At 74.0% G+C, this 55,821-nt stretch carries 53 protein-coding genes and 1 pseudogene; 27 read left to right on the top strand and 27 right to left on the bottom strand.

Annotated features, from left to right (window positions below):
- Positions 1-38: 38 nt before the first annotated feature.
- Complete coding sequence (locus ACFV46_RS24110; protein WP_361934228.1) at positions 39-1,169, bottom strand: AI-2E family transporter; 1,131 nt, start codon at positions 1,167-1,169, stop codon at positions 39-41.
- Between the two features lie 166 nt (positions 1,170-1,335).
- Here ACFV46_RS24110 and ACFV46_RS24105 point away from each other — a divergent pair, with 166 nt between their 5' ends.
- The 5 genes from ACFV46_RS24105 (at position 1,336) to ACFV46_RS24085 (ending at position 8,423) form a co-directional block, all read left to right on the top strand.
- Positions 1,336-3,465 carry an FUSC family protein gene (locus ACFV46_RS24105; RefSeq protein ID WP_385499600.1) on the top strand — a complete coding sequence of 710 codons (2,130 nt, stop codon included), beginning with the start codon at positions 1,336-1,338 and terminating at the stop codon, positions 3,463-3,465.
- A gap of 264 nt (positions 3,466-3,729) precedes the next feature.
- A complete protein-coding gene (locus tag ACFV46_RS24100; protein ID WP_385499598.1) occupies positions 3,730-4,863 on the top strand; it encodes a polyprenyl synthetase family protein in 1,134 nt (377 codons plus the stop codon).
- Complete coding sequence (gene crtI, locus ACFV46_RS24095) at positions 4,860-6,434, top strand: phytoene desaturase family protein (RefSeq protein WP_376729918.1); 1,575 nt, start codon at positions 4,860-4,862, stop codon at positions 6,432-6,434. Before ACFV46_RS24100 ends, crtI begins: the two co-directional genes overlap by 4 nt.
- Positions 6,421-7,422, top strand: a complete 1,002-nt coding sequence (locus tag ACFV46_RS24090) for a phytoene/squalene synthase family protein (RefSeq protein WP_385499597.1) — start codon at positions 6,421-6,423, stop codon at positions 7,420-7,422. Before crtI ends, ACFV46_RS24090 begins: the two co-directional genes overlap by 14 nt.
- The gene (locus ACFV46_RS24085; protein WP_361934243.1) at positions 7,419-8,423 is read left to right on the top strand and encodes a DUF5914 domain-containing protein; all 1,005 of its coding nucleotides are present in this window, start codon (positions 7,419-7,421) and stop codon (positions 8,421-8,423) included. Before ACFV46_RS24090 ends, ACFV46_RS24085 begins: the two co-directional genes overlap by 4 nt.
- 62 nt (positions 8,424-8,485) lie before the next feature.
- On the opposite strand, the gene ACFV46_RS24080 is transcribed toward ACFV46_RS24085, so the two are convergent.
- The 4 genes from ACFV46_RS24080 to ACFV46_RS24065 all read right to left on the bottom strand — a co-directional run bounded on the left by ACFV46_RS24080 (position 8,486) and on the right by ACFV46_RS24065 (position 13,324).
- Positions 8,486-10,042: an FAD-dependent oxidoreductase gene (locus ACFV46_RS24080; protein WP_385499596.1), complete on the bottom strand. Its 1,557-nt coding sequence runs from the start codon at positions 10,040-10,042 to the stop codon at positions 8,486-8,488.
- A complete protein-coding gene (locus ACFV46_RS24075) occupies positions 10,039-10,773 on the bottom strand; it encodes a methyltransferase domain-containing protein (protein ID WP_361934249.1) in 735 nt (244 codons plus the stop codon). The genes ACFV46_RS24080 and ACFV46_RS24075 overlap by 4 nt, the downstream gene beginning before the upstream one ends.
- Positions 10,770-11,984 carry a lycopene cyclase family protein gene (locus tag ACFV46_RS24070; RefSeq protein ID WP_361934252.1) on the bottom strand — a complete coding sequence of 405 codons (1,215 nt, stop codon included), beginning with the start codon at positions 11,982-11,984 and terminating at the stop codon, positions 10,770-10,772. Before ACFV46_RS24070 ends, ACFV46_RS24075 begins: the two co-directional genes overlap by 4 nt.
- Positions 11,985-12,328: 344 nt before the next feature.
- Entirely contained in the window at positions 12,329-13,324 is a 996-nt protein-coding gene (locus tag ACFV46_RS24065) for a MerR family transcriptional regulator (protein WP_385499594.1), read from the bottom strand.
- Positions 13,325-13,470: 146 nt separating this feature from the next.
- Here ACFV46_RS24065 and ACFV46_RS24060 point away from each other — a divergent pair, with 146 nt between their 5' ends.
- Both ACFV46_RS24060 and ACFV46_RS24055 read left to right on the top strand, forming a co-directional pair.
- Positions 13,471-14,094, top strand: a complete 624-nt coding sequence (locus tag ACFV46_RS24060) for a sigma-70 family RNA polymerase sigma factor (RefSeq protein WP_361934258.1) — start codon at positions 13,471-13,473, stop codon at positions 14,092-14,094.
- A gap of 153 nt (positions 14,095-14,247) precedes the next feature.
- Complete coding sequence (locus ACFV46_RS24055; protein ID WP_385499593.1) at positions 14,248-14,520, top strand: hypothetical protein; 273 nt, start codon at positions 14,248-14,250, stop codon at positions 14,518-14,520.
- Positions 14,521-14,541: 21 nt separating this feature from the next.
- On the opposite strand, the gene ACFV46_RS24050 is transcribed toward ACFV46_RS24055, so the two are convergent.
- Positions 14,542-14,748, bottom strand: coding sequence for a DUF2180 family protein (locus tag ACFV46_RS24050; protein WP_361934263.1), 207 nt, complete (start codon positions 14,746-14,748; stop codon positions 14,542-14,544).
- A 251-nt stretch (positions 14,749-14,999) separates the two neighbouring features.
- On the opposite strand from ACFV46_RS24050, the gene ACFV46_RS24045 reads away from it, so the two are divergent.
- Positions 15,000-16,178 (top strand): Rieske 2Fe-2S domain-containing protein, encoded by a 1,179-nt coding sequence (locus ACFV46_RS24045; RefSeq protein ID WP_376729925.1) that lies wholly within the window; start codon positions 15,000-15,002, stop codon positions 16,176-16,178.
- A gap of 21 nt (positions 16,179-16,199) precedes the next feature.
- Here ACFV46_RS24045 and ACFV46_RS24040 read toward each other — a convergent pair whose 3' ends face one another.
- Positions 16,200-16,613 (bottom strand): SRPBCC family protein, encoded by a 414-nt coding sequence (locus tag ACFV46_RS24040; RefSeq protein WP_385499592.1) that lies wholly within the window; start codon positions 16,611-16,613, stop codon positions 16,200-16,202.
- Positions 16,614-16,822: 209 nt separating this feature from the next.
- Here ACFV46_RS24040 and ACFV46_RS24035 point away from each other — a divergent pair.
- Positions 16,823-18,064 (top strand): annotated as a pseudogene (locus ACFV46_RS24035) (cation:proton antiporter); the annotation flags it as partial.
- Positions 18,065-18,166: 102 nt separating this feature from the next.
- Entirely contained in the window at positions 18,167-18,499 is a 333-nt protein-coding gene (locus ACFV46_RS24030; protein ID WP_361934378.1) for a DUF3140 domain-containing protein, read from the top strand.
- Positions 18,500-18,509: 10 nt separating this feature from the next.
- On the opposite strand, the gene ACFV46_RS24025 is transcribed toward ACFV46_RS24030, so the two are convergent.
- The 7 genes from ACFV46_RS24025 to ACFV46_RS23995 all read right to left on the bottom strand — a co-directional run bounded on the left by ACFV46_RS24025 (position 18,510) and on the right by ACFV46_RS23995 (position 24,246).
- Positions 18,510-18,968: an SRPBCC family protein gene (locus ACFV46_RS24025; protein ID WP_385499591.1), complete on the bottom strand. Its 459-nt coding sequence runs from the start codon at positions 18,966-18,968 to the stop codon at positions 18,510-18,512.
- A gap of 110 nt (positions 18,969-19,078) precedes the next feature.
- Positions 19,079-19,483 (bottom strand): ATP-binding protein, encoded by a 405-nt coding sequence (locus ACFV46_RS24020; protein WP_376729926.1) that lies wholly within the window; start codon positions 19,481-19,483, stop codon positions 19,079-19,081.
- 73 nt (positions 19,484-19,556) lie between these two features.
- Entirely contained in the window at positions 19,557-19,928 is a 372-nt protein-coding gene (locus ACFV46_RS24015) for an STAS domain-containing protein (protein ID WP_376729927.1), read from the bottom strand.
- A gap of 123 nt (positions 19,929-20,051) precedes the next feature.
- On the bottom strand, positions 20,052-20,453 hold the full coding sequence (locus tag ACFV46_RS24010; RefSeq protein ID WP_385499590.1) for an STAS domain-containing protein: 402 nt from the start codon (positions 20,451-20,453) through the stop codon (positions 20,052-20,054).
- On the bottom strand, positions 20,450-21,556 hold the full coding sequence (locus ACFV46_RS24005) for a B12-binding domain-containing protein (RefSeq protein WP_385499588.1): 1,107 nt from the start codon (positions 21,554-21,556) through the stop codon (positions 20,450-20,452). Before ACFV46_RS24005 ends, ACFV46_RS24010 begins: the two co-directional genes overlap by 4 nt.
- Positions 21,553-23,211, bottom strand: coding sequence for a PP2C family protein-serine/threonine phosphatase (locus ACFV46_RS24000; protein ID WP_385499587.1), 1,659 nt, complete (start codon positions 23,209-23,211; stop codon positions 21,553-21,555). The genes ACFV46_RS24005 and ACFV46_RS24000 overlap by 4 nt, the downstream gene beginning before the upstream one ends.
- A gap of 96 nt (positions 23,212-23,307) precedes the next feature.
- A complete protein-coding gene (locus ACFV46_RS23995) occupies positions 23,308-24,246 on the bottom strand; it encodes an EamA family transporter (RefSeq protein ID WP_385499683.1) in 939 nt (312 codons plus the stop codon).
- A gap of 51 nt (positions 24,247-24,297) precedes the next feature.
- Between ACFV46_RS23995 and ACFV46_RS23990 the strand changes: the two genes are divergently transcribed.
- Positions 24,298-24,813, top strand: coding sequence for a MarR family winged helix-turn-helix transcriptional regulator (locus tag ACFV46_RS23990; RefSeq protein ID WP_376729930.1), 516 nt, complete (start codon positions 24,298-24,300; stop codon positions 24,811-24,813).
- 85 nt (positions 24,814-24,898) lie between these two features.
- Here ACFV46_RS23990 and ACFV46_RS23985 read toward each other — a convergent pair whose 3' ends face one another.
- The 7 genes from ACFV46_RS23985 to ACFV46_RS23955 all read right to left on the bottom strand — a co-directional run bounded on the left by ACFV46_RS23985 (position 24,899) and on the right by ACFV46_RS23955 (position 37,217).
- Entirely contained in the window at positions 24,899-25,456 is a 558-nt protein-coding gene (locus ACFV46_RS23985) for a DNA starvation/stationary phase protection protein (protein WP_361934296.1), read from the bottom strand.
- A gap of 150 nt (positions 25,457-25,606) precedes the next feature.
- Complete coding sequence (locus ACFV46_RS23980; RefSeq protein WP_385499586.1) at positions 25,607-28,087, bottom strand: SpoIIE family protein phosphatase; 2,481 nt, start codon at positions 28,085-28,087, stop codon at positions 25,607-25,609.
- 76 nt (positions 28,088-28,163) lie between these two features.
- Positions 28,164-32,432, bottom strand: a complete 4,269-nt coding sequence (locus ACFV46_RS23975; protein ID WP_361934299.1) for a HAMP domain-containing protein — start codon at positions 32,430-32,432, stop codon at positions 28,164-28,166.
- A 426-nt stretch (positions 32,433-32,858) separates the two neighbouring features.
- Entirely contained in the window at positions 32,859-33,695 is an 837-nt protein-coding gene (locus tag ACFV46_RS23970) for a carbohydrate ABC transporter permease (RefSeq protein ID WP_385499585.1), read from the bottom strand.
- Positions 33,692-34,675 (bottom strand): carbohydrate ABC transporter permease, encoded by a 984-nt coding sequence (locus ACFV46_RS23965; RefSeq protein WP_385499583.1) that lies wholly within the window; start codon positions 34,673-34,675, stop codon positions 33,692-33,694. Before ACFV46_RS23965 ends, ACFV46_RS23970 begins: the two co-directional genes overlap by 4 nt.
- A 2-nt stretch (positions 34,676-34,677) precedes the next feature.
- Positions 34,678-35,979 (bottom strand): ABC transporter substrate-binding protein, encoded by a 1,302-nt coding sequence (locus ACFV46_RS23960; RefSeq protein WP_376729933.1) that lies wholly within the window; start codon positions 35,977-35,979, stop codon positions 34,678-34,680.
- On the bottom strand, positions 35,976-37,217 hold the full coding sequence (locus ACFV46_RS23955; protein ID WP_385499582.1) for an aminotransferase class V-fold PLP-dependent enzyme: 1,242 nt from the start codon (positions 37,215-37,217) through the stop codon (positions 35,976-35,978). Before ACFV46_RS23955 ends, ACFV46_RS23960 begins: the two co-directional genes overlap by 4 nt.
- Before the next feature lie 228 nt (positions 37,218-37,445).
- Here ACFV46_RS23955 and ACFV46_RS23950 point away from each other — a divergent pair, with 228 nt between their 5' ends.
- Positions 37,446-38,165 (top strand): FCD domain-containing protein, encoded by a 720-nt coding sequence (locus ACFV46_RS23950; RefSeq protein ID WP_361934312.1) that lies wholly within the window; start codon positions 37,446-37,448, stop codon positions 38,163-38,165.
- Positions 38,166-38,172: 7 nt separating this feature from the next.
- Here the strand turns inward: ACFV46_RS23950 and ACFV46_RS23945 are convergent, their stop codons facing one another.
- Positions 38,173-39,303, bottom strand: coding sequence for an FAD-dependent oxidoreductase (locus tag ACFV46_RS23945; protein WP_385499581.1), 1,131 nt, complete (start codon positions 39,301-39,303; stop codon positions 38,173-38,175).
- 155 nt (positions 39,304-39,458) lie between these two features.
- On the opposite strand from ACFV46_RS23945, the gene ACFV46_RS23940 reads away from it, so the two are divergent.
- From ACFV46_RS23940 to ACFV46_RS23910, 7 genes are all read left to right on the top strand, one after another.
- Positions 39,459-40,082 carry a TetR/AcrR family transcriptional regulator gene (locus ACFV46_RS23940; RefSeq protein ID WP_385499580.1) on the top strand — a complete coding sequence of 208 codons (624 nt, stop codon included), beginning with the start codon at positions 39,459-39,461 and terminating at the stop codon, positions 40,080-40,082.
- Positions 40,083-40,160: 78 nt separating this feature from the next.
- Positions 40,161-40,382, top strand: a complete 222-nt coding sequence (locus ACFV46_RS23935; protein ID WP_361934321.1) for a hypothetical protein — start codon at positions 40,161-40,163, stop codon at positions 40,380-40,382.
- A 44-nt stretch (positions 40,383-40,426) separates the two neighbouring features.
- Complete coding sequence (locus ACFV46_RS23930; RefSeq protein ID WP_361934324.1) at positions 40,427-40,651, top strand: hypothetical protein; 225 nt, start codon at positions 40,427-40,429, stop codon at positions 40,649-40,651.
- A 194-nt stretch (positions 40,652-40,845) separates the two neighbouring features.
- Positions 40,846-41,319, top strand: coding sequence for a GNAT family N-acetyltransferase (locus tag ACFV46_RS23925; protein WP_385499681.1), 474 nt, complete (start codon positions 40,846-40,848; stop codon positions 41,317-41,319).
- Positions 41,320-41,500: 181 nt separating this feature from the next.
- Entirely contained in the window at positions 41,501-42,316 is an 816-nt protein-coding gene (locus ACFV46_RS23920) for a methyltransferase domain-containing protein (protein ID WP_361934327.1), read from the top strand.
- Positions 42,317-42,517: 201 nt separating this feature from the next.
- Complete coding sequence (locus ACFV46_RS23915) at positions 42,518-42,763, top strand: DUF5133 domain-containing protein (RefSeq protein ID WP_361934330.1); 246 nt, start codon at positions 42,518-42,520, stop codon at positions 42,761-42,763.
- A 59-nt stretch (positions 42,764-42,822) separates the two neighbouring features.
- Entirely contained in the window at positions 42,823-43,923 is a 1,101-nt protein-coding gene (locus ACFV46_RS23910; RefSeq protein ID WP_385499578.1) for a hypothetical protein, read from the top strand.
- 14 nt (positions 43,924-43,937) lie between these two features.
- On the opposite strand, the gene secD is transcribed toward ACFV46_RS23910, so the two are convergent.
- The 4 genes from secD to ACFV46_RS23890 form a co-directional block, all read right to left on the bottom strand.
- A complete protein-coding gene (secD, locus tag ACFV46_RS23905) occupies positions 43,938-46,139 on the bottom strand; it encodes a protein translocase subunit SecD (protein WP_376729940.1) in 2,202 nt (733 codons plus the stop codon).
- 72 nt (positions 46,140-46,211) lie between these two features.
- Positions 46,212-46,577 carry a hypothetical protein gene (locus ACFV46_RS23900; protein WP_376729941.1) on the bottom strand — a complete coding sequence of 122 codons (366 nt, stop codon included), beginning with the start codon at positions 46,575-46,577 and terminating at the stop codon, positions 46,212-46,214.
- A 100-nt stretch (positions 46,578-46,677) separates the two neighbouring features.
- The gene (locus ACFV46_RS23895) at positions 46,678-47,343 is read right to left on the bottom strand and encodes a response regulator (RefSeq protein WP_376729942.1); all 666 of its coding nucleotides are present in this window, start codon (positions 47,341-47,343) and stop codon (positions 46,678-46,680) included.
- The gene (locus ACFV46_RS23890; protein WP_361934345.1) at positions 47,340-48,302 is read right to left on the bottom strand and encodes a sensor histidine kinase; all 963 of its coding nucleotides are present in this window, start codon (positions 48,300-48,302) and stop codon (positions 47,340-47,342) included. Before ACFV46_RS23890 ends, ACFV46_RS23895 begins: the two co-directional genes overlap by 4 nt.
- Positions 48,303-48,705: 403 nt before the next feature.
- On the opposite strand from ACFV46_RS23890, the gene ACFV46_RS23885 reads away from it, so the two are divergent.
- The 6 genes from ACFV46_RS23885 (at position 48,706) to ACFV46_RS23860 (ending at position 53,162) form a co-directional block, all read left to right on the top strand.
- Entirely contained in the window at positions 48,706-49,038 is a 333-nt protein-coding gene (locus tag ACFV46_RS23885; RefSeq protein WP_385499577.1) for a TraR/DksA family transcriptional regulator, read from the top strand.
- A gap of 48 nt (positions 49,039-49,086) precedes the next feature.
- Positions 49,087-49,458, top strand: a complete 372-nt coding sequence (locus ACFV46_RS23880; protein ID WP_361934351.1) for a TraR/DksA C4-type zinc finger protein — start codon at positions 49,087-49,089, stop codon at positions 49,456-49,458.
- Positions 49,455-50,267, top strand: a complete 813-nt coding sequence (locus ACFV46_RS23875; RefSeq protein WP_385499576.1) for a rod shape-determining protein — start codon at positions 49,455-49,457, stop codon at positions 50,265-50,267. Before ACFV46_RS23880 ends, ACFV46_RS23875 begins: the two co-directional genes overlap by 4 nt.
- A gap of 83 nt (positions 50,268-50,350) precedes the next feature.
- Complete coding sequence (locus ACFV46_RS23870; RefSeq protein ID WP_376729950.1) at positions 50,351-50,986, top strand: hypothetical protein; 636 nt, start codon at positions 50,351-50,353, stop codon at positions 50,984-50,986.
- Positions 50,987-51,219: 233 nt separating this feature from the next.
- Positions 51,220-52,074: a hypothetical protein gene (locus tag ACFV46_RS23865; protein WP_385499574.1), complete on the top strand. Its 855-nt coding sequence runs from the start codon at positions 51,220-51,222 to the stop codon at positions 52,072-52,074.
- 125 nt (positions 52,075-52,199) lie between these two features.
- On the top strand, positions 52,200-53,162 hold the full coding sequence (locus ACFV46_RS23860) for a YihY/virulence factor BrkB family protein (protein ID WP_361934363.1): 963 nt from the start codon (positions 52,200-52,202) through the stop codon (positions 53,160-53,162).
- A gap of 28 nt (positions 53,163-53,190) precedes the next feature.
- Here the strand turns inward: ACFV46_RS23860 and ACFV46_RS23855 are convergent, their stop codons facing one another.
- A complete protein-coding gene (locus tag ACFV46_RS23855; RefSeq protein ID WP_385499573.1) occupies positions 53,191-53,622 on the bottom strand; it encodes a DUF6003 family protein in 432 nt (143 codons plus the stop codon).
- Positions 53,623-53,894: 272 nt separating this feature from the next.
- Here ACFV46_RS23855 and ACFV46_RS23850 point away from each other — a divergent pair, with 272 nt between their 5' ends.
- Both ACFV46_RS23850 and ACFV46_RS23845 read left to right on the top strand, forming a co-directional pair.
- Complete coding sequence (locus tag ACFV46_RS23850; RefSeq protein ID WP_007502648.1) at positions 53,895-54,098, top strand: cold-shock protein; 204 nt, start codon at positions 53,895-53,897, stop codon at positions 54,096-54,098.
- 88 nt (positions 54,099-54,186) lie between these two features.
- Positions 54,187-55,773, top strand: coding sequence for a DEAD/DEAH box helicase (locus ACFV46_RS23845; RefSeq protein WP_385499572.1), 1,587 nt, complete (start codon positions 54,187-54,189; stop codon positions 55,771-55,773).
- Positions 55,774-55,821: the final 48 nt, after the last annotated feature.

The following is a 55,821-nucleotide window of genomic DNA, read 5'->3' as shown; positions in this document are numbered from 1 at the left end:
GCGGGGTCTTTGATCCGGCCTGATCCAAACGAAAGACCCTAACCGCCCCTCGGGCCACCGTCCGCCGTGACCTCACGGCCGGTGTCCGTGCCGCGCAGCGCCTGCCGCACCGACCACAGGACGGCCACGAAGGGCACGGCCACCACCGCGCCGATGAACCCGGCCGCGATGGCCCCGGCCACGACGGCGAGGGCGACGACGAGGGGATGCAGGCTGACCGCCCAGCTCAGGACGAGGGGATGCAGCACGTGCCCCTCGATCTGCCCGATGACGACGATCAGCGCCACCACGATCAGCGCCGTCATCGGCCCCTTCGCCGCCAGCGCCACGACGGCGGCGACGCCCAGGGCGATGGGTGAGCCGATCAGCGGGATGAAGGCCGCCGCGAACTCCAGCAGCGCCAGCGGCACGGCCAGCGGCACCCGCAGCGCGAGCAGGGCCACCCCGACGAGGACGGCGTTGGTGCCCGCGACCAGCAGGATGCCGTGGGTGTACCCGGTGAAGGTCCGCCAGGCCGCCCGGCCCGCCACCCCGACCGGCCGTCGCGCGGAGGCGGGGAGCTGGCCGCAGATCCACTGCCACTGCCGGTCGCCCGAATGCGTGAAGAACACGGCGCAGAACAGCGCCAGCGCGAGCACCGTGAGGACTTCCACGAGCCGGCTCGCCCCGCTCACCGCCTCACTGATGACCGTGGACCGGTGCTCGGACAGCAGCATGCCGAGCCGCTTCTGCACATCGCGGAAGGTGTCCGCGGGCAGCCGGAACGGCGGCCCCTCCAGCTGGCCCTCGATCCGGTCGATCCCCTTCTCGAACTCGCTCTGCAGGCTCTTGCGCTGATCGGCCACCGTCTCGCCGACCAGTACGAGCGCCCCGATCACGAGCGCGAGGGCGCCGATGAGGGCCGTCGCCACCGCCAGCGGACGGGGCAGCCGGCGCGCGAGGAGCCCGGTGACCGGGCGCAGCACGGTGGTGAGGACCAGCCCCAGGAACACGGCGACGGCGATCCGGTGGAACTGCCCGAGCACCGAGAACGCGGCCCGTACGACGACCGCGACCGCGATGACCCGCCAGGCGTAGGCGGCCGACGTCCGCAGCCAGCCCGGCACACCGGTGTCCGCGCCGCCCGGGCGACCCGGCGGCGGCGAGGACGGATCGCGGGGAGTGGCCATCTCCATGCCCCCTACCACCGGGCATCCGGTCGATCGCGGATGGCGCCCGGAATTCGCCCGAAGGCCGGTACCCCACGACAATCAGGAGGTGTACGGCGTCTCCGGCCGCCCGGCCGCCCCATGCCGTGACGCGTCGCCGTGGCGTCGGCCCGGGAGGAACATGCTGATGCGGACCGCGATCCTGCGCCGGGCGGTGCGCGTGGCGCTCGCCGCGTCCGTGGGCTTCTACACCTGCCTGTACGGCCTCGATGAGCCCGTGCTCGCCCTGTACGCGCTCTTCGCGCCGATCTCGCTGGGCCTGCTGTCCACGATCCCGGGCTCCGGGCGGCAGCGGGCCGAGGTCATGCTCGCTGCGCTGCCCGTCGGCCTCGGGCTGGTGGCGCTCGGGACCGCGCTGGCCGTGCACACCTGGGCGGCCGTGCTCGGCATGCTCGTCGTGGGCTTCCTGCTGGCCTTCGCGGCCGTCGCGGGCCCCCGCCCGGCCGGGGCCGCCCCCGCGCTCCAGCTGTTCTACATCCTCGCCTGCTTCCCGCCGTACGACCCGGACGCGCTGGGGCTGCGGCTGGCGGGACTCTCCCTCGGCGTGCTGGCGCTGGTGCTGTGCGAGCTGTTCGTCCTGCCGGACCCGCCCGACCCGACCTACCGTGCCGCCCTCGCGGCGGCGCTGCGGACGGCACGCGAGGCCGTCGACGGGCAGACCGTGCTCTCCGCGCAGGCCCTGCGCGAGGCGGGCGCACGGCTGCGGCTGTCGGAGGTGGCGCCCGCGCAGCGGCCCGCCGGACCCGGACGCGCCGCGCGCGGGCTGGCGCAGGCGGGGACCGCCACCCGCCGGCTCCTCGAACAGCTGGCCCATCTGACCGAGACCGGTGAGCTGCGCGCCCTCGCCACCACCGAGGGGCGGGGAACCCCGGGCACGGACCGGGCCCTGCGCTCGCTCCTGCCGCGGGTGACGGGCCTGCTCGACGAGACCGTCACCGCACTGCGTACCGGCCGCGCCGTGCCCGGCACCCACCGCATGGACGAGGCCATCGAGGACTTCCAGGGCATCCGCGTCCGGCAGGCCGCCGGACCGGCCGACGAGGTGCCGCCCGCGGACGTGCTGCGCCGGCAGGCGCTGCTACTGTCGCTCGCCGAGTCCGTGCGGACCCTGGAGATCGCCGTGCGGGTCGGCCTCGACGGGCGCCGCACCGCGCCCATCGACCCGCCGGTGCTGTTCTGGTACGCGTACAGCACCACCCCGCGGCTGTGGCTGCGCCGGATGACCGGGAACCTGACGCCGCGCTCCGTGCAGTTCCACAACGCGCTGCGCATCGCGCTGGCGCTGGCCGCGGCACGGCTCGTGGCCGGGTCGCTCGACCTGGACCACGGCTTCTGGGTGCTGCTGACCGTGCTCACCCTGAGCCGGACCACCGTCGGCGAGACCTGGACGGCCATCCGCCTGGCCGTCCTCGGCAACCTGCTGGGCGCCGTCGCCGCCGGCGCGCTGCTCATCGGGCTGGGCCGGCACACCGACGCCTATGCCGCGATGCTGGCCCCCGCCATGCTGCTCGCGTTCTCCGTCGGGCCGCTGCTGGGCATCGCCTGGGCGCAGGGGCTGTTCACGCTGGTGGTGTCCTCCGCGTTCGCCCAGATCACCCCGGCGTCCTGGCAGCTGGCCGAGGCCCGCATCGTGGACGTCGTCACCGGCAGCGCGATCGGACTGCTGTGCGGACTGCTCGCCTGGCCGGCCGGAGCGCGTGCGGAGGTGCGCCGCACCATGGCGGGACTTCTGCGCGAGTGCGGCCCCCTGATCAAGGGCACCGCCGGCACGCTCGCCGCCGTGCCACCCGGGTCGGTGCCGCCTCCGCCGACGCTGCCCGCCCTGCACCGGTACCGGCTCGCGGAGGCCGCGTACGCGCAGTTCCGCAGCGAACCCGGGGGCGGCGGGCACGGCGGGGCCGACTGGCAGGCCCTCCTGATGACCGCGCACCACGTCTTCCTGGGCGCCCAGTGGCTGCCTCGCTTCGACCTCCCCGTCGCCGCGCTGCCGCCGTCGGCGGCGGACCGGGAACAGGCCGGGGCCCTGGCCCTCGCCGAGACCACCGACCGGCTGGCCGCGCTGTGCGCCGGTGAACCGCCGCCGCCCCGGCGGACGGAGCCCCCGGCCGAACGTCCGTCGGGGCGGCCCACTCCGGCGCTGGTCGACCTCGACATCTGGCTGCGCGGCCTGGCGGCCCAGCTCGGCCGGCTCGAGTCCCGGCTGCCCGGAGCCCTCGCACCCTCCGGCGGTGCGAGCGGGCGAAACCCCGTGCCGTAGCGCGGGAACACAGCCGGGCGGTGGTCCACTGGGAGTCCGGTCCACTCCTTGATGTCCCGGTCGAGGCCCGCGAGGGAACCGGGAACGCCGGGTGAGCCGCGGGGCCTCGGGGGTACGCGGGGCTCACCTTCACGGCCGTGTTCGGCCCATGGAGTGCTTTCGACCGGCGGACCGAGCAGGCGGGGAACACATGGGCGCATCCACACCCGAGGCGTCGGCAGAAGTGCAGGTGTGCAGGTGACGGAGAGTGAGAAAGGGCCGTGCATGCTGGAACTGAGGCCGACGGCGGCCGACGCGGCCCGTGCGCCCGCGACGGCCCTCGACGCCGCCCGCGGCGTCGACGCCGTGCTGGACGACGTCCTGGACGCGCGACTGGGGCAGGCCCGCCAGGTGGACCCGGTCTTCGCCGAGGACGTCGCCGGCCGGGTCGCCGGCCTGATCCGCCGCGGCGGCAAACGGCTGCGCACCGCGTTCGTCTGGTGCGGCTGGCGGGCGGCCGGCGGCACGGGCGACGCCACCGCGGTCCTGCGCACCGGCGCCGCCCTCGAACTCCTCCAGGCGTGCGCCCTCATACACGACGACCTGATGGACGGCTCACCGCTGCGCCGGGGCGGCCCCACGATGCACGTGGAGCTGGCCCGCCTGCACAGCGCCGCCGGGATGACCGGCCCGGGGCAGGCGTTCGGCGCCTCCGCCGCCGTCCTCGCCGGCGACCTGGCGCTCGCCTGGGCCGACGACCTGCTGACCGAGACGGCGCTGCGCCTCCCGCACGGCCCGCGGCTGTACGAGGAGTGGCGGGCCATGCGCGGCGAGATGGTCGCCGGGCAGTACCGCGATCTGCACGCCCAGGCCACCGGCGCGTCCGGTGTCGAGGAGGCCCTGACCGTCGCCACGCTGAAGAGCGCCCTCTACACGGTCGAACGGCCCCTCGCGCTGGGCGCCGCGCTCGCCGGAGCGGAGCCGCGCACCGTGGACGCACTGCGCCGCGCAGGACGGGACGCCGGGCTCGCCTTCCAGCTGCGCGACGACCTGCTCGGCGCGTTCGGCGACCCCGCGCTCACCGGGAAGCCGGCCGACGACGACCTGCGCGCCCGCAAGCTGACCTATCTGCTCGCCGTCGCCGTCCGGCTCGCCGCCGCGTCCGGGGACGAGGAGGTCGTGGCGGCGCTCGCCGCGGACCCCTCACCTCGGCCGGACGCCGCCGTCGAGCGGATGCGCAAGGCACTGGAGTGGACCGGCGCCCGCGCGCTGACCGAGACGAAGATCGCCGAACTGGCCGCCGCGAGCCTGCGGCACTTCGAGGACACCGGCGCGGACACCGCCGTACGCGAGGAGTTCGCCGCGCTGGTCGCGCGGGTCTCGGGCGGTGTCCCGCAGCGGACGGAGGACACCGCGTGAGGACCGTACCGGGACCGACGGAACACGTCGTCGTCGTGGGCGCCGGCCTGTCCGGCCTCGCCTGCGCCCTCCATCTGCTGGGCGCCGGACGCCGGGTCACCGTCGTCGAACGCGACGCCGGCCCCGGCGGCCGGGCCGGACGCGTCCGGCTCGGCCCGTACGCCGTCGACACCGGGCCCACCGTCCTGACCATGCCCCATCTGGCCGACGAGGCGTTCGCGGCGGTCGGCGACAGCCTCGCCCGGCACGTCGAGCTGATCCCGCTGCACCCCGCCTACCGGGCGCGGTTCGCCGACGGAAGCGCGCTCGACGTGCACACCGACGCCGCCGCCATGGAGGAGGAGGTGCGGCGGTTCGCCGGACCGGCCGAGGCGGCCGGCTACCGGGAGCTGCGCACCTGGCTGGAACGCCTCTACCGGGCGCAGATGAGCCGTTTCATCGACGCCAACTTCGACTCCCCGCTGCAGCTCCTCGGCCCCGACCTGGCCCGGCTCGCCGCGCTCGGCGGCTTCGGCCGCCTCGACCGGCGGATCGGCCGCTTCCTCGGCGACGAGCGGCTGCGGCGCGTCTTCTCCTTCCAGGCCCTGTACGCCGGGGTCGCCCCCGCCCGCGCCCTCGCGGCCTACGCCGTGATCGCCTACATGGACACCGTGGCCGGCGTCTGGTTCCCGCGCGGCGGCATGCACGCGCTGCCCCGCGGGATGGCCGACGCGGCCGCCGGGGCCGGCGCCGATCTGCGCTGGTCGGCCGAGGTGGACGCGCTGGAGCGGTCCGGCGGCCGGGTCCGCGCCGTCCGCCTCGCGTCCGGGGAGCGCATCGCCTGTGACGCGGTGGTGCTGACCTGCGAACTGCCCGCCGCCTACCGGCTCCTGGGCCGCACCCCGCGCCGCCCGGTCCCGCTGCGGCACTCCCCGTCCGCGGTCGTCCTGCACGCCGGCACCGACCGCACCTGGCCCGGACTCGCCCACCACACGCTGTCGTTCGGCGCGGCGTGGGAGTCCACCTTCGACGAACTCACCCGCACCGGCGCCCTGATGAGCGACCCCTCCCTGCTCATCACCCGCCCCACCGCCCACGACCCCGCACTGGCGCCGCCCGGACGGCATCTGCACTACGTCCTGGCCCCCTGCCCGAACACCGACGTCGGCCCCTCCGCCCCCGCCTGGCGCGACCTCGGCCCCCGCTACCGGGACAGCCTCGTCGCCGCACTCGAACAGCGCGGCCTGACGGGCTTCGACGCGAGCGTCCAGGAGGAGATGCTGGTCACCCCGCTGGACTGGACCGCCCAGGGCCACGCGGCGGGCAGTCCCTTCTCGGTCTCCCACACCTTCGCGCAGACCGGCCCCTTCCGGCCCCGCAACCTCCTGCGCGGCCTCGACAACGCCGTCCTGGCCGGCTGCGGAACCACCCCCGGGGTGGGCGTGCCCACGGTGCTCGTCAGCGGCAAGCTCGCCGCCGCCCGCATCACCGGCGTCACCGCGCGCCGCCGCCCGCCCCGCGCCCGTGCCCTCCCGCCGACCGGGCGCGCCGCGCCCGCCCCGACCGTACGAGGTACCGATGTCCCGTCGTGAACTCGACGCCGCCCGGATCACCGACCCCGCGCTGCGCGACGCCTACCTGCGCTGCCGGGCCCTCAACGCCCGCCACGGGCGCACCTACTTCCTCGCCACCCGGCTGCTGCCGGTGGAACGCCGCTGCGCCGTGCACGCCCTGTACGGCTTCGCGCGCTGGGCCGACGACATCGTCGACGACCTCGACCGCGGCCGCACCCCGGCGGAACGGGACGTGCTGCTGCGCCGCCTGGAGAGCGACCTCGCCCACGGACTGCGCACCGGCGGCGGCGACGAACCGGTGGTCCGCGCCGTCGCCGACAGCGCCGCCCGCTACGGCATCGACACCGCGCTGTTCGCCGACTTCATGGCCTCGATGCGGGCCGACCTGACCGTCACGGACTACCCGACCTACGCCGACCTGCGCGCCTACATGCACGGCTCGGCCGCGGTCATCGGCCTGCAGATGCTGCCGGTGCTCGGCACCGTCGTGCCCCGCGAGGAGGCGGCCCCGCACGCCGCGGACCTCGGCGTCGCCTTCCAGCTCACCAACTTCCTGCGGGACGTGGGCGAGGACCTGGACCGGGGCCGCGTCTATCTGCCGGCCGACCTGCTCGCCGCCCACGGGGTGGACCGGCCCCTGCTGGAGTGGAGCCGCCGCACCGGCCGGCGCGACCCGCGCATCCGCGCCGCGTTCACCGCCGCCGAGGCCCTGACCCGCGAGGTCTACCGGTCCGCGGAACCCGGGATCGCCATGCTCGAACCTCGCGTACGGCCCTGCATCCGCACCGCGTTCACCCTGTACGGCGGCATCCTCGACGCCATCGCCGAGCAGGACTACGACGTCCTGAACCGCCGCGCGGTCGTACCGGCCGTCCGCCGGGCGGCCACCGCCGCGGCCGGCGCGGTCCGCATCCTCGCGGCCCGCCGGCACACCACCACCCGCGCCGCGCACCCGGCACCCCGGGCCGGGCGGCCGGCGCCGCAGACGAAGGGGCGGGCAAGGTGACCCGACGACCGGACGACGCCCGCTGGACCTCACCGCTGCGCTTCCGGCGCCCGCCGGACTGGGCGCGGCAGCGGCCCTCCTGGCGCGAGGCGCGCCCCGCGCTCATCGCCGACGCTCTCGAACGGGCCTCGGCCCGCCCCTCCGGCAACTGGTTCGTCGTCGGCGCCTCCCGGGACATCCGGGCCGGCGAACGCCCCTACGGGCGGACGGTCGGCGGCGTCGAGGTCGTGCTGTGGCGCGGGGAGGACGGGACACCGCACGCCGGATCCGGCGTCTGCCCGCACCTGGGGGCGCCGCTGCGCGACAGCCGCGTGGTGTGCGGCACGCTGGTGTGCCACTGGCACGGACTCGCCCTGGACGGGGCGCCGTTCGCCGGCTGGGAGCCCTACCCCGTGCACGACGACGGCGTCCTCGTCTGGGTACGGCTGGACCAGGTCGGCGGCGAGGAGCCGCTGGAGCGGCCGGTGGTGCCGCGCCGCCCGGCCGAGGGCGCGCTGGACGCCGTGTTCACGGCGGTGGGGGAGTGCGAACCGCAGGACGTGGTCGCCAACCGGCTCGACCCCTGGCACGGCTCGTGGTTCCACCCGTACTCGTTCGTCGACCTCAAGGTGGTCGGCGCACCGGACGGCGACGGCGACGACGCGTTCGTGGTCGACGTCTCCTTCCGGGCGATGGGCTCCTGGGTGGTGCCGGTGCGCGCCGAGTTCACGGCGCCCGACCCGCGCACCGTCCTCATGCGGATCACCGAGGGCGAGGGGGCGACGTCCGTGGTGGAGACCCATGCCACGCCGCTGACGGCCGAGGGCGCGAGCAGGCCGCGCACCGCGGTGGTCGAGGCGGTCGTCGCCGCCTCCGACCGACGCGGCTTCGCCCTGGCCAAGGCGGCCGCCCCCGCCCTCCGCCCCCTGATCCGCCGCACGGCCGGCCGCCTGTGGCGCGACGACCTCGCCTACGCGGAACGCCGCTGGGCACTCCGCAGCACGGGCCGCTTCCCCGGCTGAGCCCCGGCACGGCGCTCGGGGGCCGCCGGCCGGCGTTCCGAGCGCCGGCCGGCCGCCTCGCCTCAGCGGGCCGCCAGTGCGCCCAGTGCCCGCAGCGCCGGTGACCGGCCCGCGCGGGGCACCGTCCACAGGACCTGGCCGCGCACCCCTCGCGGGGCCAGCAGCGCGTTGGCCGCGAGGAAGCCGGTCGTGGCGGCGCGTTCCATCAGGGCCACCGGGAGGTCGCAGCGGATGGCGTCCCCGGCCAGCGTCAGCCAGGGGTGCGGGGTGCGGACGCGGGGTCGGCGGTCGTAGGAACCCACCGGGAACAGGGGGCAGTCGGCGTGCCACTCGTGCCGGGCGTCGACCACTCGCGCTTCCCTCGTCTCCGGGTACACCTCGTGCAGCCGTTCGAGGAGACCGCGTTCCACCTTCTCGTGCCGGCCGCCGGTGACCGCGTACGCGTGGAGCTCGACGACCGAGCCGCCGGTCCGGTCCGCCCAGCGCCGGGCCTCGCCCTCGTAGCGGTCGAGGACGCTGATGTTGTCGAGGCCGTCGTAGCCGCTGGTGCCGAGGAAGCCGGGCCGCTCCGGGCGGACGGGGCGGTCCAGCCAGAGCCGGGACACGAGGAACGGCGGGGCCGTCCGCAGCGCGTCGATGTCGTCCCGCCAGTCCGCGGTCCCCAGCCCGGGCGACGCGGCGACCAGCCGCCGCAGCGCGCCGGGATCGAGCGCGAGCACCACCGCGTCGTGCGCCGTGGCCCCCGCGTCGGTCTCCATCTCGGCGCCGCCGCCCGCGCGGGGCCGCACGGTGTGCACGGCCGTGCCGGTGCGTACGACCGCGCCCAGCCGCTCCAGGTAGTCGCCCAGCGGCTCCCACAGCGCCTGCGGGAACGGCTCGTCGGGCACGTCGAAGAGCAGGCCCTCGGCCGAGCCGAGGAAGTAGATGTGGAACATCACCAGCAGCTCGGCCGCCGACAGTTCGGCCGGGTCGGCGAAGAAGCTCCGGGAGAACACCTCGAACGCCAGATGGTGCGCGGCCTCCGGGAAGCGCACCCCGTCGAGGAAACGCGTCGCGCTGACGTCGTCGAAGCGCTCGTACACCTCAGGCACCCGCACGTCGAGCAGCGGCAGGGCGGCACGCGCGTTCATGGCGGCCAGGTCGCGCCAGCCGAAGGTGGGGCTGAGGACGACGAAGCCGAGCGCGCTGAACGGCGGGGTGCGCGGCACCTTCGCGAAGCTGTCGGTCAGACCGCCGCTGTGCCGCAGCGGGTAGTCGGGCAGCGGGGTGAGCCGGTCCAGCCCGGGGTCGGTGCGCCGCAGCAGACCGCGCAGGTTGTAGTACTGGCGGAAGAACGCGTGGAAGCCCCGGGTCATCGTGACGTCGGAGCCGTCCGTCAGCCGGGTGCGCGTACCGGCGAGCCGGCCGCCCAGGGACTCCTCCCGCTCGTACAGGGTCACCCGGGCGCCCCGCTCGGCGAGCAGGGTGGCCGCGGCGAGCCCGGCGATCCCGCCGCCGGCCACGGCGACGGACGGCGCGTCCCCGGGCGCGAACCGCTCCCGGCCCGGCGCGGGCATCAGCACCTCGGCCTTGCGGTCGCGACCGCGCCGGGCGGCGGTGGGGCGGGTCCCGGCGTTCATCGGGCCTCCGCCGGCCGCGCGGAGGAGCCGTTGCGGGCCAGGAAGGTGTGCACGATCCCGGTCTGCCACCCGGCGACGGGCAGCGCCCGTACGTCCGTGAAGCCGGCCCGGGCCAGCCGGTCCCTGAACTCCGGGGCGGTGTCGAAGCCGAGGACGCTGTGCCCGAGGTGCCGGTACAGGGCACGGTCGCCCGTGAGCGTGCCCATCGGGACGACGACCCCGTCGCACACCGCCCGCCACAGCGCCCGATGCGTCGCCGACCCGCTGAGGCTGTACTCGTGGACGGCCAGCCGACCGCCCGGCCGCAGCAGGCAGGACCGGACGGTGCCGAGCACCTGGTCGGGGTCGGTGACGTTGCGGAACAGATAGGCGGCGAACACGGCGTCGTAGGGCCCCTCGGCGTCCGTCACCGTCTCCTCGGCCGTCCGGTGCAGGAACCGCACCCGCTCCGGCCAGGCCTTCTCCCGCGCCCGGCGCAGCATGCCGGCCGACGCGTCCACGGCGGTGATACGGGCGCGGGGCGCGGCCCGCAGCAGAGCGCGGGTGGAGGCGCCGGTGCCGCAGCCGAGGTCGAGGACGTGCAGCCCCTCGCCGTCCTGCGGAAGCCGCAACCGGCGTGCCGAGCGCAGGAGTTCGGCGCGGTGGCCGGGGTTGAGGGCGGTGAGGCGGTCGTAGGTGCCCGACGCGTGGTCGAAGGCGCGGGCCAGGTCGTGGTCGCGCAGCAGTGTCATGGGAGGCGGTCTCCGGATCGTGGGGCGGGGTGGGATCGGCGGGGCAGGAAGGGCAGTTCGAGGGCGGTGCGCAGCATCGGGCCCACCGGCCCGCGCAGTCCGATGGACCACTCCTCGCGGAGCGTGGTGGCGCCGTCGAGGAACCGCAGCAGCCGCTCGGCCGGGGTGTGGGCGAACAGCCCGGTGAAGAAGGCGGGTCCGTCGATCCGGCCGGTGTCCAGGGCGCGCAGCATCACCGCGTCCATGGCGAGGGCCCGCCGCCCGTGCGGCGCCGGCACGCGCGGGCGGCCCGTGGACAGGGAGGCGGCGATCGCCCGGCTCTGGCGCTGGGCGGCGGCGAAGGTGTAGCCGGTCGAGGGGCGGGTCGCGCCGCCCGCCGTGCCGATCCGGTACACCGCCGGCCCGACCCGCACCGGGAACCGCGCGTCGGTCATCGGCACGACACCCTGCTCGGCCGTCTCCACGCCGAACTCGCCCAGCCCGAGGACGTCGTGGCAGTACCGGTCGAGCGCCTTCTCGTACGCCGGGGTGGTCAGGGGCGTCCGGGAGAACTCGGTGTACTCGACGAGGGCGTGGTCGGGCGCCAGCGGCAGGACGTATCCGAAGGCGAGCCCGTGAGCGGGCTGCGGCACCCGGAAGTCCATCAGGTCGGCGACAGCGGGGTCGAACCGCGGCTGTGCCGTCCGTACGAACCAGCCGCGGAAGTGCTGCAGCAACCGGGTGCGGGCCGGCGGCAGGGCGCCCGGGGGCCGTGAGTCGAAGACGAGGCGGGCCCGCACGGTCAGCGAACCCCCGTCCGGCGCCGTGCAGTCGGCCTCCGCCCCACCGGGTGTGTCGCGTACGGCGCCGGCCGTGGCACGCAGGACGCCGCAGCCGGGCCGCTCCGCCAGCCGGGCGTGCACGTACTCCTCGAACCGCGTCGAACGCAGCATCCGGTAGCGCAGCGGGGACGGGTCGACGGTGTGCGCGGCACCGTCGCCGCCGTGCACCCGCAGCCGTGGCCAGGACGCGCTCACGACCTCGTCGAGGCCGCAGGTGCCGTCGTCCCAGAAGCACCAGGTCCGGGCCGGTGGACGGGACGGCCCGTCGGGCGGCTCCACCACGAGCACGCCCACCCGGCCGGTCCCGGCCAGCCGGTCCGCGAGGGAGAGCCCGGCCGCACCGCCGCCCAGGACCAGCACGTCGGTCTCCCGGACGGCGATCCCGCTCATACGGCCCCCCGGCGGGTGGCGGTGTGCACAAGGGGGCCGTCGCTGGTCACGCCGCGCTCCGCATCCGGGGGTCGGTCGCCGTCTCGGTACGCCCCCTCTTCCGGCCGCCGCCCGGCCCCGGATGCACCCGGGCCGGACCGGGCGACGCCGTGCACGCGCGCCGGCGTCCGCTCCCCGCGGCTCCCGTACGGACAGGCCGTCATGGTCCTCCTCGCCTCGTCGCGACCAGAGCTACCGCGCCGGGCGGGCCGCGCGTGGACGGCCCGCCCGTGGCCCGGCGCGGCCCACCCGAATCGCCCTGCGCGATGCGCGTACCCGCCGCGCGGCGGCCGAGACGGCTCCGGTCACCCCGGCATGTACTGCTCGACGGCCGCGACCGCCTCCGCCAGGCTCGTCGGGCGGGGCAGCCCGGGCATCGGCGCCCCCGCCCAGCCCGGCCCCAGGGGCAGCACCACCGGTCGCCGGCGCGCCCCCCGCACCCCCCACTCCATCGCGGCCACGTGCTGGGCCAGCGGCCGGCTCGCCGTCGACCGGGCCTGGGCCCACAGTCCCACCACCGCGGGCCCGATCCGCCGTACGGCCGCCACCAGCGACTCGGCCGGCAGCGCCCCGCCGAACATCCGCACGGGGACGCCGCGTTCGGACAGGGCGGCGGCCAGCACCTCCAGCGGCAGCGTGTGGCTCTCCCCGGGCACGCACGCGAGCACGGCGACACCGTCCGGACGGCCCGCGGCGACCGGTCGCGCGCCGCGCCGCAGCGCCCCGGAGACATGCCAGGACAGGAAGTGCTCCACCTCGACGTAGCGGTCGCCCGAGCTCTCCCACTTCCGGCCGACCGCCTGCAGCGTCGGCATGATCACCTCGGTCCAGGCGGTGATCATGCCGTGCTCCTCGATCGCGTCCGCGAGCAGGGCGTCCAGCGCGGGCGCGTCCAGCCGCAACGCCGCGCGGGCGATCCCCTTGCACTCCTGGCGCACGTCCCCCAGCCGCAGCCCGCTGCCGGCCCGGCTGCTGCGCCGGGGCTCGGCCCGCCGGACCGGGGGATCGGCGCGCGGACGGGAACCCTCGGTGTCCTCCGGTGCCTCCTCGCGGGCCAGGCGCGCCGCCTCGGCGGGCGGCAGGCCGTTCGCGGTGAGCGCGCACATGCGCTCCAGCCGGGCGACGTCGGCGGGCGTCCAGCGGCGGTGCCTGCCGCCCGTGTGCGCGTCCGGGCCCAGTCCGTACCGCCGGTCCCAGGTGCGGACGGTGGTGGGGGCCACCCCGAGCCGCCGGGCGACCTCGCCCGTCGTCAGCGCGCCGCCGCGCCCGGCGTCCCCGTCGTCGTTCGTGCCTGTCTCCACCCCGACAGTGTACGACGCACAAACGACGCATGTTGTCTGCGTCGTTTCTTCGTCCCGACACTGGGGGCCACGCCGGTGAGCGGCGACAGTCACGGCTCGTCCGACGGCCTTCCCGGCACACGGCGAGCGGCAGGAGGAACCGGGCCATGAGCACGCAACTGCGAAGCGTCACGTCCGCGCCCCCGTCACCCGGCGCGGCGCCCGCCGAGGAGACCCTGTACGAGGAGGAGCTGGCCCGCGGCCTGCGCGCCGCCGACGAGCAGGCCTTCGCGGCGATCTACCGGCGCTGGGGCTCGCTCGTCCACACCATGGCCACCCGGTCCCTCGGCGACACCCACGAGGCCGAGGACGTCACCCAGCAGGTGTTCATCGGCGCCTGGCGGGGCCGGCACGGCTTCCGTCCCGAGCGCGGCCCGCTCGGCGCCTGGCTCGTCGGCATCACCCGCCGCAAGATCGTCGACGCGCTCGCGGCCCGCACGAGGCGCCTCGCGCTGGCCGAGGCCGCCGGACTCGAGTCGGCCCCGGCGGTGGCCGAGGGAGCCGGACCCGACGACGTCCTGGACCGGGTCCTGCTGGTGGACGAGCTGTCCCGGCTGCCCGCCCCGCAGCGGCAGGTGCTCTGCCTGGCCTTCTTCCACGACCTGACCCAGGCCCAGATCGCCGAGCGCACCGGCCTGCCTCTGGGCACCGTCAAGAGCCACACCCGCCGCGGCCTGTACCGGCTCCGGGGCGCACTGGAGCAGGGCCGCGCCGACGCGCGGGCCGCCTAGACCCGGACCGGGCGGCCGCATCCGCCGCACGCCCCACACCGCATCCATCGCACGCCCCGCGCCCGAAACAGCGACGAGCCCCACGGAGGACGAGTTCACGCGCGAGAGGACGATCCATGAAGGCCCGCTCCACCCCGCCGGCCCCCGGCCGCCGTGTCTGAGGCCGCGCCCGGGCATCTGGCACCCGCCACCCTGGTGGAGTGGGCGCTGCGCGGCGACGGACCCGGCGACGACGGCGAAGCCGCACGGCACCTCACGGTCTGCGCGGGCTGCCGGGACCAACTGTCCCGGCTGCGCCGGGTCGTTACCGTCGCCCGCGAGGTCGAGGCGCGGGACGTCCCGTCCGCTCCGTCCCGGCACCTCTGGGAGCGCATCGAGGACGAACTGCGCTCCTGCGGCGACCTGGACGACCTGCCCGGGGACTGACCTGGCGGAGCGCCGCCGCCGTCAGGGCGACTCCTCCGCGGACCGGCACACCGGGCACGTCATGCGCCGCGCGGGCCGGCTGTGGATGACCTTGCCGGGCTGCGCGGATCCGCGCATCTGCACCGGCTCCGTGTGGAGGTGCTCGGGGCAGACCGCCGCCCCGCACACCTTGCACACCGCGACCGCCTCCGTGGCGCGGTCCACCTGGTTGCACTCGTAACAGTTCATATCCGGACCTCTCCGCCGGCGCGCCCGACAGCGTCGGCCCCGCACGCCTGCCGGGGGCCGGAGCTCCCCGGCGACTGCTCCGCATGGCTATGGAATGCCCGGCGGCGCGCCGCCGCAACTCAGGCGAGGTGTGACGGCCCCTCACCCCGGTGGACGTCCTGGGCGGGACAGCGCCCCGCCCCGCCGTGAGGATGAGCGGGGTGCACGCGGCAGCGGCGGCCCCCGCCCGTCGTCCCGAAGCGAGGAGAGCCATGAATGAGCCAGACGCCGGCGGTGCCCCGGAGGGCACCCTCACCGACCTGAGGCGCGTAGGAGCACACCCCGACTTCTGGTACCCGGTCGCGCTGTCCCGCAAGGTGCGCCGCGGCCGGGCCGTCGCCGCCGTCTTCGCCGGGGAACGCATCGCCCTCTTCCGGACCCGCGGGGGCATCGTGCACGCCCTGGAGGACCGGTGCGCCCACCGGCAGGTGCCGCTCAGCATGGGCGTCGTGGAGGGCGAGACACTGCGCTGCTGCTACCACGCCTGGGCCTACCGCGGCGACGGCCGCATCTCGCAGATCCCCTACCTCTCCAAGGGCGACCGCAGACCACCGCGCGGAGTGCGCGGCTACCCCGTCCGCGAGGCGTACGGGCTGGTCTTCGTCTTCCCCGGCGACCCGGAGAAGGCCGCCGTCACCGAGCTCCCCGACCTGCCGGCGTACGGCTCGCCGCACTACCGGACCATGACGTTCTCCCGGACGGTGCGCTGCCACTACTCGTTCATGCACGAGAACCTCCTCGACATGAACCACCAGTTCCTGCACCGGGGCGTCGTCGGCACCCTGCACCCCGAACTGCTCGGCCACACCTCCACGCCGCGCTCGGTCGAGGCGCGGTACCTGTTCACGCACGCCGGAGGCAAGCGCAACCGGGGCGCGGGCCTGCTCGCCGCCGAGGGACTGAGCGGCAAGGACTCCGCGGACGTCATGACGATCCGCACCGAGTACCCGTACCAGACGCTCGACCTGGTGCCGGAGGGCGCCGACCACCCGGCGTTCCGGCTGTGGGCCGCGTACGTGCCCGAGGACGCCGAACAGCGCACCTGCCACGCCTACGGCCTGCTCATGATCGAGAAGCCCAGGGTCGCCGCCGCGCTGCATCTGGCCTGGCCGCTCATCCGGCGGTTCACCGAACGGGTGTTCGCCGAGGACCGCATGGCCGTGGAGGCCGAGCAGCGGGCGTGGGACGAACAGGGCGAGGACCGCAACCACGAGGTCTTCCCGCTGATCCTGGACGTGCGCTCGGTGCTGCGCGGCAACGGCGTTCCGCTGGGCGCCGGCACGCCCGTGTGCGGGCCGGGTCCGTCCGGCGGCTGTGCGGAGGTGGCGGCGGGCCGCCGCCCCGCCTACGGCGGGACGGGCGTCGAGTTCCCGGCGGTCGACGGAAGCTGACCGGCCGCGGCCCCGGCGCGGTCAGCCCGCCGCGTTGTCGACGCGCAGCCGGACCTGCTCCTCCAGACGGGCCAGACTGCTGTCGAGGGCGTCGCCGACCCGCGCCTCTCCGGGGTCGTGGCGTTCGTCGAGGAAGGACAGATGGAGGGTCACCTCGCTGGCGCCGCTGTCGATCCCGGCGACCTGGAGCCAGCCCGCGTAACTGCCGTCCTCGCGCGTGCCCCACTCCAGCCGCATCTGCTCCGGCCGCGACCGCAGCAGCGCGGAGGTGTCCTCGTCGGTGCGGTCCTCGTGCACGGTCACGGCGGGCAGGTCCTCCGGCTCGACGTGCACCGCCTCGGGCAGCCAGCTGTCCAACCGGTCGAGGTCGGCGGCCTGGTCGAAGACGTGCTCCGGCTGCGCGGGCATCGTGCGGGAACGCTCGTACTCGGTCATCGCTGCACCAGCCTTGCCTCGGGTGGTCCGGCTGACCGCGTTCCCGGGCGGCGCGACCGTAACCGTCCCGTCCCCGTGACGGCCGGGACGGACACATGGTCATGGGACGTCCGCGCCCGGGGTACGCGGGCCGGGTCCAGGATGACGGCCGTGGCGCCGCGCGACGCGCGGGACGGCACACGGCACGACGGGAGGGCGGGTACACGACGGTGACCATCGGTGACGCGGTGAGCGCGTGGCTGGGCGCGGGGGCGTTGCTCGCGGCGGTGCTGCCGCGGGTCGTGGCCGGACGGCCGCTCTCGCTGCCGCTGGTGTTCCTGGCGGCCGGCGTCGGCGTGTACCTGCTCCCCCTTCCGCTGCCCGAGGTCGATCCGGTCGCCGACCGGCTGGTCACCGAGCATGTCACCGAGATCGTGGTGATCATCGCGCTGATGGGCGCCGGACTGGCCCTCAACCGGCCCGTCGGCCTGCGGCGCTGGGGCACCACCTGGCGGCTGCTGGGCATCACCATGCCGCTCACGGTCGCGGTGACCGCGCTGACCGCCTGGTGGCTGCTGGACTGGCCGCCCGCCGCCGCGCTCCTGCTCGCCGCGGTCCTCGCGCCGACCGACCCGGTGCTCGCCTCCGAGGTCCGGGTGGGGGAGCCCACCGAGGACCCGCACGACGAGGACGAGGTGCGCTTCTCCCTCACGAGCGAGGCGGGACTCAACGACGGCCTCGCCTTCCCGCTGACGTACGCGGCGCTGGCGCTGGTGGCCGCCGCGGGCAGCGGCTGGTCGGCCGACTGGATCGGCGCCTGGGTCGCGCAGGACGTTCTCCTCAAGTCCGTGGTCGGGGTGGTGAGCGGCCTGGTCGTCGGACGGCTGCTGGGCTGGCTGTTCTTCTGGACCCGCTGGCCCGTGCTGCGGCTGTCCGAGCACCGGGAGGGCTTCGTCGCGCTGGGGGCGACCTTCCTGTCGTACGGGCTGACGGAACTCGTCGGCGGTTACGGCTTCCTGGCCGTGTTCGTCACCGCGTGCGCGCTGCGGGCGGCCGAGCGCGCCCACGGTTTCCACAACGTCCTGCACGACTTCGTCGAGCAGGTCGAGCGGCTGTTCACCGCGGCCGTGCTGTTCCTGCTGGGCGCGTTCGTCGCCCGGGGCGGCCTCGCCGCCCTGACCTGGCAGGGCGCGGTCACGGCGGTGCTGCTGCTGCTGGTGATCCGGCCCTGGGCGGGCTGGGTGGGGCTCCTCGGGGGACGGGCGGGCCGTCGCGAGCGCCGGGTGATCGCCGCGTACGGCATCCGCGGCATCGGGTCGCTGTACTACCTGGCGTACGCCCTCGGCCACCACGCCTTCCCGGTGCCGGCCCGCGAGCTGTGGGCGGTGGTGACGTTCACCGTGCTGCTCTCGGTCGTCGTGCACGGGGTGACGTCGGGCCCGGTGGTCAGCCGTCTGGACCGGCTGCGCGACGGGGCGGAGGACCGGCGGGACGGAGGAGCAGAAGCTGCGGAAGGGGCCGGGCGGCCACAGGCTGGACCCAGGCACCCCGGCGACGGACGAAAGAGGGACGGCGTGGACGACGCGGAGCGCGAGGAGACCTGGAGCGAGTTCCGGGAACTGGTGAACATGACACCGTCCCGGCTCGACGAGTGGCTGGAGACCGACGAGTCGCGCGAGGCCGGGCAGCACAAGGACGGCGGCGAGTCCACCGGGCACGCCTCCGGGCGGCGGATCGCCGAGATCCTCCGTACGAAGAAGGGCGACCTGACGGACGACGACTACGGGCACATGCGCAAGGTCGTCGGCTATGTCCGCCGTCATCTGGCCCAGCGGCCCTCGGGAGACGTGAAGGAGAGCCGCTGGCGGCATTCGCTGATGAACTGGGGGCACGACCCGCTGGCCTGACGGCCGGCGGTCAGCTCGGGGCGATGGCCGTCTCCGCCGCCGTCTTGATCCGTTGACCGAAGGCGGGCGCGTCCTTGCGGGCGGCGGCCACGGCCAGGCCCACCAGGAGCTTGCCGATCCCGTGACCCTCCAGGACGTTGTAGAGACGGACCCGGGTGCGGCCGTCGCCGGCCGGCTCCAGGTCGTAGCCGCCCTCGTCGGCGGTCACGCTGTTCTTGGACACCTCGGCCCACCGGATCCGCGCCGGCGCCTGGAGTTCGGTGATGCGGAACTCCCGGGCCGACTTCATCCCGGCGTCCTTGACGGTGCTCCGGAAGACGGTGCCCACGGTGGTCGGCGCGTCGGGGACGCGCTCGATCCTCTGCACACGGGGGCTGAACTGCGGGTCGTTGCGGCCGTCGGCGAGATAGTCGAACACCGCGTCCACGGGCCGGTCGACCTCGAAGGTCGTCTCGAACTGTCCGGACATCGGCACTCCCTAGAAGTCGGAGCCGTCGTCTGTCTGCCCGCGACCCTATGGGAGACCACGGCGCCCCGCGAGGCGAACGGGGGAACGAGCCCGGGCGCCGGGGGTGGTGCCTACGCGTCCGGGCCGGCGGCCATGACGACCCGGATCGTCTTGCCCTGAGCGGTGGGCGTGACGGTGACCTCGCGGCTGAGCTGCCGCACGAGGGGCCATCCGAAGCCGCCCGGTGTGGCGGCGCGGGTCCGTGGCACCGTGTGCGGGACGGTCGGCGAGGCGTCGGTGACGCTGAGGGTGAGCAGGTCGCCGTCGAGGGTGGCGTCGAACGCGACGAGACCGCCGCCGTGCCGTACGGCGTTGGTGACGAGCTCCGTGACGACGAGCAGGATGTCGTCGACCAGGGTGGGGGAGGCGTCTGCCTTCTCGAAGCGGGCGCCCAGGAGAGCGCGGACGTGCGAGCGGGCCATGGCGGCGGTGACGGGCCGCTGCGTAGGTGCGGCGGCGAGCTCTGCTGCGGTCACATCTCCTCCTTCGTGCCCCACTTGCCCTTAACACCCCTTTTCTGGTTCCCGCAGAGCGGGTGAGTATGGCTGGTCATCCGCGACGAGAGCTGATTTCCTCGCGGATCAGGTCCAGCGCCGACGCGAGGTCGGGTGCGGTGGTGAAGACGCGGGCGGTGTCCGTGAGGTTCAGCAGGCGCCGGACGAGCGGGCCGACCGCCACCAGGACGAACGGCAGGCCGGCGGCGGCGTGGCCCTGCCGGGCGGTGAGCAGCGCGTGCAGCAGGGAGGAGTCGGCGAACGTCACCCCGGCGAGGTCGGCGACGGTGGCGGCCGCGCCGCCGTCACGGGGGGCGGAGAGGGCCGCGGCGACGGCGTCGGCCTCGTCGGCGTCGAACTCGCCGGTGATCCGGACGACCCGCACGTCCTCGACCCGGGTCTCGATGATCTCGGCTTCCTCGTTCACCGGAGCATTCTCACAGGTCGCCGCACGCGGCAGGAAGGTGGGTGCGCACCCGTGCCCCGGCCCCCGCGCACCGCGTGCGGTGACGGCCGGGGACGGCGGGGCGCAGGGCGGGTGCCGCACGCGTCAGCTCGGGGGTGGCGGTGGGGGAGGGGGCGCCGAGCCGGACGCGTCGGGCACCTCGGTGCCCGGGGCGTCGTCGAAGAGGAAGGCCGTGCCGGTCATGTCCAGCAGGCGCCGCAGCGGGGCGGGCCGGTTGTCCAGGTGCAGCCGGACACCTGCCTCGGCGCAGCCGCGGTGGATCGTGAGCAGCGAGGCCAGGCCGAGCGAGTCGCACAGCGTCATCCGCGCGCAGTCCAGGTGCAGCCGCGGGGGCGCCGGGTCGGCGCGGAGCAGGGCGCGCGCCGCCTCGGTGAGGTCGTCGGCGCTGTCCCAGTCGAGGTCGCCGGTGACGCGGATGTACGCGTCACCGGCGGCGTCGAGGACCGTCTCCAGGTGGAAGTCGCTGTCGTCGGATGTGATGTTCATGCGGGTGCGCCGGGTCCGGGTACGGAGGGGCGGGTGTCACGCCGGCGCAGCGTGTCGCGTCCCTGGTCGAGGAGTCCGAGGGTTCGGGGGAAGTCCTTGAGCTCCTTCTGGAGCAGTACCAGGGCGGGGTCCAGTACGCGCGCGGGCACCTGGCGGGCCTCCAGGATGTCGGCCGTCCAGTCGAGGAAGCCGGTGAACAGGCCGGCGTCGTCGGTGTACAGGGCGCACGCGAGGAACTCCACGATGTGCGACACGTCCTCGGCGGTGCGCTCGCGCTGGGCCTCGCTGTAGGCGCGCATCGCGGGCAGCCGTTCCTCCAGCCCCGCCAGGGTGTTGCGGACCAGCTGCCGTCTGGTGCGGGTGACCAACGTGTACTCCTGGTCGACCAGGTGGGGCAGGTCGTCGACGCTCTGCCGGACGGCGCCGGCGGCCGGGCGGGGCAGTCCGCGTGCCAGCAGGCCGGCGGCGGAGCGGGCGTCCGGGGCCCAGGCGTCGGCGCCGAGCAGCCGGGCGTAGCGGCCGTCGACGCCGAAGGCGGCGCCTCCGGCGACGACCGGGATGCCGATGGCCTGCACGGCGGTGATCGCGCTGTGCGCCGTCGGCAGTCGCAGGGGCAGCGAGGACGACAGGGCCACCGCGGTCGGCGCGGTGGCGTGCAGATGGGCGATGAGGTGCGGGGTGGGCACCTGGGCGCCGAGGAAGTCCACCCGGTGGCCACGCAGCCGCAGCACCTCCGCCAGCAGCCGGGCCGGCAGGGCGTGCCATTCGCCGTCCACGCAGGCGACGGTCACCGTGGTCGTGGCGGCCTCGGTGGGCGGAGCCGGGACGCGGTGCGCCATGGCGGCGATGATCCGCTCGTGGATCGCGGTGGCGGAGTGCTCCTGGGCGACCGAGAAGCGGTTCTCCGCCCAGGCGCGGCCGACCTCCCGCTGGGTGTGGGCGATGACGTCGAGGAGGACGGCCTCGGCGTCGGCGCCGTCGTCCAGTGCGGCGAACACCGCGCGGGCGGCGGCGTCCTCGTCCCGGGCGCAGACCGCCTGCCACAGCCCTTCACGGGCCCGCTCGAGCGTCCCGTCCGCCTGCGCGGTGGTCATGTCGGTCATGCGGTGTACCTGCCCGCCGTATGGCCGTCCACGGCTGTGAGATGCGTCGTCCGGGGAGCGGTGATCGCCATCACCGCTATGTCGTCGTGCCGGTTGTCGCCGATCCACTCGGCGACGAGCATGTGGATCCGCTCGACGACGGCCTCCGCGGGCATCCCGGCGCACTCGGCCAGCGCGTCCCGCAGCCGTGCGTCGCCGAACATCACGTCGCCGAGCGGCCCGCCCCGTGCCTCGGTGACCCCGTCGGTGTACAGCAGACAGGTCTCGCCCGGGCGCAGGTCCACCTCCGCGGTGACCGACCTTACGTCCGGCAGCACGCCGATCAGGGTGCCGGACGTCGGCGCCTCCTCGACGGTGCCGTCCTGCCGGACGATCAGCGGCAGCGGATGCCCGGCGCTGGTCAGCCACAGATGCGTGGTGTTCTCCCTGCGCAGGACCGAGGCCAGCACCAGGGTGGCGAAGCGGGTGTGGCGGCTGTTCAGCAGCGTGCCGTTGAGCAGGCGCAGCAGATGCTGGTGGTCGCCCGCCAGGGGGAGCAGCGCCTGGAGCGTGCTGCGGATCTTCCCGGTCAGCACGGCGGCCTCCAGGCCCTTGCCGCACACGTCGCCCAGCACCGCGAGGCTCTTCTCACCGGGGGCGGCGCCGGGATGGACGTCGTAGAAGTCCCCGCCGACGCGCTCGGTGTCCTGGGCGGCCCGGTAGCCGCCGGCGAACTCCACGCCGTGGACGCGGCGCAGCATCGGGGGGAGCAGGTCCTCCATGAGCGTGGCGGTGATGGAGCTCTGCTCCCTGTAGAGGCGGGCCGCGGACAGGGCGGCGCCCGCGCGGGCGGCGAAGACCCGGGCGAAGAGCTCCTCTGAGGCGTCGAACGCGGCGTGGTCGCTTCGCCGCAGCAGGATCAGGGCTCCGGCCGGCACGCCGTGCCCCGGCAGCGGGGTGACGACGACGGACCCCACCGGTCCGGTGAAGCCGTCGGGCAGCGCCCACTCCGGCAGCGCGGACGGGTCGATCCAGCGGGACGGCACGGGCGGGAAGCCCTGCAGGGCCTCCCTGAGGCCGGGGACGTCGGCGGGGTCGATGCGCAGCGTCCGGTGCTCGACGTCGCCGCCGCCGGTGCAGAGGGCGAGAGGGTGGCGGCGTCCGGCGGCGGGCGAGACGAGGACGGCCGCGTCGGCCAGGTGCCGGGAGGCGAGTTCGACCGCGACCTCCATGCACCGCTCGGTGTTCAGGGACGCCAGCAGCCGGCTGGACGCCTCGGCGAGGAAGCCGGTGCGCTCCTGCTCGTTCCTCAGGGCCGTCTCGGCGAGTTCCCGGTGGGTCTCGTCGACGAGCCACCACACCACCTGGCCGTGCGCACCGGGCGTCCCGTGCGCCACCAGCGTCCACTGCTCGTGTCGCCCGCGCACGGGACCACCCGCGTCGTCCCCGCCGGCGGCGGCCCGCCGGTGGCCCTCGGCGAGCCAGTCAGGGGCCACCTCGGCGAGAGGTACGCCCCGGCCGGCCGCCGGGAAGAGCCGGGCGGCCTCCGCATTGACCTCCACGAGGGCACCGGCCGCGTCCACGACCAGAGCCGGGTAGGGCGCCCGCATCCACGCGGCACCCACGGACGACAAGAACTCCTGACCCGGGGGCGAGGAGCCTTCGACACGCGTCATATTCGTCAGCTCCGCGTCATACGGACCTGATCACCCTTCGTTCGACGGCACGACCTTCGACTTCTCCCCGAGCCTCGCAGTCCACCACGCGGCCCGTCAATCTCGGCCGGGGCGGGCTCCGTGGGGAGCGCGATCCCTCCGGGTACCCAGGCCCGCCCAGACGTAACGTCCCGGGGCCCCGCGGGTCGCAGGTGCCGGGGCGGGCGGCCGGGGGCGGCCCAGCGCGACCCCGAGGAGGACCAGGGCGAGCCCTCCGCACTGCTGGAGGGTCAGGGCCTCCCCGGCGACCGCGACGCCGAGCAGCACACCGGTGACCGGGTTGAGCAGCCCGATCAGGCCCACGGTCCCCGCCGGCAGATGACGCAGCCCGGCGAACCAGGCGACGAAGGCGAGCGCGGTGGCCACCAGGCCCGTGAACGCGAAGGCGAGCAGCGCCGACCCGGAGAGCGCCGGAGGGCCGCCCTCCACCGCCGCGGCGAGCGGGAGCAGCAGGACGCCACCGGCCGTGAGCTGCCAGGCGGTGGCGGCGAGGACGTCGACGTCCGCGCTCCACCGCTTGGTCAGGGTGTGGCCGAAGGCGGAGACGAGCATCGCCGCCGCCGAGGCGAGCACGCCCGGCACGCTCACCGACTCGCCACCCGTCAGCACCATGAGGCAGACCCCCGCCAGCCCGGTCGCCGCACCGGCCAGATGAGTGATCCCGGGCCGCTCGGACACCAGGGACCAGGCGATGAGCATCATCGCCAGCGGGGACGCCGCCATCACCGTGGACGCGACGCTCGTCGGCAGCAGCTGGGAGGCGGCGTACACGAGGACGAAGAACACGCTCACGTTGAGCAGGCCCAGTATCGCCGCGCGTCCCCACCACGCCCCGTGCGGACGTCTGCGGCACAGGGCCAGCAGCACGAGTCCCGCGGGCAGGGCCCGCAGGGCCGCCCCGTACAGCGGCCGGTCGGCCGGCAGGTACGCGTGCGTGACGTAGTAGTTGGCCCCCCAGGCCACCGGCGCGACCGCGGTGATCGACACCCACCGCATGTTGGCTTCCATGGAAGACAATATAGCTTCTCGGGAAGCTAATATGGGGTGATGGAACCCGCTGAATCTCCGGACCGTGTGGCCCGCATCCAGGCGGAGTGGCGCCGCGAACGCCCCGACCTGGACATCCGCCCCCAGGGCGTGATCGGCCGGCTGCACCGCCTCGCCGACCGCCTGACCGAGGAACTCGCCCTCGTCTACGGGCACCACGGGCTCGGCGAGGGCGAGTTCGACGTGCTGTGCGCACTGCGCCGCGCCGGGGAGCCCTACGAGCGGGCACCGGGCGAACTCGCCGCGCACACCATGGTCACCACCGGCGCCATGACGAAGCGGATCGACCGGCTGGAGCGCGCGGGACTCGTCACCCGCCGCCGCTCCGACGACGACCAGCGGGGCAGGATCGTGGCGCTCACCGCCGCCGGGCGGGAACTGATCGACCGGGCGTTCACCGACCACATGCGCAACGAACGGCGCCTGCTGGACCTGCTGTCGCCCGCCGAGGCCGACACGCTGGAGACGCTCCTGACCACCTGGCTGTCCCGCCTCGACGCACCCCGGAGCACCTGAGCACACGAAGAGCCCCGGCCGCGCGTGTCGCGACCGGGGCTCTGCGCCGAACGGGATCAGGGGTCAGGGCGCCCGCCCTCACAGGTCAGCGCTTGGCGGCCTCCGCCGCCTCCGTCTCCGTGCCGGCCCGCGCCGTGGTCAGCGTGCCGCCCGCGTTCTCCAGGTGGGCCCGGACGAACCACTGGAACTGCTCCAGGTCCCGCAGGTGCTCGATGAGCAGGTCCTCCGTGGCCGGGTCGATCTCCCCGACGACCTTGATGGCCTCCCGGATGTCCTCGATCACACCGGTGTAGACGAGGTCGAGGGCACCGAGGTGCGCAAGGGCGTCCTCCCGGCCGATCGAGTAGTCGTCCCAGGTGCGCTCCTTGACCAGGGAGCCCGGCGTGCCCTGCGCGACCCCGCCGAGCGCCGCGATGCGCTCCGCCGTGTCGTCGGCCATGTCGCGCACCCGGTCGACCTGCGGGTCGATCATCTGGTGCACGGCGATGAAGTGCGGGCCCACCACGTTCCAGTGCACGTGCTTGAGGGTGAGGTGAAGGTCGTTGAGGGCGTGCAGCCGCAGGCGCAGGACGTCGATGAGCCGCCCCGCCGCCTCGCGCTCGATGCCCGGCACCGTGTACTTGGGGGTGAGGTCCTTCGCCATGTTCGCAACTCCTCTTCCGAAAGGGGTGAAGTAGGAGTTCAGGTGCCCTGCTTTCGCTCTCGCAGACCTGTGACACGCGTTTCATTCACTGATCGGACCACCGGGCGGTGGACCGGTCGGGTGAGCGGCACCCCGGCCGGTCCACGGCGCTCAGGCCACGCGGACCCCGACGATGCAGGTGTCGTCGTCCGTGTCGGACCTGCTGTACGTGAGCAGCCGGTCCAGCTGCTGCTCCAGGGTGGGCGGCACCGTCCGCGCGGCCACCAGCAGCTGCGTCAGCGACTCCTCCACCGACCGGTCCCGCCGCTCGATCAGGCCGTCCGTGTACATCAGCAGGGTGTCGTCGACGGCCAGCTGGACCTCGCCCTCCTCGTACGTCGCCTCCGGTACGGCGCCCAGCAGCAGGCCCTTGACCAGCGGCAGGGGGCTGGCCTCGGTGCCGCGCACCAGGACCGGCGGCAGATGCCCGGCCCGGGCCCAGCGCAGCGTGTGCCGCTCCGGGTCGTACAGGGCGCACACCGCCGTCGCCGTGACCCCGCCGGTCAGATGGTGGACGACCATGTTGAGCCAGGACAGCAGCTGCGCGGGCCCGGCGCCCGTCACCGCGAGACCCCGCAAGGCGTTGCGCAGCACCACCATGCTGGTCGCGGCGTCTATGCCGTGCCCGGCCACGTCCCCCACACACAGCAGCACCAGCCGCGACGGCAGCACGACCGCGTCGTACCAGTCGCCGCCCACCAGGTGCTGGGTCTCCGCCGGCCGGTAGCGCACCGCCACCCGCAGACCCGGGGCGTCCAGCGGGGCCTGCGTGGGCGGCATGATCGCGTGCTGGAGCTGCAGGGCCAGCCGGTTGCGTTCGCTGGCCTGCTGCTCGGAGTGGGCGAGCTGGTCCCGCGTCGCGGCCAGCGCCACCTCCGTCCAGTGGTGCGCCGAGATGTCCTGGTAGGCGCCCCGGACGACGAACAGCCGGCCGTCGGTGTCCAGCTCCGGCTCCGCCACCACACGGATGTGCCGGGTCACGCCGTCCGGGCGCTGCAGCCGGAACGCCGTGGAGGCGGGCCGCCGGTGGTGCAGCAGCGTGCGCAGGAACCGTCCGATGGGCACCGCGTCGTCCGGGTGGGCGTGCGCCGGGAGGTTCTCCAGCGGGATCGGGCCGTCGGACGGCGGCTTGCCGTACAGGTCGTACAGCTGCCCGTTCCAGGTGATCTCACCGGTCAGCAGGTTCTCCTCGAAGCCGCCGATCCGGCCGAGGCGCTGCGCGTGCTGGAGGAGGCTCGCCAGCCGTGCCGTCTCGTCCTCCATGCGCCAGATCAGCAGGACGCAGCCGCCGTGCCGGCTCGCGTGGATGTCCGCGACCGCCGCCAGCGGCACCTCGTCCACCAGCGCGGTCAGCCGCATCCGCCGGGCCCGGAACGGCTCACCCGTGGCGTAGACCCGCTCGACCTGGTCGAACAGCTCGCTCTCCCCGGCCGCCATCGGATACGCCTCCAGCAGCAGCGAACCGCTGACGACGCTCCGGGGACGCCCGCTCGGGTCCAGGAAGCGGCTGTTGACATGGTGGATGCGGAAGTCGACCAGCTCCCCGTCCGCGTCCAGGTACGGCAGCAGCACCAGCGCCGGATCGTGCAGGCCGTCGGCCAGGTCCATCAGCTCGGCCACGTCCGGCAGCACCGCGGGACGCCACTCGTCGCCCGCGCGGGGCGGCGTCGAGGTCTCCAGCGTGTGCGCGCACAGCTCGGCCAGCGCCTCCACCTGGCGGACGATCTGCGGGGACTGCGGCTCGATCGGCGCCGGCCACACGATCTCCAGCACCCCGTGGATCCGCCCGCCGGTGCCCGCCGGTACGGCCGCCCGGCCGCCGTCCGGATGGAGGTGCTGGCCGATGGAGGGCAGCTGGGTGTCGGACAGACAGCCGATCCAGTGCCCCGCACGCTCACCCAGCCCGCGCCGCGCCACGGTCGCCACGCCCGGCGGGACGTACCGCCAGCGCCCCGCCTCCGCCGCCGAGAACCCGGCGCTGCCCGCCAGGGTCAGCGAGCCGTCGGAGCCCAGCGCCCAGATGGCCACGGCCTCCGCGCCGATCGGCCGCAGGGCGTGCTCCATCAGGGACTCGGCCACGGCCTGGGCGTCGTGGGCGGCCAGCGCACCGCTCTCGGCGGCCCGCAGCCGCACCGCGGAGGACGCGTCGGCGTCCCCCGCGCCACCGGCCGTGCCGGCGAGGAACGCGCTGGTGACCTCCGCGACCCGGTCCCGGGCCGCCTGGTTGATGACCTCGACGGCGAACGCCAGCGGGGACACGCCCGCCTGTTCGGTCAGCTCGGCGAGCTGGCGGGCCGCCTGCGCGGGACCGCAGCCCAGCCGCTCCACGAGGATGCCCTTGGCCAGCTCGATCAGGGCCCGCCCGTCCGCCTCGGCGTGCGCCTCCCGCACCTCCCGGCGCAGCCGCTCCACGGTCGCCGCGAGTCTGCCGACGGGGGAGCGCTGTACGTCGGCGTCCCCGGCCGGCACCTCGACCTCCACGAGGTCGTCGCCGTCGGGGACGGCCGGCGTGCCGTCTCCCGCGCCGGGCGGCGGCTCGGCGCCGGGAGCGCCGGTGGACTCCGGCTCGGTCGGCTGAAGAGGATGGCTCACGGTGGACCTGTTCGTCGGCGGGGACGTCCGGGGACGCGGGCGGTCGGCTGGTGCGCGCGGCGGTACGGCCGCCCCGTCAGGGCGACAGCCAGCGCTGGACGCGGCTGATGAGATCGTTGGTGTCCACGGGCTTGGTGACGTAGTCGTTCGCCCCGGACGCGAGGCTCTTCTCCTGGTCGCCCGGCATCGCCTTGGCGGTGACGGCGATGATCGGCAGATCCGCGTACTGGGGCATCGCACGGATCTCGGCCGTGGCCGTGTACCCGTCCATCTCCGGCATCATCACGTCCATCAGGACCAGCGAGACGTCCGGGTGGGCGAGCAGCGTCTCGATGCCCCGGCGGCCGTTGTCGGCGTGCAGGACCTGGAAGCCGTGCAGCTCCAGCGCCCCGCTCAGCGCGAACAGGTTGCGGGCGTCGTCGTCCACCACCAGCACGGTACGTCCCGCGAAGGCGCTGTCGACGACCTGGGTGATGGCGTGCTGCGGCTCCTCGGGGCGCACCAGCTGGAGCACGTCCCCCGGCTCCTCGGCGGACAGGTGCAGCGTGATGCGCTCGCGCAGCTCGTCCAGGCTGGACAGGAAGTCCAGCGGCCGGCCGCTGGCCCGGGAGCGCAGCGCCTGCTCCCGCGCCTGGTCCACGTGGTGACCGGTGTGCACCAGCACCGGCACGCTGGCCAGCGCCGAGTCGCCCTCCATGGCCTGCAGCAGCCGCGCCCCCTCCTCGTCGGCCATGCCGAGCTCGAGGACGACGCAGTGGCAGGGCTCGGCGGCCAGGGTGCTCGCCGCCTCCTGCGCCCCGACGGCCGTGATGATGTCGATCGCGCCGAGCCGGTCGTCGGCGTCCGGGGCGATGTCCGCGACGGCGCGCTCGGCGACCAGGGTGAGCAGGCCGCGGGTGCGGCCCTCGACGACGAGCAGCCGGCGCCTGCGCTGCTCGGGCGCCTTCACGGACGACGTCTCCGAGGCCGCGGCGGGCGGCAGCTCGGCCGCCGTGTCCTGCTGGTCCAGAGCCCGGGCCGTTCCGTCGAGCATGCCTTCGAAGTCGGGCCGCGCGACGGGGAGGTAGAGGGTGAACGTGCTGCCCTGGCCGGGGGTGGACTCCACCGTGACCGCGCCACCGAGCAGATGGGCGATCTCCCGGGTGATGGACAGACCGAGGCCGGTGCCGCCGTACTTGCGGCTCGTGGTGCCGTCCGCCTGCTGGAACGCCCCGAAGATCGTCTCCAGTTGCTGCTTGGGGATGCCGATGCCGGTGTCCTTGACCCGGAACGCCACGATCGGGCCGCCCCGCAGGACGCCCATCGGCACCTCACGGTCCGAGGCCGGCTCGATCCGCAGCTCGACACCGCCCTGCTCGGTGAACTTCACCGCGTTGGACAGCAGGTTGCGCAGCACCTGCCGCAGCCGGGAGCCGTCCGTGAGCAGATCGGCCGGTGTGCCCGGCGCGGTCGCCACGGTGAACTCCAGGCTCTTCTGCGTCGTCATCGGACGGAACGTCGCCTCGACGTACTCCAGCAGCTCGCGCAGCGGGACCCGCTCCGGCGTGACGTCCATCTTGCCCGCCTCGACCTTCGACAGATCGAGGATGTCGTTGATCAGCTGGAGCAGATCCGACCCGGCGGAGTGGATGATGCCCGCGTACTCCACCTGCTTCGGCGTGAGGTTGCGCGAGGGGTTCTGCGCCAGCAACTGGGCCAGGATGAGCAGGCTGTTGAGCGGGGTGCGCAGCTCGTGGCTCATGTTCGCCAGGAACTCCGACTTGTACTTCGAGGCCAGCGCCAGCTCCTGCGCGCGGGTCTCCAGCTCCTGCCGGGCCTGCTCGATCTGGAGGTTCTTCGCCTCGATGTCGCGGTTCTGCGAGGCCAGCAGGGACGCCTTCTCCTCCAGCTCCGCGTTGGAGCGCTGGAGTTCGTCCTGCTGCACCTGCAACTCCTCGGAGCGCTCCTGGAGTTCGGCCGTCAGGCGCTGCGACTCCTCCAGCAGCTCGTCGGTGCGCGCGTTGGCGACGATGGTGTTCAGGTTGACGCCGATGGTCGGCATGAGCTGGGCCAGGAAGTCCTGGTGGATCTGGGTGAAGCGGGTGACCGAGGCCAGCTCGATCACCCCGAGGACCTGGTCCTCGACCACGATGGGCAGCACCACCAGGGCGCGCGGGACCGTGTGCCCGAGGCCGGAGGAGATGGTCACGTAGTCCGCCGGCAGCTCCTCGACGCTGACGGTACGGCGGTTGCGCGCCGCCTGCCCGAGCAGCGAGCGCCCCACCCGGATGCGCTCCGGCCGGTCGGTGGCGTCGGGGTAGCCGTACGACCCCACGAGCCGCAGCTCCGGGCCGCGGTCGCCGTCCTCGGCCGCGTAGAAGGCGCCGTACTGCGCGGAGACCAGCGGGGCGAGCTCGTCCATGATGAGCTCGGCGACGACCGGCAGGTCCCGGTGGCCCTGCATCAGGCCGGAGATCCGGGCCAGGTTGGTCTTGAGCCAGTCCTGCTCCTGGTTGGCGCGCGTGGTCTCCCGCAGCGAGCCCACCATGGAGTTGATGTTGTCCTTCAGCTCGGCGACCTCGCCGGACGCCTCCACGGTGATCGAGCGGGTCAGGTCGCCCTCGGCGACCGCGCTGGCCACCTCGGCGATGGCCCGGACCTGGCGGGTGAGGTTCCCCGCCAGCTCGTTGACGTTCTCCGTCAGCCGCTTCCAGGTGCCCTCGACGCCCTCGACCTCCGCCTGGCCGCCGAGCCGGCCCTCGCTGCCGACCTCGCGGGCGACGCGGGTGACCTCGGCGGCGAACGACGACAGCTGGTCGACCATCGTGTTGATGGTGGTCTTGAGTTCCAGGATCTCGCCGCGGGCGTCGACGTCGATCTTCTTCGACAGGTCGCCGTTGGCCACCGCCGTCGTCACCAGGGCGATGTTGCGTACCTGACCGGTCAGGTTGTTCGCCATCGAGTTGACGTTGTCGGTGAGGTCCTTCCAGGTGCCCGCCACGTTCGGCACGTGCGCCTGGCCGCCGAGGCGTCCCTCGGTGCCGACCTCGCGGGCGACGCGGGTGACCTCGTCGGCGAACGCGGACAGCGTGTCGACCATCGTGTTGATGACGTCCGCGAGGGCCGCGACCTCGCCCTTGGCCTCGACGGTGATCTTCTGCGACAGGTCGCCGCGCGCGACGGCCGTGGCGACCTTCGCGATCGAGCGGACCTGGCCGGTCAGGTTGGACGCCATCACGTTGACGTTGTCGGTGAGGTCCTTCCAGGTGCCCGACACCCCCCGGACGATGGCCTGCCCGCCCAGGTTGCCCTCGGTGCCGACCTCGCGGGCGACGCGGGTGACCTCGTCGGCGAACGCGGAGAGCTGGTCGACCATCGTGTTGATGGTGGTCTTGAGCTCCAGGATCTCGCCGCGCGCGTCGACGGTGATCTTCTGGGAGAGGTCGCCCTGCGCGACCGCCGTGGCGACCTGGGCGACGTTGCGGACCTGCGCGGTGAGGTTGCCCGCCATGAAGTTCACGGAGTCCGTGAGGTCCCGCCAGGTGCCCTTGACGCCCTTGACGTCCGCCTGGCCGCCGAGGCGTCCCTCGGTGCCGACCTCGCGGGCGACGCGGGTGACCTCGTCACCGAAGGCGGAGAGCTGGTCGACCATCGTGTTGATGGTGTTCTTCAGCTGGAGGATCTCGCCGCGCGCGTCGACGGTGATCTTCTGGGAGAGGTCGCCCTGCGCGACCGCCGTGGTCACCTGGGCGATGTTGCGGACCTGGGACGTCAGGTTGCCCGCCATGAAGTTGACGGAGTCGGTCAGGTCGCGCCACACGCCGCCGACGCCGGGCACCTGGGCCTGGCCGCCGAGCCGGCCCTCGCTGCCGACCTCGCGGGCGACGCGGGTGACCTCGTCGGCGAACGCGGACAGCTGGTCGACCATCGTGTTGACGGTCTCCTTCAGCTGGAGGATCTCGCCCCGCGCGGGCACGTCGACCTTCTGCGAGAGATCGCCCTTGGCGACCGCCGTGGCGACCTGCGCGATGTCACGCACCTGGGTGGTGAGGTTGCCGGCCATGGCGTTGACGGAGTCGGTCAGATCCGCCCAGGTGCCCGAGACGCCCGGCACCTCCGCCTGACCGCCCAGGGTGCCCTCGGTGCCGACCTCCCGGGCCACCCGGGTCACCTCGGAGGTGAACACGGACAGCTGGTCGACCATGCCGTTGAACACGTTGGCGATGTCGCCGAGCAGGCCCTCGCCGTCGGACGGCAGCCGGGTGCCGAAGTCGCCGTCGCGTACGGCGGTCAGACCGGCCAGCAGCTGCCGCAGCTCCTGCTCACCCGGGCCGGACTCGACGGCCTCGGTCGTCTTGCTCGTCATGCGCACCCTCGTTCCGCTCCCCAAGAGCCCCCGCGCCGAGGACTCGGAACCGCGCCGGCCCGGTGAAGGGCCTGGTCACCGGCCGGTTTCCGCGGTTCACGGTGGCCGGCCCGATGAAAAGATCCGGTGAAGGTTAACTCAGTTGCCGGGCGACAACAAAAGCCGGATCCCGCAGTTCCGGCGGGCCGAGATCAAGGGCCGGGAAGAGGTGTGAAAAGCGTTCGGCGCGGTACACGGGAGGATTTTGCCGCGGAGGGGTCCGCGGCGTTCCCGGTGGGTGGTCCATGCGGTTTCCCGGGGCGGGCGGGCCGCCCCGGGAAACCCAAGAGGCTGTGGTCCCAACCTCCCGGCTGCCCGAGTGACCCGCGGGATATGTCTCACACCGCCGGCGGGCGCCCTCCCGTGTCCGGATCGGCGGCGGCCGCCTCAGCCCTTGACCGCGCCCGACGTCAGCCCCTGGACGATGTGGCGGCTGGCGAAGGCGAACAGCAGCATGGTGGGCAGGATCGTGAGCACGGCCGCCGCCGACATCGAGCCCCAGTCGATGTTGAAGCTGGAGATGAACCCGTTCAGCGCCGTCGGCACCGTCTTGTTCGCGTCGCTGTTCATCAGCGTCACCGACAGGAAGAGCTCGTTCCAGCAGTTGACGAAGTTGAAGATGAACGCGGCGACGATGCCCGGCCGCATCACCGGCAGCAGCACCCGGAAGAGCGCCGAGAACCGCGACAGGCCGTCGATCATGGCGGCCTCCTCCAGGGCGTCCGGGATGTTCTCGAAGAACCCCCGGAGCATCACCGTGCAGAACGGGATGCACACCGCGATGTAGACGAGGATCAGCCCGAAGCGGTTGTCGACCAGGCGCAGGTCCGTCATCAGCAGATAGAGCGGCCCCAGGGCGATGAACGACGGGATCATCTGGGTCACCAGCGCCGCCATCAGCAGCGCCGACTTGGTGCGGAACTCGAAGCGGGCCAGCACATAGGCCGAGAGCATGGAGATCGCCGTCGCGGTCGCCCCGGCCACCAGGGAGACGACCAGGCTGTTGGTCAGGTACGTCCCGAAGTCGGCCGTACCGAACAGACCCCTGTAGTTCTCCAGCGAGAAGTGCTCGGGCCAGTACGCCAGCGGGAAGTGGAAGATGTCCCCGGGTGCCTTCAGCGAGGTGACGGCGATCCAGTAGAGCGGGAAGACGGTGAACAGCAGCCATCCACCGAGAAAGACGAACTTGACGGCCCGGCCGGCCGCGGACTCCTTGCCGATCACTGCCTCGCCCCCTTCTTCTCACGCGTGGCCATGAGGAAGAACACCGCGAACACGAGCAGCGCGGCCACCACGAGGAGGCCGAGCGCGGAGGCCCTGCCGTAGTCGCCCTGCTGAGTGATCTTGATCATCCAGGTGGTCACGATGTGCGTCTCGTTGTTCGGCCCGCCGCCGGTCATGCCGAAGATCAGGTCCGGGAAGTTGAAGATCCAGATCACCCGGAGCAGCACGGTCAGCGCCAGCGTGGTGCGGATGGAGGGAATGGTGATCCGGAACAGCGTGCGCGCCTTGCCGGCGCCGTCCAGCGCGGCCGCCTCGTACAGCTCGTCGGGGACCGACTGGAGCGCGGCCAGGATCATGATCGCGAAGAAGGTGACGCCGTACCAGACGTTCGCGACGAGCACCGCGACCATCGCCGTGTCCGGGTCCGCCAGCCAGGCGATCGGCTCGTCGATCAGACCGGCCTTCTGCAGCAGGTCGTTCACGACGCCGAACTCGCTGTTGAACATCCAGCGGAACAGGATGCCGATGAGGAACCCGGAGATCGCCCAGGGGAAGAAGATCAGCGCCTGGTACAGCCCGCGGAGGACGAAGCGGCGGCGCAGCCACAGCGCGAGCGCGAACCCGATCACCAGCTGCGGGACGATCGAACCGACCACCCACACCGCGGTGTTGCCGAGGACGGTGCCCCATGCGGGGTCGGCGAAGACGTCGCCGAAGTTCTTCAGCCCGACCCACGAGGTGTCGGTGAGGTCGGTCAGCTTCCAGTTGCGGAAGGCCATCTGGCCGCCCGCGACCATGGGGTAGTAGGTGAAGACCGCCACGAACAGGGCGGCGGGCGCCAGGTAGGCGGCGATGGCGAGGCCGCGCCGCGTGGTGAACTCCCGCTTGCGGCGGCCCCCGTGGGGGAGACCTCCCTTGCGGGAGGCCGCCCCCTCGGCGGGCGCCGCGGTCTTCGACGGCGTGGTGGACGTGACCGGCATGTCTACTGCTCCTGCTGCCACTTCTCGGTCCAGAACGCGTCCCAGCCCGCCAGCAGCTCCTTGGGCGACGTCTTGCCGAGGACCAGCTTCTGCACGTCGGCGTCCGCCTTCTGCTGCCACTCGGCCCACCAGCTGACGCCGCGCGGCTGGGTGACGACGAGGTACTTGTCCGGCTGCTCGGTCATCGTGACGTAGCTGGCCCAGGGCCCGGACTTGTAGAAGGGGTCGCTGGTCGCGGACTTGAGGATGGGCACGAGGCTGTTCTTCTTGGTGAACGACGTCGACGCCTCGCCCTGGGACAGGAACTGCACCAGCTTCACGGCCTCGGCCTTGTGGCCGCTGCCCTTGGCGACACCCCAGCCGGCGGTGGCCAGCGGCTGCACGGTCTTGCCGCCGGGACCCGACACCAGCGGCGCGGTGCCCCACTGGTCCTTGGAGATCGACTTCGACTCCGACACCGTGGCGATCACCTCCGGGTCCTGGAGGAGGAACGCCGTCGAGCCGTTGGAGAACGCCTCGACCATCTCCGGATAGCCCCACGAGACGGACGACTTCGGGGAGGCCTGCTCGAACAGCTTCAGGTAGTTCCCGATCGCGTCCTCGGCCTCGGGTGCGGCGAAGATCGTGCGCCCGTCCTTGAGCTTGAAGCCGTTCGCCGGGTCCACGTCGTCCGCGAGGTACGCCTCGATGGCGGCGGTCGCGTTGCTGTTGGCGTTGGCGCCGCCGCGGAAGGCGTAGCCGTAGCGCCGCGCGGACGGGTCGTGGATGGCCTTCGCCTGCTCCAGCAGCTCCTCCCAGGTGGCCGGCGGTTTGTCGAAGCCCGCCTTCTCGATGAGGTCGGTGCGGTAGAAGAGACTCAGGCCGTAGAAGCCGTACGGGACGAAGTACGTCCTGCCCTTGGCGTCCTTGGCGGCGTTGACGGCGTTCTCCGTCATCGCCTCCCAGCCCTTCCAGCCGTCGAGGTCCTTCTTCATGTCGTACAGCCAGCCGTTGTTCGACCAGGGTCCGACGGTGATGTCGCGGACCTCCAGGACGTCCACGCCGCTGCCCGACTGCAGCATCTGCTGGAGCTTCTGGTCGGCCTGCTCGGTGGGCGGGGAGACCAGGTTGACCTTGATCTTGGGGTTCTGCTGCTCGAAGTCGGCTATGAGGTCCTTGAGCAGCGCGGTGCGGGTCGGGTTCGTGAGGCTCTCGACCATGTTGAGCGTGACCGTTCCGCTCGCGTCCGGGCTCATCGTGGAGCAGCCGGTCAGGAGCAGCGCCGTGGCGCTGCCGAGCGCGAGGACCGCCGTCCTTCTTCTCATCGTGCTGACCTCTTCCCTGTGTTCTCTCGTGCCCAGGCGCCGAGGACGGGGACGCATTCCTCGGCGAAGCACTCGTAGTCGGCCGCGGTGTTGTAGACGTGAGCGGACAGCCGCATGAAGCCGGCGCCGCCGAAGCTGGTGAAGGCCGCCTCCACGCCCAGCTCGCGGGCCACCCGGTCGCGCAGCGCGTCGGCCTGGAGCCGGTCGGCGGCGAGGCCGTCCGGCAGCCGCACCAGACGCATGCCGGGGACGGGCATGCCGACGTCGACGGCGGTGTCCGCGCCGGCCGTCCCGGCGAACGCGGCGCCGATCACCCCGGCGCCGTAGTCGGCCAGTTCGTCCATGTAGCGGCGTGCGGCGGCCCAGCCCCAGGTGCGCTCCACGAAGTCCAGGGCCGCCGGCGCCGCCAGATAGGCGGTGGCGTCGATGGTGCCCTGCTGGTCGAAGCGGTCCGGGAAGGGCTCGGCCGCCGCCCAGGAGTCGATGAGGGGGTACAGCCCCTCGCGCAGCGGGCCCCGGGCCACCAGGGCCGCGGTGCCGCGCGGGGCACAGCCCCACTTGTGCAGGTTTCCGGTCCAGAAGTCGTACGTCGCGCCGGCGAGCGGCGCCTCGAGAAGGCCGGGCGCGTGGGCGCCGTCCACGAGGACGGGGATGCCGCGTCGGCGGGCCTCCGCGCCGATGCGCTCGACCGGCAGCAGCCGCGCGGTCGCCGAGGTGATCTGGTCGACGACCACGAGCTGCGTGGCGTCGGTGAACTCGGCGGTGACGGCCTCGTACGCCTGCTCCTCGTCCGCGTCGAGCGGCACATGGGCGGTGCGCACCCGTCCGCCGAAGCGGCGGGCCAGCCGCTCGGCCCCCATCGTCACGGCCCCGTAGCCGTGGTCGGTGACGACGATCTCCCCGCCGGGGCGCAATGTCAGGGCGGCGAAGACGACGCTCGCGCCGGCGCTGGCGTTCGGCACGAGGGCGAGGTCCCCGGCGTCGACCCGCAGGAAGGCGGCGAGCCGGGCGCGGGTGGCCGCGAGCCGCTCCGGAAGGGCCGGGAACCACACCACGGGGGAGCGTTCCATCTCCACGCGCAGCAGTTCCTGGCGCTCCTGGGCCACCAGCGGGACGGCCCCGAAGGAGCCGTGGTTCAGGTGCTTGAGGTCGGGGTCCAGTGACCACGCCCGGCCGGCGGGCGTGCCGTCCGCCAGCAGCAGGGGGCGTGGTGCGGTGGTCACCTCGGTCTCGCTCACAGGTCTCCACATCTGGGCAGGGCGGTCCCGCGGAACATCAGGGTCCGCCGGACACATCTGATGACTCGGCATCCTGCACACGTTTCAGAGGGGAGACAAGGGGTCGTACCGTGAAAGTCATCAGATGACTTCTGGTCGATATGCGGCCGACACATCGGAGACTCGCTAGAGTGCTCCGCGGGGGCGGCGGCCTGACCGCCTGCCCGTACGGGGAGGAAGAGGGGACGGATGTCCGCAGTCGAGAAGGCGTTCCACGGCCTACGGCACATGATCGGGACGGGCCGCCTCGGTCCCGGCGAGCGCATCCCGCCCGAGGGTGAGCTGTGCGAGGAACTGGGCGTCTCGCGCGGGTCGCTGCGCGAGGCCGTCCGCATGCTCGCCGCCCTCGGCGTCATCGAGCCCCGGCATGGCTCGGGCACCTACGTCTCGCAGCTGCGACCCGAGGACGTCATCGGCAGCCTCTCCCTGACCCTCGAACTGCTGCCGCTCTCCGGCCTGTTGGAGGTCTACGAGATCCGGCGCGTCCTGGAGGCCCATGTGGCCGCCCAGGCGGCGGCGCGCTGCACCCCGGAGAACATCCGCACCCTGTTCTCGCTGATCGACGCCATGGAGGCCACGAGCGACCCGGCCGAGGCGTCCGAGCTGGACCACCGCTTCCACGCGGAGATCGCCAGGGTGGGCGGCAACCCCACCCTGGCGACCCTCCTCGCCGTCTTCCGCGCCCGCAGCCGCAAGTACCAGGTGTTCACGCTGCCCGAGGGCCCCGAGCTGCGCCGCAAGAGCGACGACGACCACCGCGTCCTCGCCACCGCCATCGCCGACCACGATCCGGTCGCCGCGGCGGGCGCGGCGCAGGCCCATGTCGCCCAGACGGAACGCTGGCTGCGCGCCTTCATGCCGCCGGTCGAGGAGGTGGAGCGGGTCGAGGCGCCCGGGCTGGCGGACTGACGGCCGGTCAGGCGTGCTCGGCTCGGGCGAAGTCGGGCACGTCGGTGGACAGCAGGTGCTCGGCGGCGCCGTCGAGCGCCCGGGCCGTCTGCGTGGACCGGGGCAGCATGGTCGCCTCGTAGGCGCGGACGGCCTGCTCGACGGTGTCGTGGCGGGCGAGGGCGAGGGCGAGTTCGCAGGCGTCCAGCAGGGCGAGGTTGACGCCGACGCCCAGCGGCGGCATGAGGTGGGCGGCGTCCCCGAGCAGGGTCACGGACGGGTCGTGCTCCCAGGTGTGGGGGACGGGCAGGGCGTGGATCGGGCGGTCGACGTAGGGGCCGTCGTTGTCGGCGAGCAGCCGCCGCATCCGGGGTGACCAGTCGCGGTAGCGGTCCAGCAGGAGGGTCCGGATGCCGTCGGTGTCCTGCGGGGTGAGGCCCTCGGCGGTGATCCAGTCGGCCGGGGCGCGCTGGATGACGTAGACGCGGACGTGGTCGCCGCCGTTGCGCTGGGCGAACAGGCCGCGCTCGCCGTCCGCCGCCGCGGCGCTGCCCTGGCCGACCAGGTCGGCGATCTCGGGGTGCCGTGCCGTGACGTCGTGGAACCACGCCTCCAGGAAACTCACGCCGGTGTACCGGGGCTGGGCCGGCGACACGGCGCGGCGGACCGTCGACCAGGCGCCGTCCGCGCCGATCGCGAGGTCGCACTCGACGGTCGTGCCGTCGGCGAAACGCAGCTGCCGGGGGCCGCCTGTGGGGCCGTCGGCGGAGCGCAGGGTGTGGCCCCAGCGCACGGTGCCGGGCCGGAGCGAGTCCAGCAGGAGCCGGCGGAGCAGGCCGCGGTCGATCTCCGGCTTGAACCGCTCGTCCGGCTCGGGCACGTGGTGGAAGAGGACCGTGCCGGCCGGGTCCAGCTGACGCATCTCCTGCCCCTCGGGGCGGGACAGCCGGTGGAACTCGTCCAGGAGGCCGGCCTCGCGCAGGGCGATCTGGCCGTCACCCGCGTGCAGGTCGAGGGTGCCGCCCTGGTCACGGGCGTCCGGGCCGGCGTCCCGGTCGTAGACGGTCGCGGCGATGCCGTGCCGCTGGAGGACGCGGGCGCAGAGGAGGCCGCCGGGGCCGGCGCCGATGATCGCGACACGGGGTGCGGAGGTGTGCACGGAGGCTCCGTTTCATGGGTGCGGAAGGACGCGGCCGGGCCGGTGCCGCACAGCCGCCGCTTCAGAAAAGCACACCGGTTGAATAAGTGCAACGACTCAACTTTTAGAACGGGATGGCTTTTTCAACGAGTCAACCGGCGAGGTAGGGTGCCGCCATGCCCAGCACGCGACCCGACCCCGCGGCCGATCCCTCTTCCGCCCCGATGGGGCGGCGTGAGCGGAAGAAGGCCGCCACCCGCCAGGCCATCGCCGACGCCGCCCTGCGCCTGTTCCTGGAGCGGGGGTACGAGGCGGTCGGCATCCGTGAGATCGCGGACGCCGCGGACGTCTCCACCACCACGCTGTTCAAGCACTTCCCGGCCAAGGAGGCCCTGGTCTTCGACGAGGACGCTGAGCAGGAGGCCCGTCTGCTCGCCGCCGTCCGCGAGCGGCCCGAGGGGCAGTCCATTCCGGCCGCCCTGTGCGAGCACGCCCTGACCACCCGGCTGGCCGCCACCGGCGGCGACGCCCGCTTCGCCGCCTTCGCCGAGCTGGTGACCGGCACCCCGGCGCTGCGCGACTACGGGCAGAAGATGTGGCTGCGGCACGCCTCCGCCCTCGCGGAGGCCATCGCCGAGGAGAGCGGCCTCGCCGCCGACGACCCCGCCTGCACCGCCCTCGCCCACTTCGCCCTGGAGGCCCCGCGCGTGGCCGCCGCCCACGACGATCCCCGTGAGGCCGTCGTCCGCGCCTTCGGCCTGCTGGAACACGGCTGGAGCGTGATCCGCGAAGAGGCGTGAGCGGGGCGGGCGAACCGTCGGCTCGGCATCGCCGGGTTCCAGTGGCCTCGAAAATCGAACACATGATTGAATTCAGTCATGCGCACGTTTCCAGACGACCTCACCCGGGCCCAGCAGGAGTGGAGCGCCACCTACCGGCAGCTCGCCGAGCGGCCCGGCCGTACCGAACTGCGCCGGCGGCTGTACCGGCTGTCGGCCGAGGTGTTCTTCCACCCGTACTGGCAGCACCGGCGGCCCGGCCCCGGCGCGTGGTGGGAGCTGCGGGAGCTGGGCCGTACGGGCGGCCGGGTCGCCCGATGACGCGCTGGAGTGCGGGCCCGGACGTCCCGGATGATCCTGAGGACATGGCCGCAACCCCTCGCGTGACCGTGCATCCGCCGTCGCCCACCGGCGGGCGGCGCGTGCGCGTCGACGGCGAGATCCTCGGACTGGCCCACAACCTCACCGATGTCGCCGAGTTCCTGCGCCGCGCGGGACTGGAGATCGACCCGTCCGACGTGGCGCTGGCGCCCTGGATCGACTGGCGGGGCGTCGGGCCCGAGCGCTGGGGCCACGAGAGCGACGGCTGACCCCCCGGGACCGGGCGGGATTCCTCGTGCACGGCTAGGGCCTCTCGTTTGGATCAGGCCGGATCAGGGAGCGGGCGGGCGCGCGCCGGTCCCGGCCGGCGTGGGACCGTGAGCGGGACGACTCCACCCCTGACCGACGAGTACGCCGAGGAGAGCCGACGGTGAGTCCCGCCGACGCCCTGTCCATCGTCCCGATGACCCCCGCGCACGCGGACGAGGTCCTGACGATCTACCGACTCGGCATCGACGAGGGGGAGTCCACCTTCGAGACGGCCGCCCCCACCTGGGAGACCTTCGACTCCGTCAAACTCCCCGAGCACCGGTACGTCGCCCTGGACGCCGCCGGCCGGGTCCTGGGGTGGGTCGCCGTGATCAGGGTCTCCGACCGGTGCGCCTACGCCGGGGTCGTCGACCACTCCGTGTACGTGCACCCCGCCGCCCGCGGCCGGGGCGTCGGCAGAGCCCTGCTCGACGCCCTCATCGCCTCCACGGAGGCCGCCGGGATCTGGACCATCCAGTCGGGCGTCTTCCCCGAGAACACCGCGAGCCTCGCCCTGCACCGCAAGGCCGGCTTCCGGGTCATCGGCGTCCGCGAACGCATCGGACGGCACCGCGGGGTGTGGCGGGACGTCATGCTCATCGAGCGCCGCAGTCCCGTGGTCGGGTGACCCGCCCGCACCTGAGCCGCGTTGGGCCGATCGGGCCGCCCCCGGCGCGCCTCGGCCGTACGGGCGGGCACCCGTGCAGGATCGGTGCCGGGGGCGGCCACCTGACGGGCCGCCCCCACACCCCCACCACCGCGCCACGAGGTCCGGCCATGACACTGCTCGCCCGCACACCGGCGGCCCGATGAGGCCCGGCGAGGGGGACGGACCCGGCGGCGGCCGGTACGGCGAGGCCGTCTTCCCGCCCGAACGAAAGGGTGAGGAGGAGCGCATCGACTTCGGCGCCCTCGCCTACGACGACGTCACCCTGGCGCGGCTGCGGGCCCTCGGAGCCGGGCCCGGCCTGCGCTGCCTGGACGTGGGCGCGGGCACCGGCACCGTGGCGCGCCGGCTGCTGGAGGAGGCCGGCGTGAGCAGCGTCCTCGCCGTCGACCGGGACGTCCGCTTCCTCGCCGCGCGGGCCGTCCCCGGCCTCGAGGTACGGGAGGCCGACGTCACCGATCCGGACTTCGCCCCCGGCCGCTTCCACCTCGTCCACGCCCGCTTCGTGCTGATGCACCTGCCCGACCGCGAGCGGGTGCTCCGGGCCCTCGCCGAGCGGGTCGAGCCCGGCGGCCACCTGGTGCTCGGCGACGCCGTCGACCTCACCGGCGACCGCGCGCCCGACACGCCGTACACCCGGGTGATGCGCGCGATGTGGCGCGGACTGCGCGAGACCATCGGCACGGACGTCACCTGGGTGCCGTCGTACCCGCGTCTGCTGCGCGAGGCGGGGCTCGAACGGGTCGCCGCCGAGATCCATGTGCCGCCGCTGGTGCCGGGCAGCCCCATCAGCCGTTTCTGGGCCGACACCTGGGAGCGCAGCCGGGCGGCGATGCGCGCCACCGGGCTCGTGGACGACGCCGCCGTGGACGAGGGGATCCGCTACCTGGACTCCGACGAGTGCGCCGCGCTGTCGGCCGGCCTCCTGACGGCCTGGGGGCGGCGCCCCCAGGCGTGAGCCGTGGCCGGATTCCTCCGTGGCTCTTCCCTGCCGCGAACTTCCGTGCAACCGGCAGGCATGGATCGCCCGGCCCGGGGCACCTGGTGATCAGCTCGGTGCCGCACGGTGCCGGGCGGTGTTGTGCGGGGACGGACATCGGGCCGCCCCGCGAGGGGAGTCGGCCGTCCCACGGCCATGTCTCGGGAGAGAGGAATCGCCATGCTCCTGCCGGCGGAGAAGGAACTGCGCGGCGCACTGGCCCGGTTCGCGCAGGCGCGCATCGCCCACGACGTCCTTCCCACCGGCCACACCAGCCGGGCACTCGAGGACGCCACCTACACGCTGTGCGTGATGACCGGCGCCCGCACCGCCGACGACGCGCTCCGCGCCGCGGACGCCCTGCTGGAGCGTTACGGCGCCGACCGCCGGGACGGCAGGCCCGAGGACGAGACGCTGGCCGCCTGAGGCGATGTCAGTGCGGTGACCTAGGGTTCCGGCACTGGTCCCTACCTCACGGAGCCCTCGTGTCACGCCCGGCCCGCCTCGTCGCCTCGCTCGACGCCCCCTCGCCCTTCAGCGGCTTCGATCCGGCCCCGTGCCTGATGTCCGGGCCCGGCTCGCGGTTCCTCGTGCAGCGGGACGACACCGAGCTGATCGTGCGGGAGCTCGCGGGCTGGGCGCCGGCCTCGACGATCCGCTTCCCCGCGCCCTGGCCGAGGCGGTTCGGCTCGTGGGCGGTGTCGCCCGGCGCCGACCTCGCCGTCTTCGCGGGACGGCACGCCCTGCGCGCCGTCGACCGGTCGGGCCGGGTGCGCTGGGAGCTGCGGCACCGCTGCTGGGCGGGATGCGCGGGCCACACGGACGCCGCCGCGTACGTGGACGACCGGGACCACCGGTACTCCGGCAGCGGCTCGGCCGCCTTCTCCACCGACGGCAAGCTCGTCTGGGCCCATGTCCCCGGCCCGTTGACGGGCGAGGACATGAGCCGGTCCAGCACGGAGGAGTGGCTGGTCCTCGACGCCGCCGACGGCACGGTGCTGGGCCGCGCCGCCACGGGGACGGCGGCGGCCGGTTCCGTCCACGTCCCGCACCCCGACCCCGGCCGGATGGGCCTGAGCATCGGCGAGGGCCAGGACGGCTCGCCCCTGCGCTGGGGCCGATGGGACGGCCGGGAGCTCACCATGGACACCTTCGGCGGCGAGGACCGCGTGCTGCTCGGGGTGAGCCCCTCGGGGGACCGTCTGCTCACCGTGACCCACGACCAGGACACCCTCGCCGTGCACCGCACCGCCGACGGCTCGGTGACGGCCGCCCTGGACGCGGACGCGGTTCCCCTGCACCCGGAGGCCGAGGAGAGCGCCGAGGACGACGAGGACGACGAGACCCGCGCGTACTTCGACTACGAGGGCGGCTTCGTCGACGACGACACCGTCGTGGCCGGCACCGTCGAGAGCGACGAGGAGTTCGGACCCGGCCGGCACTGGCTCGTCGACCCCGCCTCCCTGCGGCTGCTCGACCGGATCGCCTACCCCGTCGAGGTGTCCGGCCCGCCCAAGGCGCTGGGCGACGGCACCTGGTACTCGGTGTCCGCCGCCGACAGCGCCCTGCTCGTCTGGACCCTGTGACCGGGCCCCGGCCCCTACCCGCGCCGGTGCAGCTCGATGGCGAGCGGGGTGGCCGTGAACATCGAGGAGTACGTCCCCACCGCCACCCCGATGAGCAGGGCCAGCGCGAAGTCGGTGAGGGAGTCGCCGCCGAACACGGCCAGCGCGGTCAGGATGAACGCCGCCCCCATACCGGTGTTCACGGTCCGGGGCAGCGTCTGCAGCAGCGCCCGGTTCGCGAGCGTCGCGAAGGGCGCCTTGGGACCGCGCCGCACCATGTCCCGTACCCGGTCGAACACGACGACCGAGTCGTTGACCGAGTAGCCGATGACGGTGAGCAGCGCCGCCAGGAAGACGCCGTCGATCGGCTTGCCCAGCCAGGCGAAGATCCCGACGAGGATCACCACGTCATGGGCGAGGGCCGCGACGGCCGCCGTGCCGAACAGCCAGCGGAACCGGGCGGACAGATACAGCAGTTGCGCGCCCAGGGCGACGGCCAGCGCGATGAGCGCGCCCCGGCGCAGCTCCTTGCCCAGGCTCGGGCCGATCGTCTCGTCCCGCAGTTTGTCGGCCCCGCCGCCCACCGCGCCGACGGCCTCCGTCACCGCCGACGCCTCGGCGTTCGTCAGCCGGTCGGTGCGCACACTGATCCGCTGGTCCCCGGACGACTGCACGACGGCCCCCGGGAAACCGGCGTCGGCGAGCGCGGCGCGGGCCCGGTCGGGGTCGACGGGGGAGGAGGTGCCGTACTCGATGAGCCGGCCGCCGGTGAACTCGACGCCGAAGTCCAGGCCGCGGACCGCGATGCCCGACGCGGCCAGCGCCAGCGCCGCCGCCGACAGGGCCAGCCAGCGCCGTGGCCGCCGCATCAGCCGGGGCTCCCTGCGGGCCAGCCGGTCCCGGACCGCGCCGGTGTGCGCGATGCCGGTCAGCCGGGGGCGGCGGCGCAGCCAGGGCCGGTTGACCACGGGATCGGCGAGGACGCGGGTGACGACCAGCGCGCTGAACATGGAGGCGAGCACACCGATGCCCAGGGTGACCCCGAAGCCGCGCACCGGGCCGGAGGCCAGGAAGAACAGCAGGCCGGCGGCGATGAGCGTGGTGATGTTGGAGTCGGCGATCGCGCTGAACGCGCCCTTGAAGCCCGCCGCGAGGGAGGACCGTGGGCTCGGCCGGCTGCGGGCGGCGTACTCCTCGCGGGCACGCTCGAAGACGAGGACGTTCGCGTCGACGGCCATGCCGATCGCCAGGACGAACCCGGCGAGACCCGGCAGGGTGAGCGTGGCGCCGAGCGCGACCAGCGCGGCGTAGGAGATCAGGCCGTAGCAGACCAGCGCGACGACCGCGAGGGTGCCGAGCAGCCGGTACACGGCGATGATGAACACGCCGGTCAGCGCGGTGCCGACGACGGCCGCCCAGGCGCTGGCGGTGATGGCCTCGGCGCCCAGCGTCGGGCCGACCGTGCGCTGTTCGACCGTCTCGACGGGCACCGGCAGGGCGCCGCCGTTGATGAGCAGGGCGAGTTCCTTGGCCTCCTCGGCGCTGAACGAGCCGGTGATCTGCGTGGCCCCGCCGCCGATGCCGGTGTCGCAGCGGACCGAGGGGTCGACCTGTGGCGAGGAGATGACCTTGTCGTCCAGGACGATGGCCACCCGCCGGCTCGCGTCCCCGGCCGGATGGCAGGCGGCCTTGCCGGTCAGCCGGGCCCAGCCGTCGCCGCCGCCCTTGAAGTCGAGGGCGACGTGCCAGCCGGCCCCGCCCTGCTGGTCGAAACGGGCGGCGGCCTCCTCGACGTCCTTGCCGGTCAGCGAGGCGGCGGCCAGCCGCAGGGGCTGCCCGGCCTCGTCCTCCAGCACGCGCGGGCCGCTCGCCCCCGCCTGCGTGGAGGCCGTACCGAGGACCTCGTGGAACGTGAGCTGCGCGGTGCGGCCCAGGACCTCCCCGGCCTGGGTCGGATCCTGGACGCCGGGCAGCTCCACAACGATCCGGTCGGTGCCGGAACGCGAGAGGGAGGGCTCGGCCACGCCGAGCGCGTCGATACGGTCGCGCAGCACCTCCAGGGTGCGGTCGGTGGCCTCGGCGGCGGAGTCGCCCTCACCGGGGCGGGTCTCCAGGACGATCTGCGTACCGCCTCGCAGATCCAGCCCGAGGCGTACGGGCACGGTGAACGAGATGAACACGGACAGGGCGATCACGGCGAGGGCGAGCAGCCCTCTGAGGCGCAGCGCGCGGGTCAAGGGGGGCCTCCGGCAGGCACACCACGGCCACGAGAGTGACCGGGGTCGGGCGGGGAAGGGAAGGACGGTGCGTCAGATGCCGGAGGCGGACGGCGGAGCACGCCGGTGGTGGTCGTGACCCGGGTGGGCGTGCCGCGGCGCGGCCGCCGCAGGCAGGGGCGTACACGCGTACGACGGCTCACGGTGCGGCGCGCTGCGCGCGGTGGGGACGGCGGGCGGCGCCGGCCGTTCGGCGGGGGCGTCGCCCTGGCCGCGGACCACGGCGGGACGGACGTGGTCGTGTCCGTCGTCCACGGACGGCGCGCCGCCGGCCGCGGAGGACGTGGGGGAGGGGTGCGGGCCGGCGTGGGCCGGAGGGCTCAGCAGTGCCAGGAGCACGGCGAGCAGGACGGCGACCGGCCCCGCGGCACGGGGGACGACGCGTGCGGTGCGCGCCATACGCCGTCCCCTCCTCCGGTTCTGCGGCTGTCTCGGTCGGGGCCCGAGGGACCTGGCCGGGGAGTAGGCGGCCGGGACCCTCGGGCAGCTGGGGGGTGGGTCAGGGCTCGATGAGCCCGGCCCGGATGGCGTAGCGGGTGAGCTCCAGACGGTCCCGCAGACCCAGCTTGTGCAGCAGGTTCGCCCGGTGCCGGTGGACCGTCTTGATGCTGATGAACAGGAGCTCGGCGATCTCCTTGGACGAGTGGCCCTCGGCGACGAGCTTGAGGACCTCCTCCTCACGGGGCGTGAGGACCTGACCGGGGGGCTCCTCGCCGTGGCGGACCCGGTCGAGGTAGTTGCGGATCAGGGCGGTGACCGCGCCCGGGTACAGGAACGGCTCGTCGCGCACGGCGGCCCGGCAGGCGGTGACCAGGTCGCGGTCGGCCACCGACTTCAGCACATAGCCGCTCGCCCCGGCCTTGAGCGCCTGGAAGAAGTACTGCTCGTTGTCGTGCATCGTCAGGATCAGCACCCGCACGTCCGGCTTCAGCGCGTTGAGTTCCCGCGCGGCCTGGAGCCCCGTCATCCGGGGCATGGTGATGTCCAGGACGGCCAGGTCGACGTCCTGGCCGCGGGCCAGCGCGACCGCCTCGGCGCCGTCGCCGGCCTCCGCGACGACCTCCAGATCCGGCTCCCGGTCGAGGATCAGCCGCACCCCGCGCCGTACCAGCGCGTGGTCGTCGGCGAGGAGGATGCGGATCACGGGGGTGTCGGTGCTGGTCATGACTGCTTTCCGGGGACGGACGGAACGGGCACGGCGAGCCGGACCTGTGTCCCGGCCCGCGGTTCGGAGGTGAGGTCCAGCGCGGCCCCCACGAGCAGGGCCCGCTCACGCATGCCGCGGATTCCCGCGCCCTCGCGCGCGACGCCCGTGCCCCGGCCGTCGTCGGTGACGGACAGGACGACCGTGTCCCCGGTGTGCCGCAGACTCATCTCCACCTTCCCGGCCTCGGCGTGGCGGGCCGCGTTCGTCATGGCCTCCTGCGCGACCCGGTACAGCACCAGCTCGGTCTCCGGGTCCAGCGCGGGCAGGTCGGTGTCGAAACGGCGGGTCACGCGCAGCCCGGTGTGGGTGGCGAACTCCGTCGTCAGCGAGGTCAGCGCACTCACCAGACCGAGGTCCTCCAGGACGCCGGGGCGCAGCCGGCGCACCAGCCGGCGGACCTCGTCCAGGCTCTCCCGGGTGATCTCCTGCGCCTGCTGCAGCTCACCGCGCAGGGGCTCCTCCGCCTCGTCGGCCGCCCTCTTCAGCACCAGCAGGATCGCGGTCATGCTCTGACCGACCTCGTCGTGCAGCTCCTGGGCGATACGGCGCCGCTCGCCCTCCTGCGCGAGCAGGGCCCGCGCGCTGCTGGCGGCGCGTTCGTGCTCGAGCCGTTCCAGCATGGCGTTGAAGCCGCTGATCAGCTCGGCGGTCTCACCCCGCCCCTGCTCCGGGAGACGCTGGCCCGGCCGCAGCAGGTCGACGGTGGTCATCAGCCGGGTCAGCCGCCCCAGCGGGGCCAGCCCGATGCGCAGCAGGGCGGCGTTGGCGATCAGCATCACGGCCAGACCGCCGACCAGGATGATCGCCTCGGTCAGCAGCACCGGCACGGAGACGGTGACCGGCGCCCACAGCAGCAACGCGGTCGCGGTGCCCAGCACCACGGCGTTGAGGGCGAAGATCCGCCAGAACAGGGACACCGCGATGACGCCTCTCTCCTTGTGACAGGGCTCTGTCCTCCCTTTCGGTCACCGCGTACCCGGGGCATGAGCCACGGCCATGGCTGGGGACACGACCTAGGGCCTCTCGTTCGGATCAGGCTGGATCCAAGCGAAAGACCCTGGCCCCAGCTTGCTCCCGGCCGGCCGCCGCGTCGATGGGTGCCAGTGCCCATTTCCACCGGTCCCGGCCCCGTCGGCCCCCGGGCGGCACGGTCCGTAAATGGGTATCGCGCCCGATGGGATTCCCGCGCGCGGTCGGCCACGGTGGGGGCATGACCCAGCAGCCACCGTGACCCGGCGCCACCATCCGCCAGGCCTGCCCCCGGCAGGCCTTCTCCGTATGCCCCAGCCCGTCACGAACGCTTCGACGCTAGGACCCGCCATGTCTCCCGAGACCACCCCGACCGATCACCGACTCAAGCCCGCGACGGCCCACGAGACCCGTCAGCGGCTGGAGCACGAGCGAGCCACCCGGCTCACCCAGTTGCAGGCCCTCGCCGAGGCCGGTCCCGGCGAGGAGACCGCGGAGCACCTGATGTCGGCGCAGAGGGAGACTCTGCGGCGCGTCCTCAAGGAGATCGACGCCGCCTTCGCCCGCGTCGAGGACGGCGGCTACGGCACGTGCCAGGGCTGCGCCAAGCCGATCCCGGCCGAACGCCTGGAGATTCTGCCGTACGCGCGGTACTGCGTGCCCTGCCAGCGCAGCACCGCCTGACGACGCCCCCGTCCCCTCTCCGTCTCCCGCCCTGCCCGAAGGGGTGAAGTGGTGAACCAGATCACCGGTGACCGCACCGCGACGCTGTCGGCCGAGGACCTCGCGGCGCTCCGCGAGAACCTGCACGAGCAACTCCTCTTCCGCCAGGAGCAGCTCCAGCAGCTCACCGTCCCGGCCCTGCCCCGCGCCGAGGCGCTGCCCGACCGCCAGGCCGCCGGCCGTATCGAGGTGCGCGTCAAGCTCGCCGCCTCCGCGCGCATGGTCCTCGCCGACGTCGAGGCGGCCCTGGCCCGCATGGACGACGGCAGCTACGGCACCTGCCGTCTGTGCCGCCGGACCATCGACCGCGACCGCCTGATGATCGTGCCCCAGGCCCGCTACTGCGCGCGGTGCCAGCAGGTGAAGGAGGCCCGGCGGTGACGGCGGTCGACCCCCACGCGGCCAGGGCCCGGCACCGGCCCTGGCCCCGGCGCTGCCCCGGCATCGCGCTCGACCTGGGCAGTGCCCGCACCCGCGCCTGGCTGCCGGGCCAGGGCCTGCTCTTCGACGTCCCGACGGTGACGTTCGGCGACGGCCCCCTGCACCCCATACGGCGTGGCGTCATCGTCGACACCCCCGGCACCGCCCGGATGCTCGACCGGCTGCTCGGCCACCGCCTGCCCCGGCTGGGCCGGCCCCTCGTCATCCTGGCGGCGCCCGTCCTCGGGGGCGTGACGTTCCGCGCGCAGGCCCGCACCGCGGCCGAGGCCCTGCGGCCGCAGAGCGTGCTGACGGTCCCGGCGGCCCGGGCCGTGGCGGAGGCGGCCGGCGCCGATCTGCGCCGGCCCCTGCTCGTGGCGGACATCGGCGCCCATGTCACCGACGTCGTCCTGCTCACCGACGGCACGGTGACCGACGCCCGCCGCACCACCGTGGGCACCGGCGACCTCGACCGGTCGGCGCCGCCCGCGCGCGTCACCGAGGCGATCATCGCCATGGTGACCGCCGTCCTGGACCAGGACGACACCCCGCAGACGCTCGACGCCCTGCGGCGCGGCATCCTCCTGGCGGGTGGCGGCGCACTGCGCCCCGACATCACCTACCGCCTGACGGACGCGCTGCACGCCCCCGTGAAGCCCGTGCCCGCCCCGCACACCGCCGCCGTACGCGGCGCGGCCGCCCTGCTCCAGGCCGCGCACGGCCACCCGTCTGCCGCCCCGGGCCCCGACTCGGCGCGCCATCCGCACTAGGGACTCCTCCGCAGACGCCCAGGCCCACCACGGGCTCGTCTTCCACAGCCCACCGGAAGCCGGCCACGCGGAAGGAGACCCCCATGGCCCGCGCGATCCCCCCGGCACAGCCACCGCCGGACCACCCCGACCCCGAGGAACCCCGGCACGTCCTGACCTGGCGCTGGCGGCGCAACCCGCTGCGGCGCCCCACCGACCTGGCGCAGGCGTGGATCGCCCTCGGACTGTTCCTCGCCGTCCTGGCCGCCACACCCGCGGCCATGTTCCTGGCCGGCGACGCCGCCCACCGCCACTATCTGCACCAGGCCCGCCACCAGGCCGCCACCCGCTACGAGGCCACCGCCGTCACCGGGCACGACGCGCCCGGCCACCTGGAACCGGGCAGTGACGAGGCCGGGAAGGCCCGCTACCCGGTCACCGTCCGCTTCACCGACGACGAGGGCCGCACCCGCACCGCCGAGGCGAAGGTGCCACCGTCCCTGCCCGCCGGCAGCACGATCCGGGTCTGGGTCGACGCCGAAGGCCAGGTGACAGGACCGCCCCTGACCCGGGATCAGATCCGCGACAGCGCGCTCGGCTGCGCGGTCCTCGCCGCGCTCGCCGTGCCCGTGGCCGCGGCGGTCGCCTACCGCTGGGCCGTCCGCCGGCTGGAGCGGCGCAACCTCGCCCGGTGGGAGGAGGAGTGGGCCCGCACGGCCCCGGACTGGACGGTGCGCTGACCCGCCGTACCGGATCTTGGTGTTCCGCTTGCCGGGCCGACACGGACCCGCGGTATCAGGTGCCCACGAAGGCACTCCACGCACCCGCCGAAATGGCCGAAGGCGGTGCCGAACCCCCCCTCATCCGGTCAACCTCCCCTGTCTCCGGGCGTATCGGGACCGCCCGAGGGCACTCACGTCGCACGCCGACGGCACGCCGAAGGACGTCGGCATCGTGAGGAGAGAGGGAGCTCATGCGGAGCAGAGGGGTGAAGGCGTCCGCGATCGGAACGGCCGTCCTGCTGGGCAGCGTCGTACTGACGGGCTGCGGGGGCGACGGCGCATCGGAGGCCGGCGAGCCCGCGGCGGCCGGTGAGAGCGCCGGCGGCCGGCAGCAGAGCACACAGGCCGTGCGCGGCGCCTACGACAGGACCGCCGAGGCCGACACGGCCAAGATGACCGTCAGGGTGAAGGCCGCGGCCGAAGGGAAGGCGGTCGGCTCCGACGGCAAGGGCGCCATCGACTTCGAGGACGGCACCAGCACCATGACCGTCACCGCCGAGGGCCGGACCGTCGAGCAGCGCGTGGTCGACCAGGTGCTCTACCAGAAGGTGCCTGGGCAGAAGAAGGACGGCAAGTCCTGGATGAAGATCGACCTGCGGAAGGTCGCGGAGCAGCAGGGCGCCGACCCCGGACAGATCGGTGACCCGGCCCAGTCCGCCGCCTACGCCAAGGCGATCAGCGACGACGACGTCAACAAGGCCGGCTCCGAGAAGATCGACGGGGTCGACACCGTCCGCTACGACGTCTCCGTCGACGTCTCCCGGCTGCCCGGCGGCGACCGGCTGCGCGAGCAGGTCGGCCCGACCCTGCCCATGCGGCTCTGGCTCGACGACGACGGCCGCATCCGGCGCCAGCAGATCGACATGACCGTCAAGGCACCGGCCTCCGCGAAGCCGGAAGCGAGCGGTTCGCCCCAGCAGGTGAAGGTCAGCACGGTGATGGAGTTCACCGACTTCGGCACCGACGTCGAGGCCGAGGCCCCGCCGGCCGGCCAGGTGGCCGACGTCACCGACCAGGTGGCACGCCAGGGACAGAAGCAGAGCTGACCCACCCGGGCCCGGCCGCGCCAGGCCGGGCCCCGCGGCATTTCCCGCCCCTCACCGGGTGGGACGTGACGGTTCCCGGGCATCCGTAGACGGACAGCCGCACACCGAGGGAGCGTCCGACGACCATGGGTACCGCCGTCCGCGTGCCACAGACCCGCGACATGATCGGGGACGAGCTCTCCGGCGACGAGGCGTTCACGGCCCTGCGCCACTACGGAGGATGGCGGCTGCTGACCGACTCCTTCGCCCGGTTCCGCTACGCCGACGGGTTCAGCAACGCCCGCGCCCTCGCCTTCCAGGTCGTGCTCGGCCTGGTCCCGTGCACCGTGGCCCTCGTCGGACTCGCCACCTCCGTGCACACCGAGGGCGTCGGCGACATCATCGAACGCACCCTCGGCCGGATCGTGCCGGGCGCCAGCGCCGAGATCGTCGCCGACGCCTTCGACGGCACCCGGCGCACCGCCCACGGCGACGTCTGGGGCACCCTCGCCCTGTGGCTGGGCCTGGGCTTCGCCCTGCTCAACCTGGCCTCGGCCATGGGCCAGATCGAGCGCGGCGCCAACCGCATCTACGGCATCGAGCGCGACCGCCCCTTCCCCCGCAAGTACGCCCGCGCGATGGTGCTCGCCCTCGCCGCCGGACTGCCGCTGGGGCTCGGCTTCGTCACCCTTGTCGCGGGCGAGGCCGTCGGCGACGCCGTGGCGGCCTCCGCCGGCCGGGACGGCGGAGGCCGGTGGTGGGACGCGCTCGACGTCCCCGTCGGGCTGGCCCTCGCCTGGGTGGCCTCCGCCGTGATCTTCCGCTGGTGCCCGCGCCGGAGGCAGCCCGGCTACACCTGGCTCGCGTTCGGTTCGGCCGTGCACCTGGTGCTGTGGGTGGCGGCCACCTGGCTGCTCGCCCTGTACGTGGAGGGGAGCGGCGCCTTCGGTGCCCTGTACGGCCCGCTCACCGCGTTCGTCGCCCTGCTGCTCTGGGCCAATCTGACGGCCGTCGCCCTCTTCCTGGGCATCGCCTTCGCGGCCCAGCTGGAGGCGGCCCGCGCCGGGATCGCCTCCGCCGTCCGGCCCGACCCCGGGGCGGGCGGGTGACCCGCGGGGCCCCGGGGAGGACCCGCCCTCAGGCGCGCGCCGCCGCCGTCACCGTCGCGGGGTCCACGCCCGTCAGTTCGACGATGCGGTGCGGTGCGACACCGGCGGCCAGGGCCCGCCCGATCAGGCCGTCACGGCCGTCCGCGCAGTCCCGCCAGGCCAGCAGCTCCTCCTCGAGGCGTGCCAGCGGCTCCGGCGCCGCCGTGTGCCTCACCCGGCTCAGCTCCTCGTCGCCGAGCGGGACCGGCAGGCGCTCGGCGCCCTCGGGGATCGCCCCGGTCTCCTCCGGCGGAAGCAGCCGCAGCCTCGGGTCGGTCGCGGTGACCCGCTGGGCGTCCAGCCAGGCGCGCACCGCGGGGGTGTTCATACAGGCGAGATCACCGACGGCGGCTGGGGCCACGCCGAGCGCCGCGGCGGCGTCGGCTTCGTCGAGCAGGAACAGGTAGGCGTCCTCGGTCATGGATCCTTCTCCACAGGCAGATCGGCGGTGGGGCGGGACTGAACGCCCTCCGCTTACCCCGCCGGAGCGGCATTACCGCGCCTCTTGCCGGGCTCGGGCGACCCGGGAATGCCGCCCGGCGTGACCGGACGATCTGTGCTACGGTGAAGGAGTTGCAGTTGTGGTACCCATGAACCTATGTGCGCCTGACGGGAATGTTCATCCATCAGGCGCATTATTCGTTTTACCGGCTTCTCCGGATGGGGCCCGTTGCCTATCAGAAGGAGAACGTCATGGCACAGGGAACCGTGAAGTGGTTCAACTCCGAAAAGGGTTTCGGATTCATCGAGCAGGACGGCGGCGGCCCTGACGTCTTCGCCCACTACTCGAACATCGCGACGCAGGGCTTCCGCGAGCTCCAGGAGGGCCAGCGGGTCTCCTTCGACGTCACGCAGGGCCAGAAGGGCCCCCAGGCGGAGAACATCGTCCCCGCCTGATCGCCGGACGTATTCCGCTCACCGGGGTCCGCATCCTTGTGATGCGGACCCCGGTTTGTGCTGTTTCCAGGAAGGCAGAGAGAACCGCATGGCCCGCAGACCCCAGAAGTCGAATCGACGCGCTACGGCACCCGCCTCACCCACGCCGTCGCACAGGGAATTCCGGTTGCCGGAAAGCACGACGCCCGCACTTCCCGCCGTCGAGGACTTCGCCGGTCTGGACATGCCCGAAGCGTTGCTGAAGACCCTCGCCGCCCAGGGCGTGACCACCCCCTTCCCCATCCAGGCCGCCACGCTTCCGAACTCGCTCGCGGGGCGCGACCTGCTCGGCCGGGGCCGTACCGGCTCCGGCAAGACGCTCGCCTTCGGGCTGGCCCTGCTGGCCCGCACCGCCGGGCTGAGTGCGCAGGCCAAGGCGCCCCTCGCCCTGGTGCTGGTCCCGACCCGCGAGCTCGCCCAGCAGGTGACGGACGCGCTGACGCCGTACGCCACGTCCGTGAACCTGCGCCTGACCACCGTCGTTGGCGGCCTGTCGATCACCAAGCAGGCCGGTGCGCTGCGGCGCGGGGCCGAGGTCCTGGTGGCCACCCCCGGCCGGCTGAACGATCTCGTGGAGCGCGGCGACTGCGTCCTCGACCAGGTCCGCATCACCGTGCTGGACGAGGCCGACCAGATGACGGACATGGGCTTCCTGCCGCAGATCACCAAGCTGATCCAGCAGGTGCGGCCCGACGGCCAGCGGCTGCTGTTCTCGGCCACCCTGGACGCGAACATCGACCGGCTCGTGCAGCGCTTCCTCAACGACCCCGTGGTCCACTCGGTGGACCCGTCCGCCGGAGCGGTGAGCACCATGGAGCACCATGTGCTCCATCTCCTCGACGAGACCGACAAGAAGGCCGTCACCACGCGGATCGCCGCCCGCGACGGCCGGGTCATCCTCTTCCTGGACACCAAGAGGTCCGCGGACCGGCTCGCCAAGCGGCTCCTGGCGGTCGGCGTCCGCGCCGCCGCGCTGCACGGCGGCCGCTCCCAGCCACAGCGCAACCGCACCCTCGAGCAGTTCAAGAACGGCGACGTCACCGCGCTGGTGGCGACCAACGTCGCGGCACGCGGTATACACGTCGACGACCTCGACCTCGTGGTGAACGTCGATCCGCCGACCGACCACAAGGACTACCTCCACCGGGGCGGCCGCACGGCCCGTGCCGGCGGCTCCGGCAGCGTCGTCACGCTCGTCCTGCCGGATCAGAAGCGGGACGTCACCCGGCTCATGTCGGAGGCGGGCATCCGTCCGCGGACGTCCCGGATCACGTCCAGCGACACCGCGCTGACCACGATCACCGGGGCCCGCGAACCGTCCGGTGTGGCCGTGACCATCCCGGTGCCGGAGCAGCCGCAGCCGGCGTCGTCCCGCCCGGCCCGCAAGACCGGCACCGCCACGCCGTCCCCGCGCGGCGGCCGTCGGCGCCGCGGCGAGGGCGCGGCCAAGGCGGCACCCGAGACCGGCGCCCGCAGGACCGGCGGCGGTTCTCCCCGCCGGTCCGGGTCCGGCGCGGCGGGCTCCACGGGCGCCTCCGCCGGCGGAGCGCGGCGCGGGGGCCCGCGCAGGTCCGGGGCCGGCGGGGGAGCGGCGGGCCGTACGGCTGACCGCCGCGGCGGCGGCCGTAGCGCGTAGAAACCGCAGCTCACGCACATACGAGGGCCGGCCCTCCGCGGACAGCGG

The sequence above is a fragment of the Streptomyces sp. NPDC059852 genome (assembly GCF_042731455.1).
In the GTDB taxonomy this organism is placed as follows: Bacteria; Actinomycetota; Actinomycetes; order Streptomycetales; family Streptomycetaceae; genus Streptomyces.
The sequence above is the reverse complement of the archived record's forward strand: the minus strand, read 5'-3'. Positions and strand labels throughout refer to the sequence as shown.

Bases quoted from the DNA above. Each gene is read 5' to 3' on its own strand.
- ACFV46_RS24060 (WP_361934258.1), top strand. From the start codon at position 13,471: ATGAGCACGCAACTGCGAAGCGTCACGTCCGCGCCCCCGTCACCCGGC.
- ACFV46_RS23965 (WP_385499583.1), bottom strand. From the start codon at position 34,675: ATGCCGGTCACGTCCACCACGCCGTCGAAGACCGCGGCGCCCGCCGAG.
- ACFV46_RS24100 (WP_385499598.1), top strand. From the start codon at position 3,730: ATGCTGGAACTGAGGCCGACGGCGGCCGACGCGGCCCGTGCGCCCGCG.
- ACFV46_RS23855 (WP_385499573.1), bottom strand. From the start codon at position 53,622: ATGACCGAGGACGCCTACCTGTTCCTGCTCGACGAAGCCGACGCCGCC.
- ACFV46_RS23885 (WP_385499577.1), top strand. From the start codon at position 48,706: ATGTCTCCCGAGACCACCCCGACCGATCACCGACTCAAGCCCGCGACG.
- ACFV46_RS23925 (WP_385499681.1), top strand. From the start codon at position 40,846: ATGACCCCCGCGCACGCGGACGAGGTCCTGACGATCTACCGACTCGGC.
- ACFV46_RS24070 (WP_361934252.1), bottom strand. From the start codon at position 11,984: ATGAGCGGGATCGCCGTCCGGGAGACCGACGTGCTGGTCCTGGGCGGC.
- ACFV46_RS23985 (WP_361934296.1), bottom strand. From the start codon at position 25,456: ATGGCGAAGGACCTCACCCCCAAGTACACGGTGCCGGGCATCGAGCGC.
- ACFV46_RS24090 (WP_385499597.1), top strand. From the start codon at position 6,421: ATGTCCCGTCGTGAACTCGACGCCGCCCGGATCACCGACCCCGCGCTG.
- ACFV46_RS23935 (WP_361934321.1), top strand. From the start codon at position 40,161: ATGCGCACGTTTCCAGACGACCTCACCCGGGCCCAGCAGGAGTGGAGC.
- ACFV46_RS24110 (WP_361934228.1), bottom strand. From the start codon at position 1,169: ATGGCCACTCCCCGCGATCCGTCCTCGCCGCCGCCGGGTCGCCCGGGC.
- ACFV46_RS23845 (WP_385499572.1), top strand. From the start codon at position 54,187: ATGGCCCGCAGACCCCAGAAGTCGAATCGACGCGCTACGGCACCCGCC.
- ACFV46_RS24025 (WP_385499591.1), bottom strand. From the start codon at position 18,968: ATGTCCGGACAGTTCGAGACGACCTTCGAGGTCGACCGGCCCGTGGAC.
- ACFV46_RS24000 (WP_385499587.1), bottom strand. From the start codon at position 23,211: ATGACGCGTGTCGAAGGCTCCTCGCCCCCGGGTCAGGAGTTCTTGTCG.
- ACFV46_RS23895 (WP_376729942.1), bottom strand. From the start codon at position 47,343: ATGACCAGCACCGACACCCCCGTGATCCGCATCCTCCTCGCCGACGAC.
- ACFV46_RS23990 (WP_376729930.1), top strand. From the start codon at position 24,298: ATGGAACCCGCTGAATCTCCGGACCGTGTGGCCCGCATCCAGGCGGAG.
- ACFV46_RS24010 (WP_385499590.1), bottom strand. From the start codon at position 20,453: ATGAACATCACATCCGACGACAGCGACTTCCACCTGGAGACGGTCCTC.
- ACFV46_RS23920 (WP_361934327.1), top strand. From the start codon at position 41,501: ATGAGGCCCGGCGAGGGGGACGGACCCGGCGGCGGCCGGTACGGCGAG.
- ACFV46_RS23860 (WP_361934363.1), top strand. From the start codon at position 52,200: ATGGGTACCGCCGTCCGCGTGCCACAGACCCGCGACATGATCGGGGAC.
- ACFV46_RS23995 (WP_385499683.1), bottom strand. From the start codon at position 24,246: ATGCGGTGGGTGTCGATCACCGCGGTCGCGCCGGTGGCCTGGGGGGCC.
- ACFV46_RS24105 (WP_385499600.1), top strand. From the start codon at position 1,336: ATGCGGACCGCGATCCTGCGCCGGGCGGTGCGCGTGGCGCTCGCCGCG.
- ACFV46_RS24080 (WP_385499596.1), bottom strand. From the start codon at position 10,042: ATGAACGCCGGGACCCGCCCCACCGCCGCCCGGCGCGGTCGCGACCGC.
- ACFV46_RS23850 (WP_007502648.1), top strand. From the start codon at position 53,895: ATGGCACAGGGAACCGTGAAGTGGTTCAACTCCGAAAAGGGTTTCGGA.
- ACFV46_RS23865 (WP_385499574.1), top strand. From the start codon at position 51,220: ATGCGGAGCAGAGGGGTGAAGGCGTCCGCGATCGGAACGGCCGTCCTG.
- ACFV46_RS23930 (WP_361934324.1), top strand. From the start codon at position 40,427: ATGGCCGCAACCCCTCGCGTGACCGTGCATCCGCCGTCGCCCACCGGC.
- ACFV46_RS24050 (WP_361934263.1), bottom strand. From the start codon at position 14,748: ATGAACTGTTACGAGTGCAACCAGGTGGACCGCGCCACGGAGGCGGTC.
- ACFV46_RS23870 (WP_376729950.1), top strand. From the start codon at position 50,351: ATGGCCCGCGCGATCCCCCCGGCACAGCCACCGCCGGACCACCCCGAC.
- ACFV46_RS23940 (WP_385499580.1), top strand. From the start codon at position 39,459: ATGCCCAGCACGCGACCCGACCCCGCGGCCGATCCCTCTTCCGCCCCG.
- ACFV46_RS23975 (WP_361934299.1), bottom strand. From the start codon at position 32,432: ATGACGAGCAAGACGACCGAGGCCGTCGAGTCCGGCCCGGGTGAGCAG.
- ACFV46_RS24040 (WP_385499592.1), bottom strand. From the start codon at position 16,613: ATGACCGAGTACGAGCGTTCCCGCACGATGCCCGCGCAGCCGGAGCAC.
- ACFV46_RS24005 (WP_385499588.1), bottom strand. From the start codon at position 21,556: ATGACCGACATGACCACCGCGCAGGCGGACGGGACGCTCGAGCGGGCC.
- ACFV46_RS23915 (WP_361934330.1), top strand. From the start codon at position 42,518: ATGCTCCTGCCGGCGGAGAAGGAACTGCGCGGCGCACTGGCCCGGTTC.
- ACFV46_RS24045 (WP_376729925.1), top strand. From the start codon at position 15,000: ATGAATGAGCCAGACGCCGGCGGTGCCCCGGAGGGCACCCTCACCGAC.
- ACFV46_RS23900 (WP_376729941.1), bottom strand. From the start codon at position 46,577: ATGGCGCGCACCGCACGCGTCGTCCCCCGTGCCGCGGGGCCGGTCGCC.
- ACFV46_RS23960 (WP_376729933.1), bottom strand. From the start codon at position 35,979: ATGAGAAGAAGGACGGCGGTCCTCGCGCTCGGCAGCGCCACGGCGCTG.
- ACFV46_RS23950 (WP_361934312.1), top strand. From the start codon at position 37,446: ATGTCCGCAGTCGAGAAGGCGTTCCACGGCCTACGGCACATGATCGGG.
- ACFV46_RS24075 (WP_361934249.1), bottom strand. From the start codon at position 10,773: ATGACACTGCTGCGCGACCACGACCTGGCCCGCGCCTTCGACCACGCG.